This is a genomic window from Variovorax robiniae (assembly GCF_037889955.1).
In the GTDB taxonomy this organism is placed as follows: Bacteria; Pseudomonadota; Gammaproteobacteria; order Burkholderiales; family Burkholderiaceae_C; genus Variovorax; species Variovorax robiniae.
This window is the reverse complement of the sequence record NZ_JBBKZS010000004.1, coordinates 223,896-281,566: the sequence shown is the minus strand read 5'-3', so window position 1 is coordinate 281,566 and position 57,671 is coordinate 223,896. Positions and strand designations below refer to the sequence as shown.

At 66.9% G+C, this 57,671-nt stretch carries 47 protein-coding genes (2 of these 47 cut by a window edge); 6 read left to right on the top strand and 41 right to left on the bottom strand.

The window, feature by feature from the left end:
• The 16 genes from WKW79_RS12315 to WKW79_RS12240 all read right to left on the bottom strand — a co-directional run.
• Positions 1-1,778, bottom strand: partial view of an AI-2E family transporter gene (locus WKW79_RS12315; RefSeq protein WP_340335437.1) — the 5' portion only. Its footprint begins 142 nt before the window's first position; the window shows 1,778 of its 1,920 coding nt (coding positions 1-1,778); the start codon lies at positions 1,776-1,778; its stop codon lies beyond the left edge, outside the window.
• Positions 1,775-2,182, bottom strand: coding sequence for an FHA domain-containing protein (locus WKW79_RS12310; RefSeq protein WP_340335436.1), 408 nt, complete (start codon positions 2,180-2,182; stop codon positions 1,775-1,777). Before WKW79_RS12310 ends, WKW79_RS12315 begins: the two co-directional genes overlap by 4 nt.
• 190 nt (positions 2,183-2,372) lie before the next feature.
• Entirely contained in the window at positions 2,373-3,428 is a 1,056-nt protein-coding gene (locus WKW79_RS12305) for a LacI family DNA-binding transcriptional regulator (RefSeq protein ID WP_340335435.1), read from the bottom strand.
• 11 nt (positions 3,429-3,439) lie between these two features.
• Positions 3,440-4,390 carry a sugar kinase gene (locus WKW79_RS12300; protein WP_340335434.1) on the bottom strand — a complete coding sequence of 317 codons (951 nt, stop codon included), beginning with the start codon at positions 4,388-4,390 and terminating at the stop codon, positions 3,440-3,442.
• Positions 4,391-4,395: 5 nt separating this feature from the next.
• On the bottom strand, positions 4,396-5,184 hold the full coding sequence (locus WKW79_RS12295) for an amino acid ABC transporter ATP-binding protein (protein WP_340335433.1): 789 nt from the start codon (positions 5,182-5,184) through the stop codon (positions 4,396-4,398).
• Positions 5,185-5,204: 20 nt separating this feature from the next.
• Positions 5,205-6,014 carry a transporter substrate-binding domain-containing protein gene (locus WKW79_RS12290; RefSeq protein ID WP_340335432.1) on the bottom strand — a complete coding sequence of 270 codons (810 nt, stop codon included), beginning with the start codon at positions 6,012-6,014 and terminating at the stop codon, positions 5,205-5,207.
• 34 nt (positions 6,015-6,048) lie between these two features.
• A complete protein-coding gene (locus WKW79_RS12285) occupies positions 6,049-6,702 on the bottom strand; it encodes an amino acid ABC transporter permease (protein ID WP_340335431.1) in 654 nt (217 codons plus the stop codon).
• Positions 6,703-6,743: 41 nt separating this feature from the next.
• A complete protein-coding gene (locus tag WKW79_RS12280) occupies positions 6,744-7,415 on the bottom strand; it encodes an amino acid ABC transporter permease (RefSeq protein WP_340335430.1) in 672 nt (223 codons plus the stop codon).
• Between the two features lie 217 nt (positions 7,416-7,632).
• Positions 7,633-8,460, bottom strand: coding sequence for a shikimate dehydrogenase family protein (locus tag WKW79_RS12275; protein WP_340335429.1), 828 nt, complete (start codon positions 8,458-8,460; stop codon positions 7,633-7,635).
• A gap of 4 nt (positions 8,461-8,464) precedes the next feature.
• Complete coding sequence (locus WKW79_RS12270; RefSeq protein ID WP_340335428.1) at positions 8,465-9,448, bottom strand: 2-hydroxyacid dehydrogenase; 984 nt, start codon at positions 9,446-9,448, stop codon at positions 8,465-8,467.
• An 18-nt stretch (positions 9,449-9,466) separates the two neighbouring features.
• Positions 9,467-10,639, bottom strand: coding sequence for a lactonase family protein (locus WKW79_RS12265; protein ID WP_340335427.1), 1,173 nt, complete (start codon positions 10,637-10,639; stop codon positions 9,467-9,469).
• Positions 10,636-11,283 carry a bifunctional 4-hydroxy-2-oxoglutarate aldolase/2-dehydro-3-deoxy-phosphogluconate aldolase gene (gene eda / locus WKW79_RS12260; protein ID WP_340335426.1) on the bottom strand — a complete coding sequence of 216 codons (648 nt, stop codon included), beginning with the start codon at positions 11,281-11,283 and terminating at the stop codon, positions 10,636-10,638. Before eda ends, WKW79_RS12265 begins: the two co-directional genes overlap by 4 nt.
• Complete coding sequence (gene edd, locus WKW79_RS12255; RefSeq protein WP_340335425.1) at positions 11,280-13,184, bottom strand: phosphogluconate dehydratase; 1,905 nt, start codon at positions 13,182-13,184, stop codon at positions 11,280-11,282. Before edd ends, eda begins: the two co-directional genes overlap by 4 nt.
• Positions 13,185-13,236: 52 nt before the next feature.
• The gene (pyk, locus tag WKW79_RS12250; protein ID WP_340335424.1) at positions 13,237-14,652 is read right to left on the bottom strand and encodes a pyruvate kinase; all 1,416 of its coding nucleotides are present in this window, start codon (positions 14,650-14,652) and stop codon (positions 13,237-13,239) included.
• Positions 14,653-14,661: 9 nt separating this feature from the next.
• Positions 14,662-16,302 (bottom strand): NADP-dependent glyceraldehyde-3-phosphate dehydrogenase, encoded by a 1,641-nt coding sequence (locus tag WKW79_RS12245; RefSeq protein WP_340335423.1) that lies wholly within the window; start codon positions 16,300-16,302, stop codon positions 14,662-14,664.
• Positions 16,303-16,509: 207 nt separating this feature from the next.
• Positions 16,510-17,301 (bottom strand): transporter substrate-binding domain-containing protein, encoded by a 792-nt coding sequence (locus WKW79_RS12240; protein ID WP_340335422.1) that lies wholly within the window; start codon positions 17,299-17,301, stop codon positions 16,510-16,512.
• Positions 17,302-17,469: 168 nt separating this feature from the next.
• Between WKW79_RS12240 and WKW79_RS12235 the strand changes: the two genes are divergently transcribed.
• The 4 genes from WKW79_RS12235 to WKW79_RS12220 all read left to right on the top strand — a co-directional run bounded on the left by WKW79_RS12235 (position 17,470) and on the right by WKW79_RS12220 (position 22,635).
• Positions 17,470-17,814 (top strand): helix-turn-helix domain-containing protein, encoded by a 345-nt coding sequence (locus tag WKW79_RS12235; RefSeq protein ID WP_340335421.1) that lies wholly within the window; start codon positions 17,470-17,472, stop codon positions 17,812-17,814.
• The gene (locus tag WKW79_RS12230) at positions 17,804-19,060 is read left to right on the top strand and encodes a type II toxin-antitoxin system HipA family toxin (RefSeq protein ID WP_340335420.1); all 1,257 of its coding nucleotides are present in this window, start codon (positions 17,804-17,806) and stop codon (positions 19,058-19,060) included. The genes WKW79_RS12235 and WKW79_RS12230 overlap by 11 nt, the downstream gene beginning before the upstream one ends.
• A gap of 119 nt (positions 19,061-19,179) precedes the next feature.
• Entirely contained in the window at positions 19,180-21,777 is a 2,598-nt protein-coding gene (gene mutS / locus WKW79_RS12225; RefSeq protein WP_340335646.1) for a DNA mismatch repair protein MutS, read from the top strand.
• A 30-nt stretch (positions 21,778-21,807) separates the two neighbouring features.
• Positions 21,808-22,635, top strand: a complete 828-nt coding sequence (locus WKW79_RS12220) for a proteasome-type protease (protein WP_340335419.1) — start codon at positions 21,808-21,810, stop codon at positions 22,633-22,635.
• Positions 22,636-22,763: 128 nt separating this feature from the next.
• On the opposite strand, the gene WKW79_RS12215 is transcribed toward WKW79_RS12220, so the two are convergent.
• Entirely contained in the window at positions 22,764-23,840 is a 1,077-nt protein-coding gene (locus WKW79_RS12215; RefSeq protein WP_340335418.1) for an HNH endonuclease, read from the bottom strand.
• A 26-nt stretch (positions 23,841-23,866) separates the two neighbouring features.
• Here WKW79_RS12215 and WKW79_RS12210 point away from each other — a divergent pair, with 26 nt between their 5' ends.
• A complete protein-coding gene (locus WKW79_RS12210) occupies positions 23,867-24,673 on the top strand; it encodes an alpha/beta fold hydrolase (protein WP_340335645.1) in 807 nt (268 codons plus the stop codon).
• 31 nt (positions 24,674-24,704) lie between these two features.
• Here WKW79_RS12210 and WKW79_RS12205 read toward each other — a convergent pair whose 3' ends face one another.
• From WKW79_RS12205 to WKW79_RS12175, 7 genes are all read right to left on the bottom strand, one after another.
• Positions 24,705-26,936 carry a DUF6923 family protein gene (locus WKW79_RS12205; RefSeq protein ID WP_340335417.1) on the bottom strand — a complete coding sequence of 744 codons (2,232 nt, stop codon included), beginning with the start codon at positions 26,934-26,936 and terminating at the stop codon, positions 24,705-24,707.
• 29 nt (positions 26,937-26,965) lie between these two features.
• Positions 26,966-30,694 (bottom strand): RHS repeat domain-containing protein, encoded by a 3,729-nt coding sequence (locus WKW79_RS12200; RefSeq protein WP_340335416.1) that lies wholly within the window; start codon positions 30,692-30,694, stop codon positions 26,966-26,968.
• A gap of 11 nt (positions 30,695-30,705) precedes the next feature.
• On the bottom strand, positions 30,706-39,099 hold the full coding sequence (locus WKW79_RS12195; RefSeq protein WP_340335415.1) for an isopeptide-forming domain-containing fimbrial protein: 8,394 nt from the start codon (positions 39,097-39,099) through the stop codon (positions 30,706-30,708).
• A gap of 590 nt (positions 39,100-39,689) precedes the next feature.
• On the bottom strand, positions 39,690-40,514 hold the full coding sequence (locus tag WKW79_RS12190) for an undecaprenyl-diphosphate phosphatase (protein ID WP_340335414.1): 825 nt from the start codon (positions 40,512-40,514) through the stop codon (positions 39,690-39,692).
• A gap of 52 nt (positions 40,515-40,566) precedes the next feature.
• Positions 40,567-41,214 (bottom strand): aspartate/glutamate racemase family protein, encoded by a 648-nt coding sequence (locus WKW79_RS12185; RefSeq protein ID WP_340335413.1) that lies wholly within the window; start codon positions 41,212-41,214, stop codon positions 40,567-40,569.
• A gap of 9 nt (positions 41,215-41,223) precedes the next feature.
• Positions 41,224-42,135 carry a transporter substrate-binding domain-containing protein gene (locus WKW79_RS12180; RefSeq protein ID WP_340335412.1) on the bottom strand — a complete coding sequence of 304 codons (912 nt, stop codon included), beginning with the start codon at positions 42,133-42,135 and terminating at the stop codon, positions 41,224-41,226.
• A gap of 41 nt (positions 42,136-42,176) precedes the next feature.
• Positions 42,177-43,520 (bottom strand): aspartate aminotransferase family protein, encoded by a 1,344-nt coding sequence (locus tag WKW79_RS12175; protein WP_340335411.1) that lies wholly within the window; start codon positions 43,518-43,520, stop codon positions 42,177-42,179.
• 132 nt (positions 43,521-43,652) lie between these two features.
• On the opposite strand from WKW79_RS12175, the gene WKW79_RS12170 reads away from it, so the two are divergent.
• Entirely contained in the window at positions 43,653-44,498 is an 846-nt protein-coding gene (locus WKW79_RS12170) for a MurR/RpiR family transcriptional regulator (RefSeq protein ID WP_340335410.1), read from the top strand.
• Positions 44,499-44,609: 111 nt separating this feature from the next.
• Here the strand turns inward: WKW79_RS12170 and ccmI are convergent, their stop codons facing one another.
• From ccmI to WKW79_RS12085, 17 genes are all read right to left on the bottom strand, one after another.
• Entirely contained in the window at positions 44,610-45,836 is a 1,227-nt protein-coding gene (gene ccmI / locus WKW79_RS12165) for a c-type cytochrome biogenesis protein CcmI (protein WP_340335409.1), read from the bottom strand.
• Positions 45,833-46,273 (bottom strand): cytochrome c-type biogenesis protein, encoded by a 441-nt coding sequence (locus tag WKW79_RS12160; RefSeq protein WP_340335408.1) that lies wholly within the window; start codon positions 46,271-46,273, stop codon positions 45,833-45,835. Before WKW79_RS12160 ends, ccmI begins: the two co-directional genes overlap by 4 nt.
• Positions 46,270-46,791 carry a DsbE family thiol:disulfide interchange protein gene (locus WKW79_RS12155; RefSeq protein ID WP_340335644.1) on the bottom strand — a complete coding sequence of 174 codons (522 nt, stop codon included), beginning with the start codon at positions 46,789-46,791 and terminating at the stop codon, positions 46,270-46,272. Before WKW79_RS12155 ends, WKW79_RS12160 begins: the two co-directional genes overlap by 4 nt.
• A complete protein-coding gene (locus tag WKW79_RS12150; RefSeq protein WP_340335407.1) occupies positions 46,788-48,806 on the bottom strand; it encodes a heme lyase CcmF/NrfE family subunit in 2,019 nt (672 codons plus the stop codon). Before WKW79_RS12150 ends, WKW79_RS12155 begins: the two co-directional genes overlap by 4 nt.
• A complete protein-coding gene (gene ccmE / locus WKW79_RS12145; RefSeq protein WP_340335406.1) occupies positions 48,803-49,264 on the bottom strand; it encodes a cytochrome c maturation protein CcmE in 462 nt (153 codons plus the stop codon). The genes WKW79_RS12150 and ccmE overlap by 4 nt, the downstream gene beginning before the upstream one ends.
• Positions 49,261-49,401, bottom strand: coding sequence for a heme exporter protein CcmD (gene ccmD, locus WKW79_RS12140; RefSeq protein ID WP_340335405.1), 141 nt, complete (start codon positions 49,399-49,401; stop codon positions 49,261-49,263). Before ccmD ends, ccmE begins: the two co-directional genes overlap by 4 nt.
• Positions 49,398-50,186: a heme ABC transporter permease CcmC gene (gene ccmC / locus WKW79_RS12135; RefSeq protein ID WP_340335404.1), complete on the bottom strand. Its 789-nt coding sequence runs from the start codon at positions 50,184-50,186 to the stop codon at positions 49,398-49,400. The genes ccmD and ccmC overlap by 4 nt, the downstream gene beginning before the upstream one ends.
• 11 nt (positions 50,187-50,197) lie before the next feature.
• Positions 50,198-50,821, bottom strand: coding sequence for a heme exporter protein CcmB (gene ccmB / locus WKW79_RS12130; RefSeq protein ID WP_422823886.1), 624 nt, complete (start codon positions 50,819-50,821; stop codon positions 50,198-50,200).
• 7 nt (positions 50,822-50,828) lie between these two features.
• Entirely contained in the window at positions 50,829-51,500 is a 672-nt protein-coding gene (gene ccmA, locus WKW79_RS12125; protein ID WP_340335402.1) for a cytochrome c biogenesis heme-transporting ATPase CcmA, read from the bottom strand.
• On the bottom strand, positions 51,493-52,188 hold the full coding sequence (locus WKW79_RS12120; RefSeq protein WP_422823881.1) for a cytochrome c3 family protein: 696 nt from the start codon (positions 52,186-52,188) through the stop codon (positions 51,493-51,495). The genes ccmA and WKW79_RS12120 overlap by 8 nt, the downstream gene beginning before the upstream one ends.
• Positions 52,189-52,206: 18 nt before the next feature.
• Entirely contained in the window at positions 52,207-52,698 is a 492-nt protein-coding gene (locus tag WKW79_RS12115; protein ID WP_340335401.1) for a nitrate reductase cytochrome c-type subunit, read from the bottom strand.
• 14 nt (positions 52,699-52,712) lie between these two features.
• Positions 52,713-55,217, bottom strand: a complete 2,505-nt coding sequence (napA, locus tag WKW79_RS12110) for a periplasmic nitrate reductase subunit alpha (RefSeq protein WP_340335400.1) — start codon at positions 55,215-55,217, stop codon at positions 52,713-52,715.
• The gene (locus WKW79_RS12105) at positions 55,207-55,485 is read right to left on the bottom strand and encodes a chaperone NapD (protein WP_340335399.1); all 279 of its coding nucleotides are present in this window, start codon (positions 55,483-55,485) and stop codon (positions 55,207-55,209) included. Before WKW79_RS12105 ends, napA begins: the two co-directional genes overlap by 11 nt.
• A 55-nt stretch (positions 55,486-55,540) precedes the next feature.
• Positions 55,541-55,705, bottom strand: a complete 165-nt coding sequence (locus WKW79_RS12100; protein WP_340335398.1) for a periplasmic nitrate reductase, NapE protein — start codon at positions 55,703-55,705, stop codon at positions 55,541-55,543.
• A gap of 134 nt (positions 55,706-55,839) precedes the next feature.
• The gene (locus WKW79_RS12095) at positions 55,840-56,100 is read right to left on the bottom strand and encodes a hypothetical protein (RefSeq protein WP_340335397.1); all 261 of its coding nucleotides are present in this window, start codon (positions 56,098-56,100) and stop codon (positions 55,840-55,842) included.
• A 144-nt stretch (positions 56,101-56,244) separates the two neighbouring features.
• Positions 56,245-56,949, bottom strand: a complete 705-nt coding sequence (locus tag WKW79_RS12090) for a response regulator (RefSeq protein ID WP_340335396.1) — start codon at positions 56,947-56,949, stop codon at positions 56,245-56,247.
• On the bottom strand, positions 56,946-57,671 hold the final stretch of the coding sequence (locus WKW79_RS12085) for an ATP-binding protein (protein WP_340335395.1). It continues 840 nt past the right edge of the window; the window shows 726 of its 1,566 coding nt (coding positions 841-1,566); the start codon falls outside the window, past its right edge — the gene reads right to left on this strand; the stop codon is at positions 56,946-56,948. The genes WKW79_RS12090 and WKW79_RS12085 overlap by 4 nt, the downstream gene beginning before the upstream one ends.

The following is a 57,671-nucleotide window of genomic DNA, read 5'->3' as shown; positions in this document are numbered from 1 at the left end:
AGCAGCGACATCACCGGCAACTGCGGCAGCCGACGATGGATCTCGCTCATGACCGCATGCCGCCTCTCCGCGTGTTGCAGCGGCAGCACGCTCACCACGCACATCATCGACAGGCTTTCGGCCGTGGCGCCGGGCGGCGGGCCATCGACGACCTCCTCGATCAGCACGTGGCGCGCATCGATGCGCAGGTCGCGCAGGATGCGCACCAGCAGTTCGGTGGCCAGGTCGTCGCCGATCGACCCCATGCCCAGGCACAGCACCACCGTGCCCGCGGGCGCCGTCAGTGAACCTTGCCATTTGCCGGTCGCTTCCACTCGGTGATCGCGCAGCAGGCGTCCCGCGCTGATGTCGTCGAGGACCGTGGCCCGGGCGTACCGGCGGCGCTGGCTGCGTGTCGCGCCGCCGAGGGCGTCGACCACGGCGACGATCGCGCCGCGCACCTTGTGCTGCTGTTCGGGGGAAATGGCGCCGACGCCAAGGTCCTGCCGCGCCAGGTACATGGCGCGCAGCAGCACCAGGTCGCAGTAGGCCGCGAAAGGCCGGCGCTTCAGGAACACGCGGGCCGCCGCGATGATTTCATCGGCGTCGCCCGAGAGCGCACGCTGGTAAAAGCGTTGCGGCAACGTCAGCGCCTGCGTGTCGCCCAGCAGCACATCGAGGAAGCCGAGTGCCTTCACGTGGCGCCCCGCCACCACCAGGCACAACGTGAGCGGCGTCGACACGATGAGGCCGACCGGGCCCCACAGCCAGCTCCAGAAGATGGCCGAGACCACGACCGACAGCGGCGACAGGCCTGTCGTGTGGCCGTACAACTGCGGCTCGATCAACTGCGAGACCACCACCTCGACCAGCACGAAGATGCCCAGCGTCAGCAGCACCAGCGTCCAGCCCGGGTCCACCGCGGCGGCCAGCAGCCCCGCGGAGAGTGCGGCAGCGACAACGCCCACATAGGGCACGAAGCGCAGCACGGCGGTGAGAACCGCCCACAGGCCCGCATGCGGCAGCCCAACCAGCGCGAGGCCGGCCCACAACACGAGGCCGACGCCGAAGTTCACGGCGAACTGGGAGACGAAGAAGCGCGACAGCCGCTCGCCCGCATCGTTGATCGCCGTGGTGGTGGAGCGCAGGTCGGCACCGCCTGCGAGGCGGATGAAGCGGTCGCGCAGCGACTCGTGTTCGAGCAGCGCAAACAGCAGCACGACCAGCACGATGCCCGCGGTTTGCAGCGGCGCCCACGTGGAGGACGCAACCTGCGTCAGTCTTTCCAAGGCGCCAGGTCGCGGCGTGCGCACTTCGACCGGCACGGCACGACCCGGCACAGATGCAGCCGCAGCGGAAAGCTCGGGCGCTTCCGCAGTCGCCTCGCCGAGATGGTCAGTGACCTTGCGCGCCGCACCTTCGATCGCCTCGACCCGGTCGAGGGTCAAGCCGCGCAAGGACTGCGCCTTGAGGCGGATGGTCGACTCGTATTGCGGCAAGCTCTGCGCGATCTGGACCATCTGCACGCCGATCACGCTCAGCATGCCGACCAGCAGCACCGCCAGCCCCGCGGCTGTGGTGAGCACGGCAATCACCTGGCCAAGGCCGACCTGGCGCAACAACCGGACGATGGGCGCGACGGCGAGGCTCAGGATCAGCGCCAGGGTGATCGGCACCAGCACCTCGCGGCCGAAGTACAGGAGGGCGAGCACGGCCGTCCCCGCAAGGATCGCCAGCGCGACCTCGCGCCGCACGGAGGCCGGTGGGGGCTGGGGATCCGGCGGCTGGCCGTCGTTCACAGCTTCCCGCGCCGCGACGTCGGCGTCTCGCGCACGGTGGGCATGTCGCGGTCCAGGTCCACCAGCATGCCGGGCACGGTGGGCAGGCGCTCGGCATGGATCACGGTGTATTGCTGGTCTTCCGTCTCGAAGCGGATTTCGAATGTCCCGATCCGGACCTCATCGCCGTGGGCCAGCACCTGCCGGTCGATGCGCACGCCGTTCACGAAGGTGCCGTTGCTGCTGCCGAGATCCTCGATCGTGACGAAGGCAGGCTCGACCGTGATGCGTGCGTGCTTGCGGCTCGCGCTCGACGAGTCGATGACGACGTCGTTCGTCGCATCGCGGCCCAGCACATTGGCGTGCGGCTTCAGCAGGACTTCACGGGTTTCCGACTGCGCATCGCGCATGATCAACTTGGGCATGGAACAGGGGTCTCGAGCCATGCAGGACGCTGCATGACGGTGGTGTTGAGGGGCTGCCCCGCGGACGAGGATCGTTGCAGGATTCTGCGGGATGTGCTGCGGGCCATCAAGCGCGCGCCCGAGCTTTGCCGGCGTCGCTCACAACGACGCATCGGGTTGCCGTACCGGTGAGCGCGGGGTTTCGAGAACTTTACTGAGTGCGCCCTGCCCGCGCGCTCGACGAGCCTCGCACGACCAGTTGCCCGGGCAGCAGGATCTGCCGGGGAGGCGCTTCCTCGCCGTGCAGCCGATCGATCAGGCAGGTGGCCGCGGTGCGTCCGATCGCATCGGTGGGTTGCGCGATGGCACTCAGTCCCGGCGCGATCAGCGACGCCCACTCGGGATCGTCAAAACCCAGAAAGCCCAGGTCGGCCCCGAAGGCCCAATGGCACTTCGCGGCCATGCTCGCGATACGCAAGGTGACGACGGCATTGCCGGAAATGACCGCGGCGCGGCGACCATCCTTCGCGGCCTTCGCGCGGAGGATGAGCGCACGCATCGCGTCTTCCAGCAAACTTTCACTTTCTTCCGAATGCTCGAACACCTGGCCCGCCACGCGCGTCGCATGCGATGAGACGTACTTGCTGAACGCGGTCGCACGTTCACGCCGGCTACTCACCCCCTTCTTCGGCTCGGTGACGTACATGAGTTCCCGGTAGCCGTTCCCGACCAGGTGCTCGCAGGCGGCCACCATCGCGTCCGCGCTGTCGAGCGCCACGAAATCGGCTGTCATGCCGGCGTGTCGCCGGTCCACCAGCACGGCAGGCTTGCCATTGCGCGCGAGCGCCTCCATGACCCCGGCGCCGCGGCCCAGCGTGTTCAGGATGAAGCCGTCGACCTGGTAGCCCGCCAGCGCATCGATGGCCTCGCGTTCGCGTCCGATCGCATTGCCCAGGTTGAACAGCATGACCAGGTAGCCCGCTTCCTGGCACGCCTTTTCCGCGCCTCTCAGCACCGCCACGGAATAGGGATTGGTGATGTCCGCCACGATCAGGCCGATCAAGCGCGATCGGCCACGGCTCAATGCCTGTGCCATCGGACTCGGCGCGTAATCGAGTTCCTCGATGGCCTTCTTGACGCGCGCCGCGATGTCGGGCGTCAGCAACTGCTCGTGATTGAAATACCGCGAGACCGTGGCCTTGGACACGCCGGCCGACGCGGCGACGGCTGCGATGGTGGGGCGTCGAATGGGCAGCCTGTCGTTCATCGATCCGGAGCCTAGAACCCGCCCTGGCGCAACTCTTCGCGCGTCGGCAGGCCTTCGGTATCGCCGAGCACCTGCACCGCGCGGGCGCCGATCCAGGCGCCACGGCGCACCGCATCTTGCACGCTGCGGCCTTCCAGCAAGGCGCTCACCACGCCGGCGGCAAAGCCGTCGCCCGCCCCCACGGTGTCGATCACTTCCTTGACCGGGAAGCCATCCACATGCCCGGTGCCGGCCGTTTCGTCGTCGTAGTACGCGCCGTCCTTGCCGAGCTTCACGACGACCAGCTTGGCACCGCGCTGGCGATAGAAGCGCGCGATGCCTTCGGGCGTGCTTTCGCCGGTGAGCAGCAGGCCTTCCTCGATGCCGGGCAGCACCCAGTCCGCGCGCGCGGCGAGGTAGTTGATCCAGTGGCGCATGACCTCGGTCGACGCCCACAGCGTGGGCCGCAAATTGGTGTCGAAGGAGATCGTGCGGCCCGCGGCGCGCATCACGTCCATCGACTTGATCGCGGCTTGCAGGCTCGTTTCCGAGATGGCCGGGAACACGCCCGTCGCATGCAGGTGCCGGGCCGAACGCAGCCAGTCCTCGTCGACATCGGCCGGGCCCATCTGGCTCGCGGCCGAACCCTTGCGGTGGTATTCCACCGGCGGGTCGCTGCCATCGGTCACGCGGCCCTTGAACTGGAAGCCGGTGCGCTGGCTCGCGTCGCAGATCACGTGCGAGCAATCGATGCCTTCGGACTTCATGCTGGCGATGAGCGAGCGGCCCATCGAGTCGGTGCCGAGGCGGCTGGCCCAGCCGACCTTGAGGCCCAGGCGCGAAAGGCCGATCGCCACGTTGGTCTCTGCGCCGGCCGTGCGCTTGTGGAAGCCGGTGGCGTTCTCGATCGGTCCGGGCTTGTCTGCCACGAGCAGCAGCATGGCCTCGCCGAAAAGTGCCACGTCGAATGCGGTGTCGCTCATCTGGATCAATGGGCCTGGTGTGAACTGAGGATCTGGCCGAGGAATTGGCGAAGTTTCTCATGCTTCGGAGCGCCGAAGAACTCCTGCGGCGGGCCCTGCTCCACGATGCGTCCGTCGGCCATGAAGATCACGCGGTCGGCAACGCTGCGTGCGAAACCCATCTCGTGCGTCACGCACAGCATGGTCATGCCGTCTTCGGCCAGGCTGATCATGGTGTCGAGCACTTCCTTGACCATCTCGGGGTCGAGCGCGGAGGTGGGCTCGTCGAACAGCATGATCTTCGGGCTCATGCACAGGGCGCGCGCGATCGCCACGCGTTGCTGCTGGCCGCCCGAGAGCTGGCTCGGGAACTTGTTGGCCTGCTCGGGAATGCGCACGCGCTTCAAGTACTTCATCGCGATGTCCTCGGCCTGCTCCTTCGACATGCCGCGCGAGCGCATCGGCGCCAGCGTGCAGTTCTGCAGGATGGTGAGGTGCGGGAACAGGTTGAACTGCTGGAACACCATGCCGACCTCGGCGCGCACCGCGTCGACGTTCTTGCCGCCGGCCGTGAGGTCGATGCCGTCGACCACGATCTTGCCCTGCTGCACGACTTCGAGCCGGTTGATGCAGCGGATGAGCGTCGACTTGCCCGAGCCCGAGGGGCCGCAGACGACGATGCGTTCGCCCGCGCGCACCGACAGGTCGATACCCGTCAGCACCTGGAACTGGCCGTAGAACTTGTTCACGCCTTCGAGCCGGATGATGGGCTCGCCCAGTGCGTGGTCGGGCAGGTGCACGTTGACTTCTTCCATGACGTTCTCCATGACGTTCCTCACGAGTTGGGCATGGCCGGGAAGTCGGTCCCGAGCCACTTCTGATAGAGCTTGTTGAGTTCCCCGTTGCCCTTGTTGCGGGCGACGAAATCGTCCAGGGCCTTCTTGAGTTCGGTCTGAGCCGGGCGCATCGCAATGCCCATCACCTGCTGGCGCAACACGAGCTTCTGCTCGAAGGTGTTGGCCGGCGCGCGCTTGGCGATCTGCGCGGCCACGCTGGTGGAGCAACCGATGGCATCCACCTGGCCGGACATCAGCGCCTGCATGGCCGAGGCGTCGTCGTCGAAGCGGCGGATCTCGGTGCCCTCCGGCGCGACGGCTGCGAGCGCGATGTCCTGCGTGCTGGCACGGGCAACGCCGATGCGCTTGCCCTTGAGGTCGGCCGGCGACTTGATGTCGGCCTTCTGTGCGCCGTAGAGCACGATCGAAGCGGCCGCATAAGGCGCCGAGAAGTCGACCTGCTTGGCACGCTCGGGCGTGACGGCCAGCGAGGCCACCAGCACGTCGACCTTGTTGGTCAGCAGGAAGGGAATGCGATTGGGGCCCGTCACCGGCACGAGGTTCACCTTGACGCCGAGATCCTTTGCCAGGAGCCTGGCGACGTCGGCGTCATAGCCGTCGGGCTGGTTCTGCGCATTGGTCGTGCCATACGGCGGAAAGTCCACCAGCATGCCGACGGTGATCTCGCCCTTCTTCTTGAGGTCGGCCACGCTCTGCGCCCAGGCGAAGGGCGCGAGCACGGTCAGCGCGGCGGCGGTGAGGCCGATGGCCGCGGTGCGGCGGCTCATCAGGCGGGTCTTCTGATTCATGTGGATGTCTCCTGGGGTTGTGCGGGGTGAAGGGTCAGCGAGCGAGCGCGACGGCGCGCCTGCGCTCCATGTGCGCAGCCAGCAGCGAGAGCGGCCAGCAGATGAGGAAGTACAGGGCCGCGACGGTGCCGAACACCTCCACCGGCTGGAAGGTCGCGTTGTTGATGATCTGGCCGGCCCGCGTGATCTCGGTGAAGCCGATGATGGCGGCGAGCGAGGTGCCCTTGATGATCTGCACCACGTAGCCCACGGTCGGCGCCAGCGCGATCTTGAAGGCCTGGGGCAGCACCACGTCACGCATGCGGGCGGTGTAGTCGAGGTTGAGCGCCTGGGCCGCTTCGGTCTGGCCGCGCGGGATGGACTGGATGCACCCGCGCCAGATCTCGCCGAGGAAGGCCGCGCTGTTGAGGATCAGCGCCACGCCCGCGGCAACCCACGGATTGACCTCGATGCCGATCACCGGCGCGCCGAAGAAGATCAGGAAGAGTTGCAGCAGCAGCGGCGTGCCCTGGAAGATCTGGATGAAGCCGGTGGAGAGCACCTGGGCTGTCCGGCTCTCGGAGGTGCGCGCCAGGGCGATCACCAGGCCGAGGATCGCGCCGCCGATGAAGGCGATCAGTGAGAGCGCCAAGGTCCACTTGGCCGCTTCGATGATGAAAAGGAGTTCGGGGTAGCCGAAGGTACGCATGGTGTTTGTCTCCGCTTGGGCGTTGGGTGGCAGGTGCCGGCTCAGCGACGGTCGGGATAGTTGAGCGCGTTGTTGTAGATGGCCTTGAACAAGGCCGAGAAGCTCAGCGCCAGCGCCAGGTAGATGCCCGCCACGACGATGTAGATCTCGAAGCTGCGGAAGGTCTGCGATTGCAGGTTGGCCGCCACCGAAGTCAGGTCATCCGCGGAGATCACCGACACCACCGCCGAACTCAGCATCAGCAGGATGAACTGGCTGGTGAGCGCGGGGTAGATCGCCTTCAGCGCGGGCTTGATGATGATGAAGCGGAAGATCTCCCAGCCCTTGAGGTTGAGCGCCCTGCCCGCTTCGATCTGCCCCCGTGGAATCGATTCGATGCCGGCGCGGACGATCTCCGCGGCATAGGCACCCAGGTTGACCACCATCGCCGTCAACGCGGCCGTGTAGGGCGACCAGCGCAGGCCGATGGACGGCAGGGCAAAGAAGAAGAAGAACAGTTGCACCAGGAAAGGCGTGTTGCGGATCACCTCGATGTAGGCGTTCACGATGAAGCGCAACCAGGCTGGGCCCGAGGTCTTGCCCCAGGCACAGAACACCGCCACCACCAGGCCCAGCAGCGTGGCGACCAGCGAGAGCTGGACCGTGATCCAGGTGCCCTTGAGCAGCAGTGGCCAGGCGGCCAGAACGGCGTCGAACTGAAACTGATAGTTCACTTGAAGTGTCTCCGTGTCCGGTGATTTCGATGCGATGGTTGATTGTATGAAACCGGTTTCAGAACAGCACTAGGGATTTCCCTTGGCGCGTCCAATGCACTTCAAATCAGTGGAAGAAATGCCTGTTCGTGGGCACCCGCGGAACCGGCTTCGCCGGGCCGCTGGGTGCGCCCCCTTGAGGGGGAGGCGCCGCAGGCGCTTCGGGGGTGGTTTTATTTCAAACGGGTGATTGCTGCGTGCGCGCGATCTCGTCGAGGAGCGCGGCGCTCATCACGTCAAAGGGCGCCGGCTTGCCCGTGTAGAGCTCGACCTGGCCGCAGAACTGGTGCAGCAGCATGCGGGTGCCGTTCACGGCACGACAGCCTGCGGCCTGCGCGTCACGGATGAGCTTCGTCTCGACGGGGATGAACGCGGCATCCATGACGAAGAGATGCGCCGCCAGTTGGCCGGGCTCGAGCGGGCTGACATCGGGCGCGCGATAACCGGCGGCGGTGGCATTGACGACACCATCGAAATCCGCGGCATTGAACGCCGACGGCGCACCCGCAAAGTCGATCCCGAACTCGCGTGCAAAGGCTTCGCCGCGCTCCGCCGTCCGATTGAACAGCGTGACCTTCGCACCGGCCCGTCGCATGCCCCAGGCGATGGCGCGCGCCGCACCGCCTGCACCCAGCAACGCGACACGCCGCCCATCGAGCGGGCTGGCCTCCTCGATGGCACGCACCGCCCCGATGCAATCGGTGTTGTAGCCCGTCAGGAAGCCGTCCTTGTTGAGGATGGTGTTGACGGCCCCGATCTCGCGGGCCGTCTCGTCCAGTGCGTCCAGGTGGGGGATCACCGCTTGCTTGTGCGGCATCGTCACGTTCAGTCCGCGGATGCCAAGCGTGCGCATCGCCTGCACGCCGCCTGCGGCATCGTGGATGCCGAAGCAGACGAAGGTGTAGTCCACGCCCAACTCGCGGTACGCGGCGTTGTGGACCTTGACGTTGAAGGTGAAGGGCGTGCCCGCGAGCGAGCCGCACAGCGTGGGGATGGAACTTGGCATGGTGCTACACCTTGGAGAGATCGAACGTGGCGACCGGCTTCTCGCCGGCCAGGACCTTCAGGAGATTGTCGGTGGCGAGTTCAGCCATGGCGCGGCGCGTCTCGTGCGTGGCGGAGCCGATGTGCGGCAGCGGCGTCACCTTGGGATGCGTGCGCAACCGCGAATCCTGCGGCAAGGGCTCGACCGCGAACACGTCGAGGCCCGCCGCGCGCAGGTGGCCGCTGTCGAGCGCGTCGAGCAATGCCGTCTCCTGCACGATTGCACCGCGCGAGCCGTTGACGAAGATGGCGCCCTTCTTCATCCGCGCAAAGGCGCGGGCATCCATCAGCCCGCGGGTTTCCTCTGCGAGCGGCAGCGTCAGGGCCACGATGTCGGCACGCGCCAGCACGTCCTCAAAGGGCAACCGCGAAGCGCGGCCCGCCAGCTCCTGCGGCACCGGCACATCGAAGGGATCGTGGAACAGCACCGGCATGCCGAAGCCCAGCGCCGCACGTCGCGCCACCGCCTGCCCGATGCGCCCGAAGCCGAGCACGCCGAGCGTCTTGCCATGCACGTCCCAACCGAACAAGTCTTCGCCGATGTTGCGCGTCCACTGGCCTTCCCGCACCAGCGCGGAGAGTTCGACCAACCGCCGCGAGGTTGCCATGACCAGCGCGAAGACTGTGTCGGCGGTGGTCTCGGTCAGGACGCCCGGGGTATGGCACAGCACGATCCCGCGCTGCTTCAATGAGGCCAGGTCGTAGTTGTCGATGCCGACCGAGATGCTGGAGATGACTTCCAGCGCAGGAGCCAGCGCCAGGTCGTCGGCACCCAGCTTGAAGCTCGATCCGATCAGGCCTTGCACGTCATGCAAGGCGGCACGAAATTGCGGCAGCTCTTCGGGTCGGCGCGGGTCTGCAACAGTCACATCATGCTGCGCGCGAATGCGCTCCAGCAGATCCTCCGGCAGCTTTCGGAACACCACGACTTTCTTTCGCGATCCACTCATTCTTGTTCTCCTTGTGATTCAGCGCGGCATCGAACGGATCGATGAAGGACCGCCAGGGACCGTCAGTCGCTCGCCCGTATCGCGGAGCTTGCCCGCATCGACGGCAAAGACAGCGATCTGCTTCTCGACATTGAATTGCACGAGGATGTACTTGCTGTCCGCGGTGAACACCACGCCCTGCCCGCCCTCGCCCGCGGGCAACTCGCCCACCCGTTGTGCCTGCCCTTCCCGGATCTCGAACAACACCAGCTTGCCGCGCTCGCGGCGGCCCGGATTGTCCGGCTTCAGGTTCGAGCCGTCCATGGACTGCGCAGCAATCCAACGTCCGTCCGGCGAGATCGCAGCGGCTTCGGGCAATGCAGGCACCGTGATGTGCTGGACCGCACGAAAGGGTCGCCTGGAGATGTCGATCAGCGTCACCGTGTCGGCATCCCCTGCAAGCACGCCCACGTCGCCGGCAAGGCCCGCCAATCCGACATTGCTGACGACAGCCCAGCGGCCGTCGCTCGACACGTCCACCGAATACGGCGCGATGCCGCTGGAGACCCGCTCGCGTCGCGTGGTGACCGCGCCGGGAGCCACGTCCAGCACCACCACGCCCTGCTCGTCGCGAAGCGCCACCAGCGCCGACTTGCCATCCGGCGTGAAGCTGATGCCGGCCAGGCGCCCCTTGGACAATGCCAGGTCGCCGGTGGCCACCAGCGTCTTGCCCTGGATCTCGAAGGACGTGACGGTGCCGCCCACCGTGGCCGCCAGCAGCACCGTGCCGGCGCGGTTCACCGCCAGCCCCTGCGGATGGTGCGCGATCGGCACCTTGGCGATCACGCGCGGCGGCGTGGCCTCGAGATCGACGAGTTGCAGGTAGTTCTCCAGGATGTTCTTCTGCGCCGCATGGTCGTAACGGTTTGGCGCCGAGACGATCGCCAGCTTGCCGTCGGGCGTGATGGCCACGGCCTGGGGCGGGCCGGCGATGGTGGCCGCCACCTCCACCGTCGCGACGATGCGCGGCGGAAAGCTGGAGGCATCGATCACGTTGAGCGTGTCGGGTCCGGCGTTCGTCGGAAAGGTGTCGCTGCCGGCGACGCGCTGGTACTTGGCGTCGTTGGTCGAGACGATCAGGTCGGCCGCGAGGGCGGATGGGGTCATGGCTATGCCGCAGGCCAGTGCGGCTGTGAGTTGGAAGACGTTCATGCTGATTGGCTCGGGCGCGCGGGCCGCGCGAGGGCGCAAGCTTGCCGCGCGAGTTCGCTGATGCGCGCCCAGTCCTTGCCCGCCACGGCGTCCGGAGGCGTGAGCCACGATCCACCGACACAGGCGACATTGCGCAGTGCGAGGAAGTCCGCGGCGGTGGCCGCGGAGATGCCGCCGGTCGGACAGAAGGTCACGTCGGGAAACGGACCGGCCATGGCCTTGAGCATGCCGATGCCGCCCGCTTGCTGCGCCGGGAAGAGCTTGAGTTCCGTGTAGCCGGCAGCGCGCGCGGCGATGACGTCGGACGGCGTCATCACGCCCGGCAGCAAGGGCAAGGCACTGTCTCGCGCCGCGGCAATCAACTCCGGCGTCAGGCCCGGGCTCACGCCGAACACGGCACCAGCCTTGCGGGCCCGCTTGAAGTCCTGCGGGTGCGTGATCGTGCCCACGCCGGTGATCGCGCCTTCGACCTCGTTCGCGATGGCCTCGATCGCCTGGAGCCCTTGCGGCGTGCGCAAGGTGACCTCGAGCACGCGGATGCCACCGGCCACCAGCGCTCGCGCCAGCGGCACCGCGTCGCTCAGTCGCTCGATGACGATGACCGGGATCACCGGCCCGGTGCGCATGGTGTCCAGGATGTTCATGCTTCGACTCCTTCGGCAAAGACGAAATGGCCATGCACGGGTGCGGCGTGCGACCCGCTCGCCGCGCCCGCAGGCTCGGCCGCCTGGAACGTGATCGCGCCCTCCTCCGCGCCCAGCGCGTTGACACGGAATGCCGCAAACAGTTCGCGGCCCATGCCGTGGCGGGACTCCACTAGATCGGCCACCGCCGGCTCACGCGCCTGCCACTCGGCAGCGTCGACGCGCGCTTCGAGCACGCCCCGCTCGCTGTCCAGCACGAGCATGTCGCCGTCGCGTACCCGCGCGAGCGGCCCGCCTGCGAGACACTCCGGCGTCACGTGGATGGCAGCAGGCACCTTGCCCGAAGCGCCCGACATGCGACCGTCCGTGACCAGCGCCACGCGGAACCCTTGGTCTTGCAGCACACCCAGGAGCGGCGTGAGCTTGTGCAGTTCGGGCATGCCGTTGGCGCGTGGGCCCTGGAAGCGGACCACCGCGACAAAGTCGCAATGCAGTTCGCCGCGGTCGAAAGCGGCCATCACGGCTTCCTGCGTGTCGAACACCCGAGCCGGTGCCTGAACCACGCGGTGTGCGGGCTTGACCGCCGAGGTCTTGATGACGGCTCGTCCCAGGTTGCCGCCCAGCAGCTTCAGGCCGCCGTCGTGGCTGAACGGTGCCGATGCAGTCGCCAGCACGCTGGTATCGGGATTCGCGCGTGACACGTCGCGCCAAGCCAGGCGCCCGGCTTCGTCGAGAAGCGGCTCCTGGCTGTAGCGCGCCAGCCCGCCAGCGCCAGCCACCGTCAGCGTGTCGCCGTGCAGCAGGCCGGCGTCGAGCAGTTCGCCGATCACATAGCCCATGCCGCCGGCGGCATGGAAGTGGTTCACGTCGGCCTTGCCATTCGGATAGACGCGCGCCAGCAGCGGCACCACCTCCGACAGGTCGCCGAAGTCGTCCCAATTGATGACGATGCCAGCCGCGCGCGCGATCGCGACCAAGTGGATCGTGTGGTTGGTCGACCCGCCCGTGGCCAGCAGCCCGACGATCGCGTTGGCGATCGCACGCTCGTCGACCACGTGGCCGATCGGCGTGTACTCGTTGCCCTCTGCCCCGATCTCGACCGCCCTCCTCGCGGCCGCGGCAGTCAGCGCGTCGCGCAATGGCGTGACCGGGTTGACGAAGGCCGCGCCCGGCAGGTGCAGGCCCATCACCTCCATCAGCATCTGGTTGCTGTTGGCCGTGCCATAGAAGGTGCAGGTGCCCGCGGAGTGATAGGACTTCTCCTCGGATTCCAGCAGCGCGTCGCGACCCACCTCGCCCTTGGCAAAGCGCTGGCGCACACGCGCCTTCTCGTCGTTGGAGATGCCCGACGGCATCGGCCCGCCGGGCACGAAGATCGTCGGCAGGTGGCTGAACTGCAAGGCGCCGATCAGCAGGCCCGGGACGATCTTGTCGCAAATGCCCAGGCACAGCGCGGCATCGAACATGTTGTGCGACAGCGCGACCGCGGTCGACAGGGCAATCACGTCGCGGCTGAACAGGGACAGCTCCATGCCGGGTTCGCCCTGCGTGACACCGTCGCACATCGCAGGCACCCCGCCCGCGAACTGCGCGGTGGCGCCGGCCTCGCGCGCCGCCTGCTTGAGCAGCGCCGGGAAGCGCTCGAAGGGCTGGTGCGCCGACAGCATGTCGTTGTACGAGGAGACGATCGCAATGTTGGGCCGCCGCAGTTCACGCAACATGATCTTGTCGCCCGCTGGCGCCGCCGCATAGCCATGCGCCAGGTTCGTGCAGCCGAGCGCCTGACGGATCGGGCCCTTGGCGCGGGCCTGCTCGAGGCGGGCCAGGTAGGCCGTGCGCAAGGGCGCACTGCGGCGGCGGATGCGGTCCGTGACCGTCTGAAGCACGGGATGAAGGCTCAATGGAATCTCCTCGAAAAGATGGGTCGACTGGGCGTGCCTTGCGGCACGCACCTCAGGCGCGTGCGATGTGCAGCAGGTTGGTGGTTCCGGCCTGGCCGAAGGGCATGCCGGCGGCGATGACGACGATGTCGCCAGACTTCGCGTGGCCTTCACGAATCGCCACGGCACAGCCAGTCTCGACCATCCCCGGCACATCGCTCACGTCGTGTTCCACATGCACCGAGTGCACGCCCCAGGCCAGCGCCAGTCGCCGCGCGACGGGCAGCTCGGGCGTGATGCTGAGCACGGGCACCACTGGACGCTCGCGCGCCGCGCGCAGGCTCGTGTAGCCGGAACGGGTGTAGGTGATCATGGCCGCCACCGGGACCAGGCTCGCGGTCTGGCGCAGCGACGAGCAGATCGCATCGGCCACGGTGGAGTCGGACGCGCTGTGCGACGCGTCGATCACCGTGCGGTAGTGCGGGTCGCGCTCGACCTCGGCAATGATGCGGTCCATCATCGCGACCGCTTCGCGCGGGTACTGGCCTGAGGCCGATTCAGCCGACAGCATCACCGCATCGGCGCCGTCGTAGATCGCGGTGGCGACGTCGGAGGCTTCGGCGCGCGTGGGCACGGGGGCGCTGATCATCGACTCCAACATCTGCGTGGCGACGATGACCGGCTTGCCGGCATCGCGACATGCCCGCACGATGCGCTTCTGGATGCTCGGCACCTGCTCTGCCGGCATTTCCACGCCAAGGTCGCCGCGGGCGACCATCACCGCATCGGAGAGCGCAACGATGGCATCGAGCCGCTCGATGGCGGCGGGCTTCTCCAGCTTGGCCAGCACGCCCGCGCGGCCTTGCACGATGTCGCGCAACTCCTGCATGTCCTCGGGCCGCTGCACGAAGGACAGCGCCACCCAGTCGACACCAAGCTGCAAGCCGAAGTCGAGATCGGCACGGTCCTTCGGCGTCAACGCCGAGATCGGCAGCAGCACCTCCGGCACGTTGACGCCTTTGCGCTCCGACAGCACGCCGCCGGCGACGACAGTGGTGTCCGCAAAGTCGGCGCCGCAAGCCTGCACGCGCAGGCGGATCTTGCCGTCGTCGAGCAGAAGGTCGGTGCCCGGCTTGAGCGCCGCGAAGATCTCGGGATGCGGCAGCGGCGCGCGCTGTTGCGTGCCGGGCGTGGTGTCCAGGTCGAGCCGGAATGCGTCGCCCGCGGCCAGCGTCACCGGCCCGTTCGCAAAGGTGCCGACACGCAGCTTGGGCCCTTGCAAGTCGAGCAGGATGGCGATGGGCCGCCCGGTTTCCTGCTCGATGCGCCGCACGATGTCGCGGCGTGCGAGATGCTGTTCATGGCTGCCGTGGCTGAAGTTGAAGCGGAACACGTCCGCGCCGGCCTCGAAGAGCGCGCGAATGGTCTCGGCGTCGGAGCTGGCCGGCCCGAGGGTGGCGACGATCTTGGCGTGGCGTTGTCTGTGCATGGTCTGCCCTCAGAGGATGAAGCCGGTGTTGATGAACTGCGACTGGTGGTCCTGCACGATCGCGTTGAGCAGCTTCTTGCTCGGCTCGGTCTGCTTGGCCGCGACCATCGAGCGGATCGAGAAGGCCCGCAGCGCGTCGGCCACCGACAGCGTGCCTTCGGCCGAGTCCTTGCGCCCCGCAAACGGAAACACGTCGGGACCGCGCTGGCACTGGCAGTTGATGTTCACGCGGCAGACCTGGTTGACGAGCGGGTCGACCAGCGCGCCGATCTGCGCGGGATCGGTGCCGAAGATGCTGACCTGCTGGCCGTGGTCCGAGGTGATGACGTAGTCGAGCGCGGCCTCGATGTCGTCGAAGGGCATGATGGGCACGAGCGGGCCGAACTGCTCCTCGCGGTAGAGCTTCATGCCTTCGCGCACCGGGTACACGACCGCCGGGGAATACAAGGTCTGGCAGAAGTCGCCGCCGCCCTCGTTGACGATGTTCGCGCCCTTCGCCTTCGCGTCTTCCAGCGCCTCGGTCATGTAGGCGGTGCGGTGCAGGCCCGGCAGCGGCGTGATGCTGACACCCGCCTCCCACGGCATGCCGACCTTGAGCTTGCCCAGTTCCTCGGTGAAGCGCTGCACGAAGCGCTCGACGATCGAGCGATGCACGATGAGCATCTTGAGCGCCGTGCAACGCTGACCGTTGAACGACAGCGCGCCGAGCAGGCATTCCTTCACCGCCAACTCGATGTCGGCATCCGGGAGCACGATGGCCGCGTTCTTCGCGTCGAGGCCGAGGATGGCCCGCAGCCGGTGCGACTTCGGATGCTGCTTCTTCAGATGGTCGGCCACCTTGCTCGAGCCGATCAGCGCCAGCACGTTCACCTTGCCAGAGGCCAGCAAGCGCGGCACCACCACCGCACCTGGCGCATAGATGGTGTTGATCACGCCCGGCGGGAAGGCCGTGCGAAACGCCTCCAGCAGCGGATGGAACAGCAAGGTCCCGTACTGCGGCGGCTTGAACACCACCGTGTTGCCCATGAGCAGCGCCGGGATCAGGGTCGCGAAGGTCTCGTTCAGCGGATAGTTGTAGGGCCCCATGCACAGCACCACGCCCAGCGGCGTGCGGCGGATCTGACCGATCGTGCCCTCGGCGATCACGAAGCGCGAGCTGCCGTTGTCGAGTTCCTTCAACGATTCGATGGTGGCCTGGATGTATTCGACGGTGCGGTCGAACTCCTTGCGCGAATCGGCCAGGCTCTTGCCGATCTCCCACATGATCAGCTTCACGATCAGTTCGCGCTGCTGCGCCATCTGCCGGACGAACTCCTGCATGCAGCCGATGCGCTCGGCCACGGCCATCGTGGGCCATGCGCCGCGTCCATTGGCATAGGCGGCGACGGCTGCGTCGAGCGCGGCATCGCTCTCGGCCTCGCCCATCACTGGGTAGCTGCCGATCTCGACCTGCTTCGCCTCGCCCGTGGCCAAGTCGCGTGTGCAAACGGGGGACAGCACGGTCTTGCAGGGGCCATTCCATTCGACGAGTTGGCCCTGGATCAGGGAGTGGCGCTGGTGCAGCGGCGCGGACAGGCGATGTTCTGCGGGAATGTCTTCGGGAAGCGGGAAGTGCTGCGCGAGTTGGGCGCGGCGGTCGAGGGTCGTCATCTCTGAGCCTTGGGTTGGTGGCTGGGCAGCCGGGGCGCGAGCGCGCCGGCCGGCATCGGGAGGTCAATGAAGTCGCCGCTGATGTGAAACCGGTTTCATTTCAGGACGAAGACACCCACTCGAACCAGCCCAGGTTGCTGGAAACGTTGGAGCAGTGACCCCGGCCTGCGGTTGGCGGGCGTTGCGACTACGCCTGCGGCCAAGCGATCACTGCATCTTGGGCAGATCCACGCCAAGCCACTTGCGGTACAGCTTGTTGAGTTCTCCGTTGGCCGTGTTGCGCGCGACGAACTCGTTGATGTTCTTGAGCAGGTCGTCCTGGCCCGGCTTCATCACGATGCCCATGAACTGCTGGCGCAGCACGAACTTCTCTTCGTAGGCACCGGGCACGCGCTTGGCGATCTGGTTGGCGACGATGGTGGGGCAGCCGATCGCGTCGACCTGGCCGGAGATCAGCGCCTGCATGGCCGAGGAGTCGTCGTCGAAACGGCGGATCTCGGTGCCCTCCGGCGCGGCGGCCGTGAGCGCCACGTCCTGCGTGCTGGCGCGCGTGACACCGACGCGCAGGCCCTTCAGGTCCGCCGGCGTCTTGATCGGCGTCTTGACGGTGCCGTACAGCACGATGGTGGCCGCCGAATACGGCGTGGAGAACTGCACCTGCTTCGAACGCTCCGGCGTGATGGCGAGAACGGCCACCAAGGTGTCGACCTTGTTGGTGAGCACGTAGGGGATGCGATTGGGTCCGGTCACCGTCACCATGTTGAGTTTCACGCCCCAGTCCTTGGCAAGCAGCCTGGCCACGTCCGCGTCATAGCCGTCCGGCTGGTTCTGCGCGTTGGTCGTCGCGAAAGGCGGGACATCGACCATCACGCCCACCGTGATTTCGCCCTTCTTCTTGATGTCGGCCATGGTCTGGGCGGACGCGATGAATGCGGGCAGGGCCATGGCGAGAGCAAGGCCGGAAACAAGCAAGGCGCGGCGGGAAGCGAAGCGGATCATGAGGTCTCCTGATGTGATGCCTCATTTTATGAAACCGGTTTCAGTCGTGATATAGGGATATCCCGTAGAGTCACTTCTGCTTTGGTTAGCGTCATCGCGACAAATGGTTGCGCAGGGTCGGTACAAACAATAAAATAGCTTTTAACCACCTTTAAACTTGTTTTATTGATGTCCAAGCACAGCCCCGCCTTGGCAGCCCTGCCAGCACCCGTCCAAGCGTCGCTGGCGCGGACAGGTCAGCGCCTGCGCGCGCACCGAGTCCAGCGCGGCTGGACGGTGGCCGAGATGGCGGAGCGCCTGTTTTGCTCGCCAACCACTTGGCGAGCCCTGGAAGCCGGCAAGCCGGGCACGAGCATCGGCCTCTTCGCGCAAGCGCTGTGGTTGTTCGGAGAACTGGAATCGCTGGACGGGGTGGCACCGGTGCCCGCCGGGCTGGCGTCCAACCGGCGGGTCCGCCGCCCGTCCGGCAAGGTTGCGCCGGGCGTGATCGGAGAGGCGGAACGTGATTTCTGAATCCGACGCCATGGAGCGCACGGTCTACGTCGGCATCGCGCAAGGCGGGCCAGTCGATGTACAGCCCGCGGGCTTGCTGAAGCTGGCCCGGCACGGTGTCATGGAGTCGGGCGAATTCGCCTATGGACGTCGCTACCTGCAGGAACCCGGCGCGCTGCCGATCAATCCGGACCATCTCCCGCTGCGCGATGCGCCGTTCGTGTTGTCCGAGCGTCGCATCCGTGACGGCGGCGCCATGCCCTTGACCTTGCGCGACGCACTGCCAGACAGCTGGGGCCGCAAGGTACTGGAAGTGCAGCAAGGCCGGCCGCTGTCGGACATCGACGCCCTGCTGCTCACCAACGAGGACCGCGTCGGCGCGATGGTGTTTTCCGAGTCCTTGCCCATCCGCCCAGACGCACCGACGACCGCGCTCCTGTCGCTCGCGGAACTGGCGGAAGTATCACGGCGCATCGAGGCTGGCATGGAGGTCACACCGCGCATGCAGCAGCTCCTGCGAGGCGGCAGCCTAGGCGGCGCGCGGCCCAAGGCTACGTTCGTGCATGAGGGTCGCCGGCATATTGCCAAGTTCGCGTCGCGCGGGGACGAGCACGACATGGAAATCGTGGAAGCGGCGACGCTCGGGTTGGCGAGGTCCTGCGGCATCGCGGTGCCGAATTTCCTGCTCCAACCCCTCGCCACGGGCGGCAATGCCTTGCTTGTCCAGCGCTTCGACCGCGTCGGTCCCGTGACCGACGAGCGGCGCTTGCACTATCTCTCCTCGTCCGCGCTGCTGGACGTGCCGTACGAATCCAGCGGCGGCAGCTATGTGGAACTGGCCCACTCGCTGCGTCGCCTGTCCGCAAGCCCGGAGCAGGACATTCGCGAACTGTTTCGCCGCATGGTCTTCAACCTGTGCGTAGGCAACAGCGACGACCACGTGAAGAACCACGGCGTGCTGCGCCAGCGCGACGGTTCGTGGCGGCTGGCGCCTGCGTTCGACCTTGTCGCGCAGTTGGACGGCCACACCGGCTACCAGGAACTCGCGATTCTGCCCGGCCGGCACGTATCGAGCCTTGCATTGGCACGCGAGGCGGCACCGCATTTCGGGCTGACACCCGCACGGGCGGCGGCGTTGATCCGATCGATCGGCACCACGGTGACTGAACAGGCGCGGGCGTCCCTCCAGGCTGCTGGAGCCAACGCCGCCCTTGCCAGGCGCTGCGCGACCTTCATCGCGCAGCAGGCCGAGCGCATCCGCGCATGAATGTCGCGGAAAATCCCCGCCAGACTTCTTTCGCCCGCGCCGCCCGGCGCCGGCCTTCCAGGAAACGGATTCCCGTCTTGACTTCGATCTCGCCAGCCGAGCTGGCCTCCCATACGCCCATGATGGCGCAGTACCTCCGCTTGAAAGCGGACCACCCGGACACCCTGCTGTTCTACCGGATGGGCGATTTCTACGAGCTGTTCTGGGCCGATGCCGAGAAGGCCGCCCGCCTGCTCGACATCACGCTGACGCAGCGCGGCCAGTCGGCCGGCCAGCCGGTGGTGATGTGCGGCGTCCCTTTCCACGCGGTCGATACCTACCTCGCGCGGCTCATCAAGCTTGGCGAATCGGTCGCGATCTGCGAGCAGGTCGGCGAAGTCGGTGCGAGCAAGGGGCCGGTCGAGCGCAAGGTGATGCGGGTCGTGACGCCTGGCACGCTGACCGATTCGGAACTGCTCAACGACCGCAGCGAGTCGCTGCTGCTGTCCGTGCATGCCGGTACGCGCAATTTCGTCGGACTGGCCTGGCTCAGCGTGACCGGCGCGGACCTGCACCTGGCCGAATGCCCGGCCGATGCGCTGGAAGCCTGGATCGGGCGCATCGCGCCGAGCGAGGTGCTCTACAGCGCCGAGGTCACGCCCGCCTTCGAGAACCGGCTCAAGGCGGCGCGCTCGGGCACAGCCCCTTTCACTTTGTCGATCCGTCCGGCCTGGCAATTCGACGGCGGCCTGGGCGAGCGCAAGCTGAGCGAACAACTCGCCAGCGTGAGCCTCGCGGCCTGGAACGCCGAAGGGCTGACGAATGCGCACGCAGCGGCATCCGCGTTGCTCGGCTATGCCGAGCACACGCAGGGCCGCGCTCTGACGCACTTGCAGAAACTGGTGGTCGAGCGCGACGGCGAATTGATCGAACTGCCGCCCACCACGCGCCGCAATCTCGAACTGGTGCAGACGCTGCGCGGCGAGGATTCGCCGACGATGTTCTCTCTACTCGACACCTGCATGACCGGCATGGGCAGCCGGATGCTCAAGCGCTGGCTGCTCGCGCCACGGCGTGACCGTTCCGAGGCACAAGCCCGGCTGGAAGCCATCGCCGCCTTGCAGACGACGACCGCCGGCAGCACCGCCCTGCCCTGGCGCACGCTGCGCGAGCAACTCAAGAACACCAGCGACGTCGAGCGCATCGCCGCGCGCATCGCCTTGCGCCAGGTGCGCCCGCGCGAACTCGTGGCGCTGCGCCTGGCACTCGCCAAGACCGAGCAGCTTGCGCCTGCACTGCCGGCCTTCGCTGCGCTGCTCGCTGGCATCAGCAACGACTTCGCCGCGCCCCCCGGCTGCGCCGAATCACTCGTCAGCGCGATCAAGCCCGACCCCTCCGCCCTCGTGCGCGACGGCGGCGTGATCGCCACCGGCCATGACGCCGACCTCGACGAGTTGCGCGCCATCAGCGACAACTGCGATGACTTCCTGCTGCAACTCGAAGTCGCGGAGCGCGAGCGCACCGGCATCACCAACCTGCGCGTGCAGTTCAACCGCGTGCATGGCTTCTACATCGAGGTCACGCAAAGCATGCTGTCCAAGGTGCCGGACAACTACCGCCGCCGCCAGACGCTGAAGAATGCAGAGCGCTTCATCACGCCGGAGCTCAAGGCCTTCGAGGACAAGGCGCTCTCGGCGCAGGACCGCGCACTCGCCCGCGAGAAGTTCCTCTACGAGCAACTGTTGGATGCCCTGCAAGCCCACGTCCCGGCGCTGACCCGACTGGCCGGCGCACTGGCCACGCTCGATGCGCTCTGCGCACTGGCCGAGCGCTCGCACACGCTGAACTGGCGCGCCCCCACCTTCGTCGCGCACCCCTGCATCGAGATCACCGGCGGCAGGCACCCCGTGGTCGAAGCCCGGCTCGCAGAAAAGTCCGCCGGCAACTTCATCGCCAACGACACGAAGATGGGCCCGCAGCAGCGCATGCAGGTCATCACCGGCCCCAACATGGGCGGCAAGTCGACCTACATGCGGCAGGTCGCGATCATCGTGCTGCTGGCCTCCATCGGCAGCCACGTGCCGGCCACGGCCTGCCGGCTCGGCCCGATCGACGCGATCCACACGCGCATCGGCGCGGCCGACGACCTGGCCAATGCGCAGTCGACCTTCATGCTGGAGATGACCGAGGCCGCGCAGATCCTGCACGGCGCGAGTGCGCAGTCGCTGGTGCTGATGGACGAGATCGGCCGCGGCACCAGCACCTTCGACGGCCTCGCACTCGCTGCCGGCATCGCGGCACAACTGCATGACCGCACCAAGGCCTTCACGCTGTTCGCGACGCATTACTTCGAGCTGACCGAGTTCCCGGCCACGCACCATGCCGCCGTCAACATGCATGTGAGCGCGACCGAGTCGGGCCGCGACATCGTCTTCCTGCACGAAATGCAGCCCGGCCCGGCCAGCAAGAGCTACGGCATCCAGGTCGCGCGCCTGGCCGGCATGCCGGCGGCTGTGGTCAACCATGCCCGGCAGGCGCTGGAGGCCCTGGAGGCGCAGCAGACGCAGACACGTGCGCAGGTCGACCTGTTCGCGCCGCCGCCCGAGGTCGAGGCACCGATGGCGAGCGCCGTAGAATCCGCCCTTGCCTCGCTGGACCCCGACGCGATGAGCCCCAGGGAGGCGCTCGAAGCGCTCTACACCCTCCAAAAACTGAACAAGCGCGCCGCGGCCAACTGAACGGGCCCGATTCGTGCACAGAGACTGCTCATGACATATTGCGTAGGCATCAAACTCAACGCCGGCCTGGTGTTCCTCTCCGACTCGCGCACCAACGCGGGCGTGGACCACATCAGCACCTTCCGCAAGATGATCGTGTACGAGCAGCCGGGCGACCGCTTCATGGTGCTGCTGTCGGCGGGCAACCTGAGCATCTCGCAGTCGGTGCGCGAGATCCTCCAGATCGAGGAACTGCAGGAGCCCAACGGCGGGCCGCCCATCACGATCTGGAACGCGAAGAGCATGTTCGACGCCGCGCGCGTGCTCGGCTCGGCCGTACGCCACGTCTACGACCGCGATGCCGAGGCGCTGAAGCATGCGGGCCTGGATTTCAACGTGTCTTTCGTCTTCGGCGGCCAGGTCAAGGGCGAAGGCATGCGCCTGTTCCTGGTCTACTCGGCTGGCAACTTCATCGAGGCCACCAACGAGACGCCCTACTTCCAGGTCGGCGAATCAAAGTACGGCAAGCCGGTGCTCGACCGCGTGCTCACACCCGAGACGCCGCTCGACGAAGCCGCCAAGTGCGCGCTGGTGTCGATGGACTCGACCATGAAGTCCAACCTCTCGGTCGGCCTGCCGCTGGACCTGGTGGTCTACGAAGCCAACAAGCTGCAGACCGACCGCGTGATCTGCATCGACGCAGAAAACCCCTACTACCGCATGATGCACAACAGCTGGGGCCAGAAGCTGCGCGAGGTGTTCGACAGCATCGAGGATCCGGTCTGGGACGACTCGGTCTCCGAGCATCCGCTGAAGATGCCGGCGGCGCGCCACAGTGCGCTGCGCAAGATCTCAACACCCGAAGAAAAACTCATCTAAAAGCTTCTTTCCCCGCAAAGACAAACCAGCAAGCCCTTGCTGACCATTCAGTACTTCAACGCAGCACCAAGGTCTTTGCTCGCACGTTCTTCGGACCGCAGGAGTAGCCTCTCGTCGTTCGCTCCCGATCAGACATCTTGGTCGTCCATTGAATACCAAGACTGATAGCATCCCGACGTGATCGCGGCTCCATCACGCTTTTCACGCTGGTTGCACGGCACACAAAGCAACTGCAAATTGGTGATGTCGTTGAGACCCCATGCCGACAACGGAACAATGTGATCGTAGTTCTCGATATTGTCGAGGCTCACCAACCCGCTCACATCGCTCTCGCACAAGACGCATTTTCCACGGTCTCGAAAAAACACGGCGCGCTGCGCCCACCTTGGTGGCCTCACCCTCGCCAAGGTTCCGTTCGGAGCAAGAAGCGACCGATTCAGGTCCTCGACACGATCCCAGTCACCCCTTCTCAGGATTCCCGAAACGTAGTCATTGAACAGCATCATGAGCTCGCGATTTTGAAAGAGGACATGGAAGACCTCATCCACCGTCTGTTTCATGAGATCTTCGTATGCTGCTGATAACCAAACCTCGTTCATGAATTCGTAGATATCGTCTTCATTGGCGGACTCGAAAGTCTTTCCGGCGTCGGCCAAGAACTCGAAAAACGTCTGGTACTCAAACCCATGATGGTCGAAAGCTTCTTCGATCGGCAATTTATGTGGCCTCTGGTCAGCAATCGCCGAAGGAATGTTCTGAAAAGACCGATAGATTCGCTTGCTCCTATCGATGTCGAACGCCTCCACTTGGTCCGAGTGGAAGCCACGGACAGCAAACTCAATGAACTGATGGAAGACTGAGTACTTCTGGTAAGGAGCCAACCAGCCAGCCCATTGCTCATCGCAGTGAAAACCCTCCAAGAGCAAGGCGTTGTCCAAAGTGTTCTTTATGAACTCATCCACGACGGCGCACATGTTGTAGGTCTCGTAAAACCTGGCCACGATATTCATTGCTTTTTCCTCCTCATATAGGCGTCGGCGGAGACCAGCCTCTCGACGTCGCACTTCGTCTTCATTGGTGAGCATTATTGACGCCTCTGAATCATGGCCTGAGAGCTTCTTATTGAGAGTTGCCCTGTTCACGGATTTCGGTATCCTGACCCATCCAACCTTTTGACGTTGTAGACCGCCTTCGACGTTGTCCATCGAACCCATTCTTGTTCAAGCCAGTGCTGCCTTCCATCGTCTTCTCCCACGGCAACAGCTTCCCGGCCAGCACCTACCGCGTGATGCTCGACAGCCTGCGCAATCGCGGCTTCGAGGTCGACGCGGTCGAGAAATTCGGCCACGACCCGAAGTACCCCGTCACCGACAACTGGCCCAACCTGGTGCAACAGTTGGCGGACTTCACCAAGGCACGGATCAGCAAGAGGAAGAGCGGCCCGGTGTTCCTGGTCGGCCATTCGCTCGGCGGCTTCCTGAGCCTCATGTGCGCGGCGCAGCATCCGGAACTGGCCAAGGGCGTGGTGCTGCTCGATTCGCCGCTCCTCGGTGGCTGGCGTGCGGACACGCTCAGTTTTGCCAAGCTATCGCCCTTCATGCAGCAGATGTCGCCGGGCGCGGTGAGTCGCAAGCGCCGGACCACCTGGGCCCATCGAGACGAGGTGTTCGAGCATTTCCGCAGCAAGAAGGCCTTTGCGAAGTGGGACGAGCAGGTGCTGCACGACTACATCGACCACGGCACGCTGGAAGCCGGGGACGAACGTGTGCTGAGCTTCGACCGCGATGTGGAGACGGCCATCTACAACACCATCCCGCACAACCTTGGGAGCCTGCTGCGCAAGCATCCGCTCAAGTGCCCGGCGGCCTTCGTCGGCGGGCGCCAGTCGCGAGAGATGAAGGCAGTGGGCATGCAGATGACCGAGAAGGTCACGCACGGGCGGATCAGCATGCTGGATGGGACGCACCTGTTCCCGATGGAAAAGCCGATCGCGACGGCGGCGGCAGTCGAGGCGTCGCTGCGCAACCTGCTGGGCTGAACGCAGTCGCCGACCGCAATCGCGATGCGCTTCAGGGCGCGCCGGACGCAGTCACCTGGCACTGCATGGTGATTACCACCTGGCCGCCTGCCGGAAAGATCGGGATCGTCACGCCACCCGCTCCGAGCAGGCTGCTCGCAGGCACCGTGGCGCTCGGGCATGCCGCGCCGCCGCTGGCCGTACAGGTCACCGGCGTGCTGGGCGCAGGACAGCTCAGGCCTGCGCCGGGCACGTCGCGGATCACCGCACCGTTGGCCGCGCCGGGGCCGTTGTTGCTGCCGGTCAGCGTGTAGGTCACGATGTCTCCGGCTTGTGCGTTCGCAGGGCTGGCGGCCTTCACGATCGCAAGGTCGGCCTTGGGGCCCGGCACGTTGGTGATCGTGCAGTTCAGGTCATCGCCGATCACCGGCGTGACGCTGAAGCTCGCCCCATTGCCGCTCGGCGCCTGTCCGCCCGCCAGGGCGTTGGTGCAGGCCCAGGTGCTGGCGTAGTTGGCCAGGTCGGCGCCGCCCGTGGCAGCTTCGGACAGCGTATAGGGGCTGCCGGCGGTGGCGTTGACCAGCACGGCCGATTCGCTTGGCGTGTTGCTGCTACCGGTGGTCGTCGCGGTGACGGGGCCGCCGGTGCCGGCGATGCTCAGCGCGAACTGGTCCGCGGCCACGAAGCGCCCGCTCGGCAGTGCCTTGGCCAGCCGCAACGTGGGCTGCCTGGCGTTGGTGAAGGTACAGACGATGTTCGACCCCAGTGCAGTGGCAGCCGCATCGAGCGTCACCTTGCGGTTGGCCGGGTCCGGCGCCGCGCTGCCGCCCGTGGCCATTCCGGTGCAGCTGATGTCGGTGAGCGCGTAGCCCGGGGAAACGGCTTCGGTGATGGTGGTGGCGCCACCCACCGTGGTCAGCAGGCTCGGCGTGCCCGCCACGGCGGTGCCAGGCGTCGTGGTCGTCAGCGTCTGCGCGGCCACGCCGTTGTCGCCGGAGAAGGAGAACGCGCCCACGCCACCCACGCTGATCTTGCGGATCGTCACCTGGGGCGGTGGCGCGTCGGTGTCGGTGGCCGTGTTGTTTGCGGGGTTCGAATCGATGAAGCCGGGCGGGGTCGTGATGGTCGCGGTGTTGACCAGGTTGCCGGTGAAAGTCGCCGGCACGGTCAGTTTCACCTTGAAGGTCGCCGATGCATTCAGCGGCAGGTTGACCTTGGCATGCGACAGCGCGCCCGTGCCGGAACCCGTCACGCACACGCCGCCATTGGCAGCCGTGCAAGTCCAGCCGCCGGCCGTGGTGCCAGCGGGCAGCGGATCGTCCACATCGGCGTTCTGCACGCCGAAGGGGCCGTTGTTGGTCACGACCACGTCGTAGGTGATGTCCGTTCCGGGCCGGTAGGACGGCACGCCATCGGTCTTGGTGATGGCCAGGTCGGTCGACAGGACCACGTCCGCGGTGGTGCAGTGCGCACCATCGTTGCCGGTGCTTGGCGGCGACGAGGAGATGACGGTTCGCACACCCGTGGCGACGTCATACTGGTAGAACACGCCGCTGTTGGCCGCGCCGAACACACCGTTGCTGGCGCCGATCATCGCGCCAACCTGGTCGCCGTCGTTGTAGGGCGAACCGATGAAATTCACTTGCGCCGGGCTGCTGTTGAGGTCGATGGAAACGAGCTGGCTGGCCTGCCCCGTCACGCCATAGAGAAGGCCCTTGGCCGTCCCCTGCTTGACCCATGCCAGGTCGGCCACGCCAAAGGCAGCCGTCATAGGGACCTGCGTGGCCACGATGGGCACGCCCGGCGCGAGCTGCTTCAGGTCGATCACCCACAGCGCGTTCTGCACACCGCCGGTGACCACAGGCTTGACGTACATCAGTCCGTCATCGGTGACGTCGGCGGAGTTGTAGTTCTGCGCCGCGGTGGGGTCGAAACCCGCGATGGGACCCATGTTCGTGACCGAGCCGTCGGACGCGATGCGCGCGAGGTTGTGGCCGCTGTTGATGATCCCGTACATGTAGCCGTCGAGCTTGTTGAAGCCGATGGCGTTGTAGTTCAGGCCCGCTGCCGGCTTGCCCACCAGCGGAAATGTGAAGGGGTTCTTGCTCGTGTCGACCCTGTACAGCGCGAAGCCGGCAGAGCCGCCGGATTGCGCCACGTACATCTCGACCGGGCAGGTGGCGAAGGGTCCACCCGCAGCGGATGCAGGCGTCGAAAACGACAGTGCCGCGAGCAGGCTGACAGCGGCGGCGCCGCACCAGCGGGAAAGTTTCTTGAGCATCATGTCTGACTCGTCTTGTGGGGGATATCGACTCAATACGAACCGACGATGTTGATGAAGAAGCCCTTGTACTTGTAGCCAAACTTCGTCAGGTCGTCGCTGAAGTCGGTGAAGTTGTAGCCAACGCCCAGGCGCAGGTTCTTGCCGATGTCGCGGTCGATGCCGACCATCCAGCCCTGGCGCTTGCCGCCGTCCTTCACGTCGAGCATCCGGTACTCGGCCAGTGCATGCCATTGCTGCGGCAGCTCGTAGCGGGCCTGGATGCCGGCATAGGTGGTGCCCGAGTTGAACCACTCGCCAAAGCCACGGCCGAAGCGCGCCTCGCCTTCGCGGCGTGCAACTTTGGCAGCAAATTCCCAGTTGTGGTCGAACTTGTAGACACCTTCGAGTGACAGGATGTTCGACTTCTGGTCGTACTGCGCGCCGCCCACCTGGCCCAGCGTCGCCAGGTCGTAGAGGTAGGTGTAGCGGCCGAGCAGCGCATAGCGCGCGTCGTTGTACGGACGCCATGCGAAGCCGACACCGCCCTCGATGTACTTGGCGCCGGCAGCGGCATTGAGCTTGTCCTGCGTATCCGAGTAATTGAACTTGCCCGACACGCGCCAGCTCTCGTCGATCTTGTGGTCGATGCGGTTGGTCAGCACCCATTGCGTGCGCTGCTCGGCGCCCGAGTCCTGGCGCCACTCGGCCTTGCTCGACCAGGTCGTCGACGGCGTGGTGTGGCCGGCGCTCACGCTGACGGCGCGGCGGTGCACCAGGCCGTCGAAGCCTTCCAGGTCGCCTTGCTGCAAGGTGAAGCCGGCGCTCCAACCTACCGCCGGGTAGAAATCCAGGCCGAAGGTGTTGACCAGGCCGTTGCCGGTGGTCGGGTCCTTCAGGTACTGGCTCTCGTTGAAGACGTTGGCCTTGTCGGAGAGGCGCCAGCGTTGGCCCAGCGTCCAGCCGCCCTGTGCGCGCGGGTTGAAGATCGAGTCGTAGGCCGAATCGTCGGAGGTCTGCGTGAAGCGGCCATAGACGGTGTGCTCCGGCGACAGGCGGTACTCGGCACTGGCGGTGGCCGCGTTGCCGCGGTCGCCATGCGTGCCTTCGATGCCGACCGTCGACAGGTTGGCGAAGCGGTACTTCGCGCCCAGCGTCACGGCGTCGTTGTCGGCATAGCGGCCGCCGTCGTTGTCGAGCGTCTTCTGTGCCACGCCGTAGACGTCCAGGTTCGGCGTGACGCGGCGGGTGTACTTGACGGCGCCCAGGGTGCCATTGACGTCGCCGCCGAGCTGCTGCTGCGTCAGGCGGCGCACTTCGGCGCTCAGCGTGTCGTCGTCGGTCGGCCGCCATTCGGCCGTGACCTGTGTCTGGTCGAGCGCCTCGCCGCCACGCTCCACGCGGCTTTGCAGCGCGTAGATCGAGACGGTGTCGCTGACCTGGCCGCGCACGTTGGCACCGTATTCGGTGCGCGCCATGCCGATGTCGCTGCGCGCGATCGAGTAGCCCGCATCGACGCGGCGGTACCAGGCGCCGAGCGTCCAGTCGCGCTGGGTCCAGCCCAGTTCCTTGAAGTTGGCCTGGCCGCTGAGCGCGGTGGCGGCGCCACTCGTGTAGCCGACGTTGGCATTGGTCTGCGCGAAGGTGAAGCCGCCGTTGGTCGACAGGAACACCGGCGTGCCGGTCGATTCGGTCTGGCTGTGCTCCAGCTTGAGGAAGGTACCGCGGCCGGCCTGCAGCGTGAGGTCCACGCCCTTGAGCGTGTAGTTGCTGCCGGCCTGCTTCTCGTCGACGTAGGTGCCGCCGACGGCCACGTTGTCATTGACCCATTGCTTGGCACGCACGCCGGCCGTGAGATTGCCTGCGACGAAGTTGTCGACCGGCACGAACTCGTAGTCCACGATGAGGCGCTGGCCGTAGCCGCTCAGCGGGCTCTGCGTGGTGATGCGGGTGACGTTGTCGCTGGTGATCTGCGCCAGCGGCTTGTTCAGCAGGATGCGGCCCTGCAGTTCGTTGATGGTGTAGTCGGTGCCGCGAACCAGCGTCACGCGGTTCTGCACGTTGCCGGTGGTGGTGTCGGTGATCTCCAGCGTGACGACATCGGAACCCGGCAGCAGGTTGGTGTTGTGCAGGTAGTAGAGGCTGCCGCCCGTGCCCACGAATTCGCTGTGGCCTGGTGCGCTTTGCGCCTGCGACGCGAAGGCGCGCACGAAGGTCTTCGACTCGCCCCAGGGGTTGGTGTTCATCGAACGGTAGTTCAACGCGGCGCCGTAGAGCGAGCGCTGGTACTGCGCGAACTCGGTACCGGTGAAGCCGGTGGAATAGTTGCCCCACAGCGCCTGGCTCTTGTCCCAGTCGACGCGCAGGTAGAAGCGGCCTTGCGTGTCGATGTCGCGGTAGGTGGTCGAGTCGTCGCCGTAGACCGGGTAGTACTGGTTCGGGTCGAGCGTGCGGAACACGTCGGTGGCATCGGCCTTGCCGAAGCCGGAGAACAGGCGGCGCACGTCGCGTTCCTGCGTGTCGGCCTGCGCGGTGATGAGGTACTTGCCGTCGATCTTGGCCTTGCCGTAGAAGGCCAGGCGGCCGTCGCTCAGCACGCTGTCTGTGCGGCCGTTGAGCGCCAGTTCCTGGCCCGGGCCCGTGGCCTTGTTCTGGTAGACGGTGAGGTCCGCGAGGGCGACGCCGAAGAAATAGTTGCCAGTGACATCCACCACCAGCGGTTGCGACAGCACGGGCTTCTCGCCGCCGTTGCTCAGCGTGAGGTTGTAGGTGTGCTTGCCGATGGGTTCGAGGAATTCGGCCACGAACTTCTGCTCGAGGTCGACCGGGTAGCTCTCGCCATTGATCTGCAGCATGGCATCCGGCGGCAGGTTGCGGCCCTGGATGCGCACGCGCGAACCATGGATGGCGATGTTCTGCTGGCGCAGGCCATTGCCGCTGAACACGCCGTTGAGGAGGTTCTGGGTCTCCGCCTGTTGCACGGTCAGCGAGCGGCCGAGCGCGCGCTCGGCGCTTTCGCGCAGCAGCGTCTCACCGCGCGCGGCTTCCTCGGCACGCACCAGTTGCAGTGTGCGCGGGCTGGTCTCGTCGATGGCGCCTTCGGCACCGGTGGCGCGCAGCACGTAGATGAGGTTGTCGCCGGCGCGCAGCGGGAAGCGCGACTTCAGCGTGCCGTCCCAGCTTGCGCGGCCGACCGCCGTCACCGGCATCGGCACCGTGGCCAGGGGCTCGGTGAGATCGATGTCGCTGGCGCGGTAGATCAGCAGGTCGAGCTTCTGGATGAAGCCCGGGTAGTTGCTGCGCACGTAGAAGTCGAGCGGCGTCTGGATGCGGCCGTTCTCGAAGGTGACCAGCGAGGGGCCGGAGACGCTGAGCTCGGCCTGTCCGAGCGTCGAGTCTTCGGTGGCCCACACCACGCCGCCGTTGGGCAGTTGCAGCGAGAACTTGCCGCTCACCTTGGCCGCGCCGGGCTGGGGCACGTCCGCCATGACATTGCGCGGTGTCTGCTCCTCGATGGTCACGCGACGGTCCGGTTGCAGCGCCTGCGAGCCGGAGTTCGCAGTCGTGCCGCGCGTGACCGGGTTGTGCGCGCCTTGCGTCTGCAGGCGGAACAGGGTGCCTTCACTGCTTTGGCAACCGGTGTCGGTGCACTGCGGCGCCGGGGCCGGGGCCGTGGTGGGCGTGGCGGCATCCGACGGCGTGGTGGCCTTCTGCGACCAGGCGATCGAGCTCGCGCCCGAGAAGATGGTCAACAGTGCGAAGTCGAGAATTTTCAGTTTCATGATGGCTCCCCTTACTTGGTCGCGCCACGCAACACGGGCTGCGACTCGGGGACGGTTTCGACGCGCACCTGGGTCCGCATTTCGGGTGAGAGGTCTTGCACGAGGGCGTCGTAGACGGCCTTCGCACGACGGAGGCCGAGGGCCACGTTGTGGGCATCGGAGGCCCGGATGTCGGCATGGCCGACGATTCCGATCACGCCGCCCTTGCGCGCTTCCAGGCTCTTCGCGACTTGCGCGATGACGGCCTTGAAGCTCGGGGTGATGTCGGCCTTGTCGGTGTCGAACAGGACGGTGCCGAGCAGGATCACGTCCTGGCTCACACCCACCACCGTGGTGGCAGGTTGCGTGAGCACAGTGCGTGCTGTGATGCGCGTGGCCTTGGCCGCCGCCGGGTTCAGCATCGGCTTGAGCGCGGCTTCCACGGCTTGCGCACGGCCCAGCGCTAGGCCCTGCGCTTCACCGTTGGCACTGATCACCAGCTCCCCACCGCCGTACTCGTTGACCTTGGCGGCCAGCTTCTCGATGACCGGCAGGTTCTCCTTGCGCACGGCGGTGCTGTTGGGCGCGAACAGGACTTCGCCCAGTTCGATGTCGCTCACCGTCGCCGGCGCATTGAGCTTCTGCGTGGGCAGCTTCACACCGAAGTCGAAGCGCACCGGCAGGCCCGGGGTGATGCGGCGCACCAGCGGGTTGGCCGTGGTGAAGGTCGCGCCTTCCGGCAGCGTGGACGGGTCCACCTTCAGGATGAAGTTGCGACCGCGGTTGGTGTCACCGCCGTTGATGCCGACGAGGTTGTAGCGGCCGAACTGGTCGGTCTCCATGATCAGGCCCTCGACCGACGCGATGCGCACGCCGGGGATGCCGCGCTCGTCGATGCCGGCGTTGCGCACGATGTAGTCGACGACGTAGCCGCCCTCCACCTTCGTGACCACGCGCTCGACCGTCGGCTCGGCGCCGTTGAGGCCCTTGGCCGCATCGCCGCTCTTCTCGACTGTCGTCTTGCCCGACGCATCCATGCGCACGGTGACGCCTTCGCTGTTGGTCAGCACGAAGTCATCGGTGAAGCTCGGCGCGTTGAGGCGCTGGCGGATGACGACCTTGTGGTTGTCGGGCAGGTCGGCTTCGGTCTGGCGACCGGTGATGGTGCCCAGCGCGATGCCATGCAGCATCGGCGAGCTCGCATCGGGCTCGGGCCTGGGGCCCTGGCCGCGGTCGACCGTGGTCGAGTTGGCGATGTACGCGCCCGGTGCGAAGCCGCCTTGCACACGCACGTTGCTCAACGATGCCGGGTCTTGCCAGCCGTCACCGTCGCGGTCGTCGAACACGGTGCCGAGGATCAGCGAGTCATCGACCAGCGGGTCGCCGGTGACGTCCACGTCCGCGGTGGCGACGTTCGAGATGTTGCGGCCGAACAGGTTCTGCGCCACCGCCTGGTTGGTGAACACGCCCTGGCGGACGCCTGCGCCCACGCGCAGCAGGTAGGTGATGGTGGCCTGCTTGCCGACTGCGATGTCGATGCCGCCGATCTGCAGCGGGTAGACGCTGTTGCCGACCGTGAAGGCGCCGTCGCCGTCGGCCACCGCGACCGAGCCGGTCACGTAGGTGAAGCCTTGCGGCGGCGTGTCGACGATGCGCGCATCCGTGACCGCCGAGGCGCCCACGTTGCTCACGGTCAGCGTGTAGCGGACCAGGTCACCGATCTTGGCCACGCGCACGGCGGAGGTCTTGACGATGCTCAGTTGCGCAGGGTTCTCGACGGGGATGCTGACCGAGCAGGCGTTGCCGCAAGCCGGGTCGATGTCGCCGCCGTTGATCAGGTTCAACAGGTTGGTCACGCCCGCGGGGATCTCGTTGGCCATCTTGAAGACCACGGTCACCACCGCATTGCTGCCGGCCGCGATGTTGGGCACCGTCAGGTTGACGCTGCCCACGCCGGCGACCGGGCCGCCGAAGCCGCTGGCGCCGCTCACGCTGGTCAGCGTGGCGCCGGCCGGCACGTTCTCGGTGAAGCGGTAGTTGGCGAAGGCCGTGCCGCCGCTGTTGGTGAAGGTGATCGTGTAGGTGAGCTGCTCACCGGCCTCGGCCACGCGCGGCTGCTTGCCGGTCTCGCCGGTGAGCTGCTTGAGCGGTGTCACGAAGGCGCCGGTGGGCGTCTGCACGCAAGTCGCGCTCGGGCAGGCCGGATCGGTCGCGCCGGTGGGCTTGACGATGTTGGTCACCATCGCGGTCGTGATCGGCGTGTTGACGCGCGCCACGATCGTGACGGTCAGCGCGCCGTTGGCCGGCACGTTGAGGCCGGTCCACGTCGTGGTCTGGCCCTGGTTGGCGCCGCCATTGCTGGACGACACGTAGCTCAAGCCGGCGCTCAGCACGTCGGTGAGGCTGTAGTTGCTCGCAGCGGTGCCGCCGGTGTTGGTCAGCGTGATGCTGTAGGTGAGCGATTCACCCGCCTCGGCGATGCCGGGCAGCTTGCCGCTCTCCGCCGTCAGCTTCTTGGCCAGCGTGACCATGCTCGCGGTCGGCGTGACGACGCAAGCCGTGCCCGGGCAGGCCGGGTCGGGCTCGCCCGTCTGCTTGGCGAGGTTGCTGACGCTGGTGGTCGCGATCGGCGTGTTCACCGTCGCCTTGACGGTCACGTCGAGCGTGCCAGAGGCGGGGATGGTCAGGCCGGTCCAGGTCGTGTTGAGGCCCGCGTTGACGCCGCCGTTGTCGGCGCTCACGAAAGTGAGGCCGGTGCTCATCGTGTCCGTCAGCGCGAAGCCGGTGATCGGCGCCGTGCTGGGGTTGCTGATGGTGATGCGGTAGGTCAGCGTCTCGCCGGCTTCGGCGACGCCAGGCACCGTGCCGCTTTCGGCGACCAGTTGCTTGGACACGCCGGCCTTGCCGACCGGGTGGCTGGTGGTGCAGGGCTTGTCGACCGTGCAGTTGGCACCGGTCACGGCGTTGTTCACCGTGCCGGTGGCGCCGACGTCGACCGTGACCTTGTAGACCACTTCATAGGTGCCCGCCACCGTGCCCGCGGGCAAGGTGAAGGTGCGCTGGTTGCCCGAGCCGCCCTCGGTGAAGAGGGGCGACTTCGAGGTCACCGACACGAAGGTCAGGCCGGCGCCGAGCTTGTCGGTCAGAACCGTGGCAGCCTTCGTTTCCGAGCCGGTCACGGTCGCCTTCAGCGTGTAGCTGATGGTCTGGCCGGGGATCACCGTCGCGCCGCTCGCGGGCACGGCGGTCTTGGCCACGGTGACCACGCTCGTCGTCGGCGTGACCACGCAACCATTGCTCGGGCAGGCCGGATCCGGCGTGCCGGTGGGCTTGGCGATGTTGGCGACGCTCGGCGTCGTGATCGGCGTGTTGACCGTGGCCTTGACGGTCACGACCAGCGTGCCGCCGGCGGGGATGGCGAGGCCCGTCCAGGTGATGGACTGGCCGGCATTCACGCCGCCGTTGCTGGCGCTCGCGAAGCTCAGGCCGGTGCCCAGCGTGTCGGTCAGCGCGTAGTTGGTGGCGGCCGTGCCGCCGCTGTTCTTCAACGTGATGTTGTAGGTCAGCGTTTCACCGGCCTCGGCCACGCCGGGTTGCGTGCCGGTCTCGGCCACGAGCGTCTTCACCAGGGTGACGGCGCTGGAGGTCGGTGTGACGACGCAGCCGTCGCTCGGGCAGGCCGGATCCGGCTGGCCGGTGGGCTTGGCGATGTTGGTGACGCTGGCCGTCGTGATCGGCGTGTTGACCGTGGCCTTGAGGGTCACGACCAGCGTGCCGCCTGCGGGGATGGTCAAGCCGGTCCAGTTGGTGGTCGGGCCTGCGTTGGCGCCGCCGTTGCTGGCGCTGGCGAAAGTCAGGCCGGCGCTCAGCGTGTCGGTCAACGCGTAGTTGGTGACGGCGGTGCCGCCGGTGTTCCTCAGCGTGATGCTGTACGTCAGCGTCTCGCCGGCTTCGGCGATGCCCGCTTGCGTGCCGCTCTCGGCAGCCACGGCCTTGACGATCGAGATCGCGCCGGCGGTGGGCGTCACGACGCAGCCGTCGCTCGGGCAGGCCGGGTCGGGCGAGCCCGTGGGCTTGGCGATGTTGGTGACGTTGGCCGTCGAGATCGGTGCGTTGACCGTGGCCTTGACGGTCACGACCAGCGTGCCGCCTGCGGGAACGGTGAGGCCGGTCCAGGTGGTGGCCTGGCCTGCGTTCTTGCCGCCGTTGTCGGCGCTGACGAAGGTCAGGCCGCTGCTCAGCGTGTCGGTCAGCGCGTAGTTGGTCGCAGCGGTGCCGCCGGTGTTCTTCAGCGTGATGCTGTAGGTCAGCGTTTCGCCTGCTTCGGCGATGCCGGGTTGGGTGCCGCTCTCCGCGGTCAGCGCCTTGACGATCGAGACGACGCTGGCGGTCGGCGTGACCACGCAGGTGGCGCTCGGGCAAGCCGGGTCAGGCTGGCCCGTGGGCTTGGCGATGTTGGTGACGTTGGCCGAGGTGATCGGCGTGTTGACCGTGGCCTTGACGGTCACGACCAGCGTGCCGCCTGCGGGAACCGTGAGGCCGGTCCAGTTCGTGGCCTGGCCCGCATTCACGCCACCGTTGTCGGCGCTGACGAAGGTCAGGCCGGCGCTCAGCGTGTCGGCCAGCGCGTAGTTGGTCGCGGCGGTGCCGCCGGTGTTCTTCAGCGTGATGCTGTAGGTCAGCGTTTCACCCGCTTCGGCGATGCCGGGTTGGGTGCCGCTCTCGGCGGTGAGGGCCTTGGTGATCGAGACCACGCCTGCCGTCGGCGTCACGACGCAGCCGTCGCTCGGGCAAGCCGGGTCCGGCGTGCCGGTGGGCTTGGCGATGTTGGTGACGTTGGCCGAGGCGATCGGCGTGTTGACCGTGGCCTTGACAATCACGACCAGCGTGCCGCCTGCGGGAACGGTGAGGCCGGTCCAGCTCGTGGTCGGGCCTGCGTTCACGCCGCCGTTGCTGGCGCTGACGAAGGTCAGGCCGGCGCTCAGCGTGTCGGTCAGTGCGTAGTTGGTCGCGGCCGTGCCGCCGCTGTTCTTCAGCGTGATGGCACAGGTCAGGGTCTCGCCCGCTTCAGCGATGCCGGGTTGCGTACCGCTTTCGGCCGCGAGTGTCTTCACCAGCGTCACGACGCTGGCGGTCGGCGTGACGACGCAGGCCGCGCTCGGACAAGCCGGGTCAGGTTGGCCAGTGGGCTTGGCCAGGTTGCTCACGTTGGCCGAAGCGACCGGCGTGTTGACCGTGGCCTTGAGGTTCACGACCAGCGTGCCGTTGGCGGGGATGGTCAGGCCGGTCCAGTTCGTGGTCTGGCCTGCGTTCACGCCACCGTTGCTGGCGCTGACGAAGGTGAGGCCGGCGCTCAGCGTGTCGGTCAACGCGAAGTTGCTGACGGCGATGGCGCTCGGGTTGGTGATCGTGATCGCGTAGCCCAGCGTCTCGCCGGCTTCGGCGATGCCGGCCTGCGTGCCGCTTTCGGTGGCGAGCGCCTTGGTCACCGTGACAGCGCCCAACGGGTTGTTGGTCGTGCAAGGCGCAGCGGCCGTGCAATTGCTGCCGCCGACGACGCTGTTCTTGACCGCGCCAGTGGCGGTGGCATCGACCGTGACGGTGTAGGTCACGGCATAGACGCCGGCCACCGTGCCCGCGGGCAGGCTGAAGGTGCGCGTGCTACCTGCGCCGCCGGCCGTGTAGGCGCCAGCGGTGGTCACCGAGCCGAAAGTCAGGCCGGTGCCCAGCGTGTCGGTCAGCACGGTCGGCTCGGCGGTGGCCGAACCGGTGATGGTGGCCGTCAGCGTGTAGCTGAGGGTCTGGCCTGGCACGACGGTCGAGCCGCTGGCCGGGTTGGAAGTCTTGGCGACGGTGATGACGCTCGCGGTCGGCGTGACGACGCAGCCTGCGCTCGGGCAGCCCGGATCGGGCGAGCCCGTCGGCTTGGCGAGGTTGTTGACGCTCGCGGACGTGATCGGCGTGTTGACCGTGGCCTTGACGGTCACGACCAGCGTGCCGCCGGCGGGAATGGTCAGGCCGGTCCAGGTCGTGCTCTGGCCCGCGTTGGTGCCACCGTTGTCGGCGCTCACAAAGGTCAGGCCGGCGCTCAGGGTGTCGGTCAGCGCGTAGTTGGTGGCGGGCGTGCCGCCGGTGTTCTTCAGCGTGATGGCATAGGTCAGCGTTTCGCCGGCTTCGGCGATGCCCGCTTGCGTGCCGCTCTCGGCCACCAGGGTCTTGTTCAGCGTGACGACGCTTGCGGTCGGCGTGACGACGCAGCCGTCGCTCGGGCAGGCCGGATCCGGCTGGCCGGTGGGCTTGGCGATGTTGCTGACCGTGGCCGTGGCGACGGGCGTGTTGACCGTGGCCTTGACGGTCACGACCAGCGTGCCGCCTGCGGGGATGGTCAGGCCGGTCCAGGTGGTGGCCGGGCCTGCGTTGGTGCCGCCGTTGTCGGCGCTGACGAAGCTCAGGCCGCTGCTCAGCGTGTCGGTCAGCGCGTAGTTGGTCGCAGCCGTGCCGCCGGTGTTCTTCAGCGTGATGGCATAGGTCAGCGTTTCGCCGGCTTCGGCGATGCCGGCTTGCGTGCCGCTTTCGGCGGCGAGCGTCTTGACGAGGGTGACGACGCTGGCGGTCGGCGTGACGACGCAAGCGCTGCTCGGGCAAGCCGGGTCAGGCGAGCCGGTCGGCTTCGCGATGTTCGTGACGTTGGCGGTCGTGACCGGCGTGTTGACCTTGGCCGAGACCTTCACCACCAGGCTGCCGCCTGCGGGGATGGTCAGGCCGGTCCAGGTCGTGGTCTGGCCCGCGTTGGTGCCGCCGTTGTCGGCGCTCACGAAGGTGAGGCCTGCGCTCAGCGTGTCGGTCAGCGCGTAGTTGGTGACGGCGACGGCGCTGGGGTTGGCGATCGTGATCGTGTAGCCGAGCGTCTCGCCGGCTTCGGCGATGCCGGCCTGCGTGCCGCTTTCCGTGGCCAGGGCCTTGGTCAGCGTGACGGCGCCGATCGTGTGGTTGGTCGAGCAAGGTGCGTCGATCGTGCAATTCGAAGTGCCCGTGACGCCGTTCTTGACCGTGCCGGTGGCAGTGGCATCGACCGTGGCCGTGTAGGTCACGGCATAGGTGCCAGCCACCGTGCCGGCGGGCAAGGTGAAGGTGCGCGCGTTGCCAGAGCCGCCCGCCGTGTAGGCGCCAGCGTTGGTCACCGAGCCGAACGTGAGACCCGTGCCCAGTGCATCGGTCAGCACCGTCGACGTGGCCGTGGCCGAGCCGGTGATGGTCGTGGTCAGCGTGTAGCTGATGGTCTGGCCGGGCACGACGGTCGAGCCGGTGGCCGGGTTGGCTGTCTTGGCAGCCGTGATGACGCTGGAGGTCGGCGTGACGACGCAGCCGCTGCTCGGGCAAGCCGGGTCAGGCGAGCCCGTGGGCTTGGCGATGTTGGTGACGTTGGCCGTCGTGACAGGCGTGTTGACCTTGGCCGAGACCTTCACGACCAGGCTGCCGCCTGCGGGGATGGTCAGGCCGGTCCAGTTCGTGGTCTGGCCCGCGTTGGTACCGCCGTTGTCGGCGCTCACGAAGCTGAGGCCAGCGCTCAACGTGTCGGTCAGCGCGTAGTTGCTGACAGCCACCGCGGTCGGGTTGGCAATCGTGATCGTGTAGCCCAGCGTTTCGCCGGCTTCGGCGATGCCTGCCTGCGTGCCGCTCTCGGTGGCCAAGGCCTTGGTGAGCGTCACGGCGCCAAGCGGGTTGTTGGTGGTGCAAGGCGCAGCGGCCGTGCAGTTGCTGCCGCCGACGACGCTGTTCCTGACCGAGCCCGTTGCGGTGGCATCGACCGTGGCGGTGTAGGTCACGGCATAGGTGCCAGCCACCGTACCGGCGGGCAGGGTGAAAGTGCGCGTGTTGCCCGTGCCGCCGGCCGTGAAGGCGCCGGGCGAGGTGACGGTGCCGAAGGTCAGGCCGGCGCCGAGCGTGTCGGTCAGCACGGTCGGCTTGCCCAGCGCAGCGCCGGTCACCGTGGCTTTCAGGGTGTAGGTGACGGTCTGGCCGACGACCACCGGGGAACCGCTCGCGGGCACCACCGTCTTGGCCACCACCACGGCCGAAACGCCGACGTTGGAGGTCGACGTGTTGTTGCCGGTGCAGTTGGGTGGGTTGGCCTTGTCGCAGCCGCCGACCGGGTCCTGGACGCCCGGCGGGGGGGCGATGGTGGCAGTGTTGGAGACGCTGGCCTGTGCCAGCGCGGGGCGGCCCGCCAGGCCGAGGCACGCCAGCAGGATCAGCAGGAAAAGCGTGCGAAGCAGCCCATGGGAATGCGCCTGGGACTTTGGAAACGATGGGGACGCCGCGGCAGCCGTGCCGGCAACCCCCGCGCGCGGGGATGCCCAAGTGCGCTGCAAAGCGCCCCTTGTTCCTGGCTCCGCCTTTTCGGCCGCGATTGACTTGTGCTTCATTTAATTAAAATCTTCCAGTTATCCCGTGGTGATTTCGGCTTGCTCGAGCCCCAATGCCAACGAGCAATAAGTCACAGTGCCTCGATCACCCTCACTCCATCGAATTGAGACGTTTCCAAATCCCAATCAACACCTGTCGAATCAGTTTTTCTGACTCCTTTAATTTACAAATACCGAACAAAAAGACTTGCAGGAACGGGCTGCACAGGCCGCAGGAAATTTCCATTCGCAGCGCGGACTTGCGTGAGATGGGGAAAAATGCGCACCCGCCCGCGCACGCGCCAGGCGCGCGGCAATCAGTGCACAGGCCGAGAGAAGGATTGGGAAATTTCCAAGAAGTGGGAAATTTCCGGGAGCGCCGCGGAAATCGGGCTCGATGCGATGCGGAAAATTCGCACGCCACAAAGCAAAAGGCCCTGTCATTGGCGTCACACGCCGATTGACAGGGCCTTGTTCAGGCAAGCGGACAGCGCCCGGAAGGCGTCCGCCAGTAAACTATTTCAGACTAATCCGATGAATTCAGGCTCGTGAATAGCAAAACCATTGCGCGCCGATTGACGCGGCGTGCAATTCCGCACGCCTGGCCCATTTCAATCAGCCCAGACCACCAGGCCGCTCCAGGCCGTCGCCAGCACCACGATGCCGAAGGCGATCCGGTACCAGGCGAAGGGCACGAAGTCGTGCGTGCTGATGTAGCGCAGCAACCAGCGCACGCAGAGCCATGCGCTGATGAAGGAGAACGCCAGCCCCACGCCGAACAGCGGCAGGTCGGCCATCGACAGCAGCGCCCGCTCCTTGTAGAGGCTGTAGACGCCCGCGCCGATCAGCGTCGGGATCGCCAGGAAGAAGGAGAAGTCCGTTGCCGCCTGCCGGCTCAGCCCCAGCAGCATGCCGCCGATGATGGTCGCGCCGCTGCGGCTGGTGCCGGGGATCATCGCGAAACATTGCACCAGGCCGACCTTGAGGGCGTCCATCGGCGTCATGTCGTCGACGTTCTCGATGCGCACCGTGCCCGGCGGGCGCTTCTCGACCCACAGGATGATGAAGCCGCCGATGATGAAGGTGCTGGCGACCACCGCCGGAATGAACAGGTGCGCCTTGATGTACTTGCCGAACAGCAGGCCCAGCACCACGGCCGGCAGGAAGCCGATGAAGATGTTGAGCGCCAGCCGCCGTGCCTTGGCCTGCCTTGGCAACGCGACGACAGTCGAATGGATCTTCTGCCAGTAGACCAGGATCACCGCGAAGATCGCGCCGGTCTGGATCGCGATGTCGAAGACCTTGGCCTTGTCGTCGTCGAAGCCGAGCAGCGAGCCCGCCAGGATCAGGTGGCCGGTCGAAGAAATCGGCAGGAACTCCGTCAGGCCCTCGACGATGCCCATGATGGCGGCCTTGGCCAGCAAAACAATATCCACGCGCACTCCTTGAAAGAGCGCCGATTATCGCGATGCAGGGTACCGCGACCGGTCAGCCGGCATTCAGCTTGTGGCGCAATCCGCGAACCGCGCTGTCGACGGTGGTCAGGACCGACAGGCCGGACGCCTCTTCGCAGGCCGCACGTGCGCGGGCCATGCTGAACTGGGCCAGCGCAATGCGAGTGCAGCCGCGATCCGCCAGGGCCTTGGCCTTGGCCGCGATCAAGGCGTCATGGCGATCGGTGTCGCCGGCGTTCAAGGCATCCATTGCGCCGTCGACCAAGGCCAGTTCCAACTCCACGCTTTCAGGAAACTCGGGCGGCATCGATTGGAGCGTCGGCCCGAAGGTCGCAATCAGCCCCAGCCTCCCCTGCCCTTGCACAGCCTCCTCGATCATGGCCTCGTTCGGCTTGAGCACAGGGATGGCGAAATGCGTGCGCGCCACGCGCTCGATGCACGGCCCGAAGGCCGAGCAGGTGAACAGGATGCCCTGCACGCCGGTGTCGACCGCGTACTGCCCCAGGTGCGCGAAGCGCTCGTGCATGGCGCTGTCCAGTTCGCCGCCGCTGCGCGCGAGGTCGGCCGAAAGGCTGTCGTCGAGCAGGTTCATGCGCACCGCCTCGGGCCAGTCGCGCGCGAATGCCTGGTTGATGGGTTCGATCGAATGGGCCAGCGCGTGGATCAGGGCGATGCGGGTCATGCAGTGAACTCAAATTCCCTTCGACGACGGGTTGGCAAAGGCGTCCTTCGTCTCGGCATTGAGCGGGTAGTTGATGTTGATGCCCTTGGGCGGAATCGGCGACATGAACCACTGGTTGTAGAGCTTTTCCATCTCGCCGGATTTCATCATGCCACCGACCACGCGATCGACCAGCGCCTTGAAGGCCGGATCGTCCTTGCGGAACATCAGCGACTGATTCTCGGTACGCAGGCTCTCGCCGGTGATGACGAAATCCTTGGGATTGCGCGCATTGGCCATCTGGCCCGCGAGCAGGATGTCATCGAGCACGAAGGCCTGCGCACGGCCGCTTTCGACGAGCAGGAAGGAGTCGGTGTGGTCCTTGCCGGCGAGCGTGTTGACTTCGAGGTTCTTGCCTTTGTCGGCGTCTCGCAGCAACCTGAAGGAAGTCGTGCCCGTGGTCGTGACGACCGTCTTGCCCTGCAGATCGGCGATGCTCTTGATCCCCGAATCGGCCTTGACCAGCATGCGCACGTTGTAGCGGAAGATGTCCGGGGAGAACGCGACCTGCTTCTGCCGCTCGACGAGGTTGGTGGTGGAGCCGCATTCGATGTCGACGGTGCCGTTGGTCACCAGCGGGATGCGGTTGGCCGAAGTCACGGCCTGGTAGCGGATCTCGACAGCGGGCATCTTCAACTCGGTCTTGACGGCATCGACGATGCGCTTGCAGATCTCGATGCTGTAGCCCACCGGCTTGGTGTTGCCATCGAGGTACGAGAAGCCGAAGGACGCCTCGCGGTAGCCCAGCGTGATGCTGCCGCTGGCCTTGACCTTGGCCAGCGTGCCGCCGTCCTGTGCGTGGGCGGCTGCAAGCGGCAGGACGGCCAGCATGGCCACGAGGGATGCGCGACGGGCAACTATCGACAGGCAGGGCAAAGCCATGGAGAAGCTCCTTGAACGTTGAAGTGAGAGGGGAATGAAACTCAGGCGGCCTGCGCGGCGGCCGCGCGCGTGACCGCATCGATCGACTCGGCCAGCAGGGCCGCGATCTTCTGCAGGTCCTGGCGTGACGCGATGAAAGGCGGCGCGAGCAGCACGTGGTCGCCTTGCCGGCCATCGACCGTGCCGCCGAAGGGATAGCACAGCAGGCCGCGCGCCATCGCGTCCTTCTTGATCAGCGCATTGACGGCGCGCGCCGGATCGAAGGGCGCCTTGCTGCCGCGATCGGCGACGAGTTCAACGCCCCAGAAGAAGCCGCGTCCTCTGATGTCGCCCACATGCGGGTGGTTGCCAATTTCGTCGCGCAACATCTGGCCGAACGCGATGCCATCGTCACGCACCTTGGCCAGCAGGCCGTCACGGTGGATCACCTGTTGCACGGCCAACGCCGCCGCGCAAGCCACGGGATGGCCGAGGTAGGTATGGCCATGCTGGAAGAAGCCGCTGCCCTTCGACATCGCCTCGACGATCTTCTTCTGCGCCAGCACCGCGCCCACGGGCTGGTAGCCGCCGCCGAGCCCCTTGGCGATGGTCACCAGGTCCGGCACGACACCCTCCTGCTCGCAGGCGTAGAGCGTGCCGGTGCGGCCCATGCCGCACATCACCTCGTCGAGGATCAGCAGCACACCGTACTTGTCGCAGACGGCGCGCACGGCCTTGAAGTAGCCGGGCACGGGTGTCAGCACGCCGGCCGTGGCGCCGCCGACGGTCTCGGCGACGAAGGCGATCACGCGGTCGGCGCCTTGCGCGAGGATGGCTGCTTCGAGTTCCCCTGCGAGGCGCAGGCCGTAGGCCTCCGGCGTTTCATCTGCACGCTGCTCGCGGTAGGGATAGCAGGGCGCGACATGGGTGGCAGGCGTCAGGATCGGCGCGAACGGCGCGCGCCGCCATTCGTTGCCACCCACCGCCAGCGCGCCCAGCGTGTTGCCGTGATAGCTCTGGCGGCGCGCGATGAAGTGCGTGCGCTGCGGCTGGCCGATCTCGACGAAGTACTGCCGCGCCATCTTCAGTGCCGACTCCACCGCTTCCGACCCGCCGCTGACCAGGTAGACGTGGCTCATGCCCTCGGGCGCGGTGCGGATCAGTTCGTCGGCCAGTTGCTCGGCCACCTCGGTGGTGAAGAAACTGGTGTGGGCGTAAGGCAGCCGATCGATTTGCGCGTGCATGGCGGCTAGCACGTCGGGGTGCGCATGGCCGAGGGAGGACACCGCGGCGCCACCCGACGCATCGAGGTATTCGCGACCCGCGGCGTCGCGGAGGGTCATGCCGCTGGCGGCGACGGCGACGGGCGGGGTGTTGCGCAGGTGGCGATGGAAGACATGGGTCATGGAAGGCACCTCGACGGGCGTGTAATCAATGTTCTGGGCGCATTATTGAATGGAACATATGTTCCGTCAACTCCGCGATTGCAACAACGTTGGTACATTTGTTCCATCACTCGCAGCTCCTGAAAGAACCCCATGCCCGTCAAGGACGACCTGCGCCAGCGCTTCGCCGAACTGAGCCCCGCCCTGCAGCAGGTGGCGAAGTACGTGCTCGACCACCCGAACGACGTGGTGACCAGCTCCATGCGCACCATCGGCCAGCGCTCGCAGAGCACGCCGGCGACGCTGGTGCGCTTTGCCCAGCACCTGGGCTACGCGGGCTGGCCGCAGCTCAAGGAGGCGGTGGCGGGCGACATGGGCCTGGGGCCATCGGATGCCTATGGCGAGCGGGCGCGCCAGCTGGTCGGGCGTGCGAAAAGTCCGGATCTCGTGAGCGAGATGTTCGAGGCGCAGCGGCGCAACCTCGATGCCACCGAGCGCCACAACGCCACTTCGCTGCACAAGGCGGCCGCACTCCTGGAGAAGGCCGGCAGCGTGCATGCAGCCGGCTTCCGGGCGTGCTTTCCGGTCGCGTTCTCCTTCGTCTACGTGTACCGGTTGTTCCGCAACGACGTGCACCTGATCGACGGCCAGGGCGGGTCGCTCGAGATGCAGCAACGCGCGCTGACCAAAGGCGATGCGCTGGTGGTCGTCAGCTTCGCGCCCTACTCGCGCGAGGCGCTGCAGGTGGCCGAGGCAGCCAAGGCCGCCGGCTGCAGGATCGTCGCCATCACCGACAGCGCGGCATCGCCACTGTCATTGCTCGCGGACGAGACGATCCTGTTCGCCATCCACAGTCCGTCCTTCTTTCCGTCCGTCACCTCGGGCTTCGCGGTGACGGAGGCGCTGGTGGAACTGCTCGCGAGCCGTGCTGGCAAGACGGTGGTCAAGCGCATCGACGCTGCGGAGGCGCAGTTGTTCCAGACCGGGGCGTATCTTTAGGCCGGCGGCAGGGTTGCATTCGAAGAGTGCGGACTTGACCGGCCGCGAAGGCCCCGAAGAAACGCGAAGACCTTCGCGCCCTCTGCGTCCGGATGTCCACATTCATGACGTTCACGGGACCACTCGGTCCGCCAGCAGCGCGACGCCCTCCTGCCCCAACGGCACCTGCGCGATGGAACCCACCAGGTCGCCAGGTTGCGTCGCCGGCTGGCCTGAGCGAGACACGCGCACTTCCACAGACACCGCGTCGAAGCGCGAGATCGAGAGTTCGGGCGACATGGCCAGGCTGTCGTCGAGCACGAACTTCGCGGGCAAGTCCTTTACCTGCAGGCGCAACACCGCGACGGGCATGCGCCCGGTCGCCGCTGTCTTCGCGAGCACGAAGACGGTGTCTTGCGGCGAGGCCTTGTCGCGCAGCGCGCTTGCGATGGCGACCGTGCCGCCCACATGCTTGCCACCCTGCGCCGGCTTGGTGCCCGGCGTCGTGGTCTTCGCCGATGCATCCAGTTGGGCAAGGTCCGCACTGACCTGGGCGGCAGCCTCCGAATCCGGCGGCAACAGCGCCAGCAATTTTTCCCAGCGCTGCCTTGCGGTCGCAAGGTCGCCCTGCTTGAAGGCCGCCATGCCGGCCAGCGCCAGCGCCTTTGGATGGTTGGCATCGAGGCCCAGCGCCGCATCGATGGCGGCCTGCACCGGGCCGCCCAAGTCGCCGTCGCGTGCCGAGCCGAGCGCATCCGCATAGTCGGCGAGCAACTGCGGCTGGTTTGGCGCGAGTGCCATCGCCTTCTGCCAGGCGAGCACGGCATCGTCGTAGCGCTGGAGGACCTCGTAGGAACGGGCCAGCACGATCCAGCCTTCCACATCGTCCGGCTGCGCGCGCAGGCGCTGGGCGAGGCGGCTGACCATGCGCTCCATGTCCTGGCCGCCGCTTTCATGGGTACCGGCCCGCTCCGCGGCCAGCATCTGCGTCGCGACGGCGCCCGGGTTGCCGACCTGGAGATAGAGCAGCAAGCCGGCGGTCGGCAGGCCGACGCTCACGACGGCGGCGATGCCCCGGCTCATCCACGGCCGGTCAGTGAGCCTGCGTTGCGGCGCGGTCTGCGCGGCTTCCGCGAGCGCCTGGCGCTTCAGGTCCTCGATGGCTTGCGCGCGGTCCTGCGCATCCAGGGTGCTGGATTGCAGGTCCCTGTCGAGCTGGGCCAGTTGATCGGCGAACAGGCGGCGGGCGAGATCCGAGGGCGCGACGGCGGGCGACGGCGACGACTTGAGCAAAGGCGGCAGCACGAACAGCAGCGCCAGCAGCAGCAAGGCCAGCGCGGCGAGCCACAGGCCCGTCATGGCGCATCACTCCCCAGGAGCGCTGCGGCGCGGGCCTGTTCGGCGGCGGTCAGCGGCGCAGGCTCGACGCGGTTGCGCCGCGACAGGATGCGCCACATCGCGGCGAAGCCCGCGGCCAGCAGCACGAAGGGCCCCAGCCACAGCAGCCAGGTCGAAGGCATGAAGGGCGGGTCGTAGCGCACGAAAGCGCCGTAGCGTTGCTCGAAGAAGTCGCGGACCTGCTGCTCGCTGCGGCCCTGCGCGAGTTGCTCGCGGATCTGCTGGCGCATGTCGGCTGCGAGCGGTGCATTGGACTCCGCCAGCGTCTGGTTCTGGCACACCATGCAGCGCAGGCTGGCCGAAAGATTCGCTTCTCTTTCTTCGATGGTGGCTGCGCTGGCCGCGACATGCATCGCCGCGCATATCGTCAGCGCCAGGGTCATGGTGCGGGCCTTCATTGCAGGCTCCTCACCACAGGCAGCATCGTGGTACGCCAGATCTCGGGCGTGATCGGGCCCGCATGCTTGAAGCGGATGCGTCCGGCGCGATCGATCACGAAGGTCTCGGGCACGCCATAGACGCCATAGTCGATGCCGACGCGGCCGTCGCTGTCGACCGCCGAGCCCACGTAGGGATTGCCGAAGCGTTGCAGCCAGCTGCGCGCGACATCGCTCCTGTCCTTGTAGTTGAGGCCGTAGAGCACCACGCCGTCCTTGCCCGCCAGCGCGGTCAGCACCGGAAGCTCGTCGCGGCACGGCGCACACCAGGAGGCCCAGACATTCAGCAGCCAGACCTGGCCACGCAGGCTGTCGACCTTCAGCACCTTCTGCGGGTCATCGAGCAAGGGCAGGTCGATGGCAGGTGCAGGCTTGTCGATCAGGGCCGAGGGCAGCACCTTGGGGTCGCGGCTCAGGCCCATCGCGAGCACGATGGCCAGCACGAGGAAGATGAAGAAAGGCAGCTTGAAGCGCATCAGGCCTGCTCCCGCGGCTGCAAGGCCGCCGCTGCCGGCAAGGGCGCGCGGCCGTCTGCCACCAACGCACGCGACGCCATGCCAAGGCGATAGCGCCGATCGCTGGCCGCCAGCAATCCACCCAGCCCCATCAGGAGGCAACCGCCCCAGATCCAGGCCATGAAGGGCTTGACGTGCAGGCGCATCGTCCATGCCGCATCGCCAGCCGGATCGCCCAGCGCGACGAAAAGATCGCGCGTAAGACCCACGTCGATCGCGGCCTGGGTCAGGGGCATCTGCTGGGCGCGGTAGATGCGCTTCTCGGGATGCAGCGTGGCCACCGATTCGCCATTGCGCGTGACCAACACCGACGCGCGCTGTGCATCGAAGTTCGGACCGCTGAACGGTGCGATACCCTCGAAGCGGAACGCGTATCCGGCGACGGACGCCTGCTCGCCGATGCGAAGCTTCAGCTCCTGCTTGCCCTCGAAGCCGTTGGCCATCGTGGCGCCGAAGATGAACACGCCGATGCCCGCATGCGCGACCAGCATGCCGTACCAGCCGCGCGGCTGGCGCCTGGCGCGTTCGAGCCAGCCGCCTTGCGCGCCGGAGAAGCGCTGCACCGCATGCGCGATGGCACTGGCCACGGCCCATGCGGCCAGCAGCAAGGCGAAGGTCGACAAGGCGGACCACGCACGTTGCCCGGCCGGCAGCGTCAGCGGCAACAACAGCGCCGCCACGCCACTGGCCGCCAGCGCCCAGCGCAGCCGCAACGCCAGCTCAGGCAGCGCGGCACGCTTCCACCGCGCCACCGGTCCCACGCCCATCAGGAAGATCGCGGGCACCATGATCGGCACGAACACCGATTCGAAGTACGGCGGCCCCACGGAAATCTTCTGCCCCGCCAGCACGTCCAGCGCCAGCGGATACAGGGTGCCGATGAGCACCGACATGGCCGCCACCGTCAGCACCACGTTGTTGGCCAGCAGCAGCGATTCGCGCGACACCCCATCGAAGCGCCCACCCAGCCCGATGCGCGGTGCGCGCCATCCGAAAAGCAGCAGCGAGCCGCCCACCACCGCCACCATGAAGGCCAGGATGTACAGGCCGCGCCCCGGATCGACCGCGAAGGCATGCACCGACGTCAGCACGCCCGAGCGGACCAGGAAGGTGCCCAGCAGGCTCAGCGAGAAGGTGCAGATCGCCAGCAGCACGGTCCAGCTGCGGAAGGCGCCGCGCTTCTCCGTCACCGCGAGCGAATGGATCAAGGCCGTGCCCACCAGCCAGGGCATGAAGGACGCGTTCTCCACCGGGTCCCAGAACCACCAGCCGCCCCAACCGAGCACGTAGTAGGCCCATGCGCTGCCGAGCATGATGCCCAGCGTCAGGAACATCCAGGCCGCCACCGTCCAGGGCCGCGACCAGCGCGCCCAGGCCGCGTTGAGCTCCCCCGACAGCAGCGCCGCGATGGCGAAGGCGAAGGCCACCGAGAAGCCCACGTAGCCCATGTAGAGGATCGGCGGATGCACCACCATGCCGGGGTCCTGCAGCAAGGGATTGAGGTCGCGCCCGGCCAATGCCGGCGGCAGGAGGCGGGTGAACGGGTTCGACAGGAACAGCAGGAACAGCAGGAAGCCCACGCTGAGCCAGGCCATCACCGCGAGCACACGCGCAACATACGGCTCAGGCAGCTGGCGGCTGAACAAGGACACCGCCAGGCCCCACGCGGTGAGCATGCAAAGCCACAGCAGCATCGAGCCCTCATGCCCGCCCCACACCGCCGCAAAGCGATACGCCGCCGGCAAGTCGGCATGCGAGTTGGAGGCCACGTAGAGCACCGAGAAGTCGTTGTCCAGGAAGCACCACGCCAGGCATGCGAACGCGATACCGGCGAAGACGAACTGCCCCAGCGCTGCGCTGCGCGCAACGCGCATCCAGCCCGCCACGCCCCAGTGCGCGCCCGCCAGCGGCACGCTGCCTTGCAGCAGCGCCATGAGCAAGGCCAGCACCAGGCTGAAGACACCGACCTCGGGGATCATTGCGGCGGCCCTTCCAGCGTCGGCGAAGTGTGGGACTGGCGCGCCTTCTCCAGTGCGGCGGCGGCCTCGGGCGGCATGTAGTTCTCGTCATGCTTGGCCAGAACTTGCGTTGCCTCGAAGGAACCATCCTGACGCAGGTGCCCCGCGGCCACCACGCCCTTGCCTTCGCGGAACAGATCGGGCAACAGGCCCTTGTAGCTCACGGGCACGCGCTGCGCGAGATCGGTGACGACGAAGCGCACCGTCAGGCCATCGCTGCCACGTGACACCGAGCCCTGTTCGACCAGCCCGCCGATGCGGAACGCCCCATTGCGCGGCGCCTCGTTCGCCACCACCTGGCTCGGACTGAAGAAGAAGACGAGGTTGGAGCGCAGTGCATTGAGCACCAGCAGCGTGGCCAGGCCGAACACCAGCAGGCCGATACCGATGAAGGCCATGCGGCGGTGCCGGGGCTTCATTTCGCGCGCCTCGCGTCGTAGTCCTCGCGGGCCAGGGCCCGGCTTCGGCGCACGAGCGACCAGACCTCTGCGGCAAGCAGCACCACCGTCACGCCGTAGGCCGCAACGATGTAGAAGGTGTGACCCGCGGAACTCATGCCCTATCGCTCCCCCACCGCCCCGCCAGACGCTCGCGCTCGACGATCAGGCAACGCACCCGCGCCAGTGCCACCGCGATCGAATAGGCCCAGCAGGCGCCCACCATCAAGAGCATCCCCGCCAGCATCGTGTGCGCCATCGCGGGCGCGGACGTGAGGCTCACCGACGCGCCCTGGTGCAGCGTGTTCCACCACTGCACCGAGAAATAGATGACCGGCACGTTCACCACCCCCGCCAGCAGCAGGATCGCGCCGCCCCGGTCGGCGCGGCGCGGGTCGTCGATGGCGGAGACCAGCGCCAGGTAGCCCAGGTAGAGGAACAGCAGGATCAATTCCGACGTGAGCCGCGCGTCCCACACCCACCAGGCGCCCCAGGTCGGCTTGCCCCACGCCGCGCCGGTCCACAGCGCGATCACGGTGAACAAGGCGCCGGTGGGCGCCAGCGCCCGCGCCATCAGCGGGGAAATGCGCGTGTTGAAGACCAGGCCCAGGGCAGCATGCAGCGCCGCCACGAGGTAGATGAACATCGACATCCATGCCGCGGGCACATGAATGAAGATGATGCGGTAGACCTCGCCCTGCTGGTGATCGGTGGGCGCGACAACAAATCCCACCCACAGCCCGGCCACCGCCAGCAAGCCGGCCAGCACCGCGAACCACGGCACCGCCCGCCCGGCCCAGGCATGGAACACCGGGGGCGATGCGAAGCGCCGCCACGTGGCGCCGCGCGCCCCGTCGCCATGCGCTGCGAGGCCAGGCGAATCGATGCGTCGAAGCGAATCCATGCTGCCTCGCCTCATTCAACCGCCAGGCGCAAGGCCGCAGCCACCGCCCACGGGCACAGGAACGCCGCCCCGAGCAACAAGGCCCCGAGCAGCGACAGGTGCGGGCTCGCCGGCAGCCCCTGCTGCGAGGCCGTCACCGCCCCGCTGCCGAAGATCAGCACCGGCACGCACAAGGGCAGCACGATCAGCGCCAGCAGCACGTTGCCACGCAGGCCCAGCGTGAGTGCGGCGCCGAGGGCCCCCAGGCACACCAGCGTCGGCGTGCCCAGCAGCAGCGACAGCAGCAGCATGCCGATGGCCGGCGCCGACAGCCCGAATTGCAGTCCCAGCAAGGGCGCGACGGCCAGCAGCGGCAGGCAGGTGACGAGCCAGTGCGCCGCCAGCCGTGCCAGCACGATGCCCATGAGCGGATGTGGCGAGAGGATCAATTGCTCCAGCGAGCCATCCTCCAGGTCCGGCAGGAACAGCCGATGCAGCGAGATCATCACCGCCAGCAGCGCCGCCACCCAGACCACGCCCGGCCCGATCGTCGCCAGCAGCGCCGCATCCGGCCCCACGGCCAGCGGAAACACGCTGCCGACCACGATGAAGAACATCAGCGCCCCGAGCGCATCCATCGGCCTGCGCGAGGCCATGCGCAGTTCACGGCCGATGATCGGTATCGAAGCTGTCATGGAAGCAGTCCATCTCGAGCGCACGCGCGCAAGGCCCGTCGCGGCCGATGTCGCGATGCGTGGTGACGACGGCCAGGCCGCCCTCGCGCAGGTGCGTGGCCAAGTACGCATCAAAGCGCTGTTCGCCTTGCGTGTCCAGTCCCGCGCAGGGTTCGTCGAGCAGCCACAGCCGCCGCCGGCTGAGCACCACGCGCGCGAGGTTCAGGCGCCGGCGCTGGCCCTGCGAGAGGTGGCGCACCTGTTCATGTACGCGGTGCGCGAGATGCAGGTGGTGCAACACCTCGGTCCGCTCTGCCTCGGCCTCGGCACGGCCCGCCACCTGAAGGGAAAAGCGCAGGTTCTCCAGCACCGTGAGTTCACCGCTGAGGCCATCCGCATGCCCCATGTAGGCCAGGTCGCCCGCCAGGCCGGCATCGCGCGCTGCGATGTTCCTGCTGCACCAGTGCACCGCCCCGCAGCTCGGTTGCAGCAGGCCGCACAACAGCCGCAGCAGGCTGCTCTTTCCGCTGCCATTGGCCCCGCGCACCTGCACCACCTCGCCCGGCGCCACATCGAAGCTGACGCCACGGAAGACGCGCCGCCCTGCCCGCGTGCATTCGAGCTCGCGCACCGACAGGCCGTTGCCCAAGACCTCAGCCACCCGTCTTCGCGCCACCCGGTGCGACGCCGGGTGCGGGGCTTGCCGGCGCCAGCGCCTCGTCGCCTTCCTTGGGCACGACCTGCCCCGGCGTGTCGCTGGGCGACTGTCCCGGCGGGATGTGCGGCAGCCGGTGGGCGATGCCTTTGTGGCAGTCGATGCAGGTCTTCTCCTTGTTGACCAGGTAGGTCGAGTGCATGGCCTGCGCGCGCTGGCTCTGCCGCGTGAAGTCCATGTACTCGTAGTTGTGGCAGTTGCGGCATTCGAGCGAGTCGTTGGCCTTGAAGCGCGCCCATTCGTGCTGGGCCAGTTCGAGCCGATGCGCGCGGAACTTGTCCTGCGTATCGACGGTGCCGAAGACCTTGGCCCAGACCTCCTTGGACGCCTGCATCTTGCGCGCCATCTTGTCGGTCCAGTTGTGCGGCACGTGGCAGTCGGAGCAGATCGCGCGCACGCCGGACCGGTTGGTGTAGTGGATGGTCGTCTTGAGTTCCTGGAACACGTTGTCGCGCATCTCGTGGCAGCCGGTGCAGAACTTCTCGGTGCTGGTGAATTCGAGCGCCGTGTTGAAGGCGCCCCAGAAGATGATGCCGCCGATGAAGCCGCCCAGCGTGAGGAAGCCCAGGCTGTAGTGCACGCTCGGCCGGCGGACGATGACCCAGAAATTGCGAAGACGCTGAAAGATCGTCATGGTGTGGCGTCCCCGCTTCTATTTCTTGCCGGCCTGCGATGCGTCGGCGGCCTTCTTCGCCAGCGCATCGACGTTCTCGAAGCCGTTGCCCACGATCGGCTGCACCGGTTCCTGCGCGAAGTGGCACTGCAGGCAGAAATAGCGCCGCGTGGATATCTGTTGCAGCGCCTTGCCGTCGCGGTCGATGTAGTGCGTCGGGCTGACCGGGACGGCCAGCGTGAACGCGCTCTTGTCGCGCGCATGGCAGTCCATGCACTTGTTGAAGTTCTTGTCGATCTGGTAGCCATCCACGCGGTGCGGGATGGTGGGCGGTTGCATGTCGTAGTTGCGCGGGCGGCGCTGGTCGTCGTTGACCGAGTTGGTCAGTGGCGGCGGCTTGGTCGGGTCCGGAATCGCGACACGGCCGCGGGCGGCGTCCACCAGGCCCGTGGCCGCGGGTTGCTGCGCAAAGACGCAGGCGCAGCACAGGCCGACGAGGCCGATGAAGGGGATGAGCTTGCGAAGGTGCATGGCGGCGCTCCGGCTCACACCTTGGTGATCTTCACGGCGCACTTCTTGAAGTCCGTCTGGAAGGAGATCGGGTCGGTGGCATCCAGCGTGACCTTGTTGATCAACTGGCTGGCATCGAACCAGGGCACGAACACCAGGCCACGCGGCGGCTTGTTGCGCCCGCGGGTCTCCACGCGTGTGCGCATGGCGCCGCGGCGCGAGCTGATCTCCACCTCGATGCCGCGCCGCACGCCGAGTTCCATCGCATCGTCGGGATGCATGTAGCAGACGGCATTGGGCACGGCCTTGTGCAACTCGGGTACGCGCCGTGTCATCGAGCCCGAGTGCCAGTGTTCCAGCACGCGACCGGTGGAGAGCCAGAACGGGAAGTCCTTGTCGGGCACCTCCGGCGGCGGCTCGTAGGGCAGTGCGTAGATGATGGCCTTGCCGTCCGGGTTGCCGTAGAACTGCCAGCCGGTGCCGGCCTTCACATAGGGGTCGGTGCCCTCCTTGTAGCGCCAGAGCGTTTCCTTGCCGTTAACCACCGGCCAGCGCAGCCCGCGTTCCTTGTGGTACGTGTCGAAGGGCGCGAGGTCATGGCCGTGGCCGCGGCCAAAGCTCGCGTACTCTTCGAACAGGCCCTTCTGCACATAGAAGCCGCACTCCTTCGCCTCGGCGTTGTCGTAGCCAGCCTCGATCTGCGAGGTCGGGAACTTGTCGACGTTGCCGTTGCGGAACAGCACCTCGTAGAGCGTCTTGCCTTTCAGCTCGGGCTTCTTGGCAATCAGCTCCGCGGGCCACACCTCCTCGACCGTGAAGCGCTTGGAAAACTCCATCAGTTGCCACAGGTCTGAACGTGCCTCGCCTGGCGCCGTCACGAGCTGGTGCCACATGTGCGTGCGGCGCTCGGCATTGCCGTAGCAGCCTTCCTTCTCGACCCACATGGCCGCCGGCAGGACCAGGTCGGCCGCGAGTGCCGTCACCGTCGGGTACACGTCGGACACCACGACGAAGTTGTCCGGATTGCGGTAGCCCGGATAGCCTTCCTGCATGAGGTTGGCGCCGGCCTGCATGTTGTTGTTGACCATGACCCAATAGGCATTGAGCTTGCCATCCTTGAGCATGCGGTTCTGCAGCACGGCGTGGTAGCCGACCTTGTCGGGGATGGTGCCTTCGGGCAACTTCCAGATCTCTTCCGCATGGGCGCGGTGCTTGGGATTGGTGACCACCATGTCGGCCGGCAGGCGGTGGGCGAAGGTGCCGACCTCGCGCGCCGTGCCGCAAGCCGAGGGCTGGCCCGTGAGCGAGAACGGGCTGTTGCCCGGCGTCGAGATCTTGCCGGTCAGCAGGTGGATGTTGTAGACCATGTTGTTGGCCCAGACACCGCGCGTGTGCTGGTTGAAACCCATGGTCCAGAAGGACATCACCTTGACCTTCGGGTCCGCATACAACTCGGCCAGCGCCTCCAGCCGGGTCGCGGGCACGCCGGTCAGCTTGGCCGTGTAGTCCAGGTCGTAGGTCGACACGAACTTGGCGAAGTCGTCGAAGGTGATGGGCTTGGACCCACCCGCATCGCCCGCGTTCTTCGCGGCCTTCTGCAAGGGATGCTCGGGCCGCAGGCCATAGCCGATGTCCGGATTGCCGAGCTTGAAATTGGTGTGCTTTTCGACGAACTCACGGTTCACGCGGTTGGTCTTGATGATGTGGTTGGCGATGTAGTTGAGGATCGCCAGGTCGGTCTGCGGCGTGAAGGTGAGTTCGATGTCGGCCAGCTCGTAGGAGCGATGTTCGAAGGTCGACAGCACCGCCACCTTGATGTTCTTGCCGGTGAGCCGCCGGTCGGTCACGCGCGTCCACAGGATGGGATGCATCTCGGCCATGTTCGAGCCCCACAGCACGAAGGCATCGGCCGCCTCGATGTCGTCGTAGCAGCCCATCGGCTCGTCCATGCCGAAGGTGCGCATGAAGCCCACCGCGGCGGAGGCCATGCAGTGCCGCGCGTTCGGGTCGAGGTTGTTCGAGCGGAAGCCGGCCTTCATGAGCTTGAGGCCGGCATAGCCTTCCCACACCGTCCACTGGCCGGAGCCGAACATGCCGACCGCCGTCGGCCCCTTCTCCTTGAGCACGCGCTTGAACTGCTTCGCCATCTCGTCGAAGGCCTGGTCCCAGGAGACCGGCGTGAAGTCGCCGTCCTTCGCGTACTTGCCGTTCTTCATGCGCAGCAGCGGCCGGGTCAGCCGGTCGTCGCCGTACATGATCTTCGACAGGTAATAGCCCTTGACGCAGTTGATGCCGCGGTTGACCTCGGCCTGCGGGTCGCCATGCGTGGCCACCACCCGGTTGTCCTTCACCGCCACCGTCACGCCGCAGCCGGTGCCGCAGAAGCGGCATGGCGCCTTGGACCACTTGAGCCCGGTGGCCGTGTCGAATCCCGCATCCAGGGGCGGCACCTGCGCGTTGCCCGGCAGCGGTATGCCGGCGATCGCGCCCGCCGTGGCGGCAGCGGTCTGACGAATGAAATCCCGTCGATCAACTGGCATCGGGAATCTCCTCGTTCATGGCTTCGACGGTGTCGGCGTACTGGTAGACCAGCGCCGCTGAAAGAACACCATCGGTGCGCTGGATATCGCCCACCCGCGACAGCATTTCATCCGCGCTGTCCGCATCCAGCGTGACGACCAGCTTGCCGTTGGGGGAACTGCCGTGCACCTGCGCGCCGGGCATCGCCGCAATCGCTTCTTCGACGCGTTGCAGGCGCTTGGGCGTCGCATGCACGACCAGACTGCTGATATGGACTTCCTCGGGCACTTTGGCTTCCTTGTGACAGGTGGCTTGCGTGGCTCAGCGGAAAACGCACAGTGGCTCAGTGAACTCCCGGCGGTCCACCCACGAATACCTGGTACATCCAGACCATGAAGCCCCATCCACCGACGATGATGCCGGCGAGCACGGGCGCCAGGACCACGGAAAGGAATAGGAAAGTACGCAGTTCCTGGGCCTTGGTGTATTCCTCGTCGACTTGTCTCATTGGAACCCTCCTGAACGTGGGAGCGGTGCTGAAACCCGATACGGGGATCCGGGTTGGACGAGCTTGGCTTAAATCGTCAATTCATTGTTAGTCAATTTGAAGACGCTGTCCAACGGCTATTGCTTCTGGATACTTCAAGTCAATGGTGCGGTCAGGTTTCGGGCCCGCAGCACCAGTTGCCCATCAGGCCCGCGCAGGCAGAGGCCAGTGAGCGGCCCGTCGTGGCGACCGGGCAAGGGCAGGCGTGCGCCTTCGGCCTGCCCGGCGCAGGCCTCGCGCATGCCGGGCGGCGGCGCGGCCAGCGGCCGCGCGGGCTGCACGAGCGGCGACATCGCGATACATCCGGCGAGCCCGATGAGCATCACGATGGTCACGAACCAGTCCGTCGTTTTCATGCGCCGAGTCTGGGCGGCGATGTGGGAGGAATCGTGCAGAACGCGCGGACTGACGACGCTCAGTCCTACGACTTCGCAATCAAGCGCAGGACAAGGCGGAGCGCCGCAGACAGTGCTGTAGCACGGCAAGGCGATCCAACGCGGTCATGCGTTTGATTCCGAAGTCGTCGGGGCCTCGAACGCGAACCCGACGCCATAGACCGAGCGTATCCAGTCGTGCGAAGGCGCAGCCGCGGACAGCTTGCGGCGCAGGTTCTTGACGTGGCTGTCGACCGCGCGCTCGGTCACGTCGGCGGTGTCGTCGTAAGCCAGTTCGAGCAGGCGCGCGCGCGAGAAGATGCGGCCCGGATGCCGCGACAGCGCCTGCAGCAGCCCGAACTCGCGCCGCGTGAGGTTGAGCGGCACGCCGTTCAGCGTGGCGCGCCAGTGCGCATCGTCGAGCAGCAGCGGTATGGCGTCGCCGCCCCCGGACGCAGCCGCCGCCTGGCCAGCGCTGCGCCGCAGCACCGCCTTCACGCGCGCCACCACCTCGCGCGGCGAGAAGGGCTTGCAGACATAGTCGTCGGCGCCCAGTTCCAGGCCGAGCAGGCGGTCGACCTCCTCGATGCGCGCCGTGAGCATGATGACCGGATGATGGGTGTGCGCCCTCGCCTGCCGCAGCACGCTCATGCCGTCGAGGTGCGGCAGCATCACGTCGAGCAACGTGAGGTCGGGCGGGTTCTCCAACATGAGCTTGAGCGCGCTGCGACCGTCCGCCGCATGCTCGGCTTCGTAGCCCGCGTGGCGCAGGTAGTCGAGCAGCACCGAGGCGATGTCCTGCTCGTCCTCGACGACAAGGATGCGTGTCACGATGATCCTCCGGCGGCCACGAGCGGCAGCGCCAGCACGATGCGAACGCCACCGAGCGGCGACGCGAACGCATCGATGGTGCCGCCGTGCGCCTCGACGGTCGCACGGCAGATCGACAGGCCCAGGCCGGAGCCGCCGGTCGCACGGTTGCGCGAGGTGTCGCCGCGGAACAGGCGCTCGAACAGGCGCGGCAGCTCATCGGGCGCCACGCCCGGCGCGCTGTCGTCGAAGCGCAGGACCAGCCGCGGCCCATCCGGTGTGTCGTCGACGCGCGCATCGAGATGCAGCTGTCCACCGGACTCGGTGTAGGCCAGCGTGTTCTCGAGCAGGTTCATGAAGACCTGGTGCAGGCGTCGCGCATCGCCGTCGACCAGTGGTTGCGCGCGTGCGCCGACCGCCTGCACGCCGCTGGCGTCCAGCGCGATACCGCATTGGGCGAAGCGCTCGCGCGTCATGCCCACCGCCTCCATCAGCAGCACCAGCGGATACGCCGCCGCGCGCGTCGGTGGCGCGAGGTCCTGTGGTTCACGCATGCTGCTGCGCAGGTCGTCGACCAGCTGGCCCAGGCGCATCACCTGCCGGTGCAGGCGCAGCGCCGTCCTGTCGTCGAAGCTGCGCACGCCGTCCTGCAGCGCCTCGATCTCGGCCCGCATCGCGGCCAGCGGCGTGCGCAGTTCATGGGCCACGTCGGCCAGCCAGGCGCGGCGCGATGCCTCGATGGT

Coding starts and splice junctions, on each gene's coding strand:
- WKW79_RS12270 (WP_340335428.1), bottom strand. CDS start 9,448: ATGAGTGGATCGCGAAAGAAAGTCGTGGTGTTCCGAAAGCTGCCGGAG.
- WKW79_RS12275 (WP_340335429.1), bottom strand. CDS start 8,460: ATGCCAAGTTCCATCCCCACGCTGTGCGGCTCGCTCGCGGGCACGCCC.
- ccmB (WP_422823886.1), bottom strand. CDS start 50,821: ATGGCCTCGCGCAGGCCGATGGATGCGCTCGGGGCGCTGATGTTCTTC.
- WKW79_RS12150 (WP_340335407.1), bottom strand. CDS start 48,806: ATGATCCCCGAGGTCGGTGTCTTCAGCCTGGTGCTGGCCTTGCTCATG.
- WKW79_RS12265 (WP_340335427.1), bottom strand. CDS start 10,639: ATGAACGTCTTCCAACTCACAGCCGCACTGGCCTGCGGCATAGCCATG.
- WKW79_RS12175 (WP_340335411.1), bottom strand. CDS start 43,520: ATGACCCATGTCTTCCATCGCCACCTGCGCAACACCCCGCCCGTCGCC.
- WKW79_RS12285 (WP_340335431.1), bottom strand. CDS start 6,702: ATGCGTACCTTCGGCTACCCCGAACTCCTTTTCATCATCGAAGCGGCC.
- WKW79_RS12240 (WP_340335422.1), bottom strand. CDS start 17,301: ATGATCCGCTTCGCTTCCCGCCGCGCCTTGCTTGTTTCCGGCCTTGCT.
- ccmE (WP_340335406.1), bottom strand. CDS start 49,264: ATGAAGCCCCGGCACCGCCGCATGGCCTTCATCGGTATCGGCCTGCTG.
- WKW79_RS12220 (WP_340335419.1), top strand. CDS start 21,808: ATGACATATTGCGTAGGCATCAAACTCAACGCCGGCCTGGTGTTCCTC.
- WKW79_RS12310 (WP_340335436.1), bottom strand. CDS start 2,182: ATGCCCAAGTTGATCATGCGCGATGCGCAGTCGGAAACCCGTGAAGTC.
- mutS (WP_340335646.1), top strand. CDS start 19,180: ATGATGGCGCAGTACCTCCGCTTGAAAGCGGACCACCCGGACACCCTG.
- napA (WP_340335400.1), bottom strand. CDS start 55,217: ATGCCAGTTGATCGACGGGATTTCATTCGTCAGACCGCTGCCGCCACG.
- WKW79_RS12170 (WP_340335410.1), top strand. CDS start 43,653: ATGCCCGTCAAGGACGACCTGCGCCAGCGCTTCGCCGAACTGAGCCCC.
- WKW79_RS12180 (WP_340335412.1), bottom strand. CDS start 42,135: ATGGCTTTGCCCTGCCTGTCGATAGTTGCCCGTCGCGCATCCCTCGTG.
- WKW79_RS12100 (WP_340335398.1), bottom strand. CDS start 55,705: ATGAGACAAGTCGACGAGGAATACACCAAGGCCCAGGAACTGCGTACT.
- ccmD (WP_340335405.1), bottom strand. CDS start 49,401: ATGAGTTCCGCGGGTCACACCTTCTACATCGTTGCGGCCTACGGCGTG.
- WKW79_RS12095 (WP_340335397.1), bottom strand. CDS start 56,100: ATGAAAACGACGGACTGGTTCGTGACCATCGTGATGCTCATCGGGCTC.
- WKW79_RS12215 (WP_340335418.1), bottom strand. CDS start 23,840: ATGGACAACGTCGAAGGCGGTCTACAACGTCAAAAGGTTGGATGGGTC.
- eda (WP_340335426.1), bottom strand. CDS start 11,283: ATGAACATCCTGGACACCATGCGCACCGGGCCGGTGATCCCGGTCATC.
- WKW79_RS12205 (WP_340335417.1), bottom strand. CDS start 26,936: ATGATGCTCAAGAAACTTTCCCGCTGGTGCGGCGCCGCCGCTGTCAGC.
- WKW79_RS12185 (WP_340335413.1), bottom strand. CDS start 41,214: ATGACCCGCATCGCCCTGATCCACGCGCTGGCCCATTCGATCGAACCC.
- WKW79_RS12200 (WP_340335416.1), bottom strand. CDS start 30,694: ATGAAACTGAAAATTCTCGACTTCGCACTGTTGACCATCTTCTCGGGC.
- WKW79_RS12295 (WP_340335433.1), bottom strand. CDS start 5,184: ATGGAAGAAGTCAACGTGCACCTGCCCGACCACGCACTGGGCGAGCCC.
- WKW79_RS12245 (WP_340335423.1), bottom strand. CDS start 16,302: ATGACGACCCTCGACCGCCGCGCCCAACTCGCGCAGCACTTCCCGCTT.
- WKW79_RS12290 (WP_340335432.1), bottom strand. CDS start 6,014: ATGAATCAGAAGACCCGCCTGATGAGCCGCCGCACCGCGGCCATCGGC.
- WKW79_RS12160 (WP_340335408.1), bottom strand. CDS start 46,273: ATGAAGGCCCGCACCATGACCCTGGCGCTGACGATATGCGCGGCGATG.
- WKW79_RS12195 (WP_340335415.1), bottom strand. CDS start 39,099: ATGAAGCACAAGTCAATCGCGGCCGAAAAGGCGGAGCCAGGAACAAGG.
- WKW79_RS12300 (WP_340335434.1), bottom strand. CDS start 4,390: ATGAGCGACACCGCATTCGACGTGGCACTTTTCGGCGAGGCCATGCTG.
- WKW79_RS12120 (WP_422823881.1), bottom strand. CDS start 52,188: ATGACGATCTTTCAGCGTCTTCGCAATTTCTGGGTCATCGTCCGCCGG.
- ccmI (WP_340335409.1), bottom strand. CDS start 45,836: ATGACGGGCCTGTGGCTCGCCGCGCTGGCCTTGCTGCTGCTGGCGCTG.
- WKW79_RS12235 (WP_340335421.1), top strand. CDS start 17,470: ATGTCCAAGCACAGCCCCGCCTTGGCAGCCCTGCCAGCACCCGTCCAA.
- ccmC (WP_340335404.1), bottom strand. CDS start 50,186: ATGGATTCGCTTCGACGCATCGATTCGCCTGGCCTCGCAGCGCATGGC.
- pyk (WP_340335424.1), bottom strand. CDS start 14,652: ATGCACAGACAACGCCACGCCAAGATCGTCGCCACCCTCGGGCCGGCC.
- WKW79_RS12305 (WP_340335435.1), bottom strand. CDS start 3,428: ATGAACGACAGGCTGCCCATTCGACGCCCCACCATCGCAGCCGTCGCC.
- WKW79_RS12115 (WP_340335401.1), bottom strand. CDS start 52,698: ATGCACCTTCGCAAGCTCATCCCCTTCATCGGCCTCGTCGGCCTGTGC.